Source organism: Paraburkholderia sediminicola (genome assembly GCF_046026895.1).
Taxonomy (GTDB): domain Bacteria; phylum Pseudomonadota; class Gammaproteobacteria; order Burkholderiales; family Burkholderiaceae; genus Paraburkholderia; species Paraburkholderia sediminicola_C.
In genome coordinates this window covers 1-56,940 of sequence record NZ_JAQQEU010000029.1, presented here as the reverse complement: position 1 = coordinate 56,940, position 56,940 = coordinate 1, and the positions used below count along the sequence as shown (strand labels likewise).

Here is a 56,940-nt window from a genome sequence, read left to right as displayed (position 1 = left end):
GACGAGGAGCTGCACGTCGCGTACAACGACATCGATTTCTGCCTACGTGTGCGCAAAGCGGGCTACCGAAACGTTTTCACGCCGTATGCCGAGTTGTATCACCACGAGTCGGCAACGCGCGGCGCAGAAGACACACCTGAGAAGATCAGCCGCTTCAACCAGGAATCCGAGCTGGTCAGGCAGCGCTGGGGCGATCTGTTGATGAACGACCCCTGCTACTCGCCGAATCTGACGCTAAACGCCGACGACTTCTCTTTCGCATGGCCTTCGAGGATCGCAAATCTTGGTTAATCAGGTGGCGAGAACGAACAAGACAGAGTGGCTGGCCGAGTACCGCCACCCGTCGCCGAGCGAGCTGTTTTGCCTGCCGAGCGCGATCTATTTTCTGATGAAGTTCAGAGCGGATCTGGCGCGCTTCAATTCCAAGGCGCTCGATGACCGGCTGACGCTTTATTTCTGGTGGGAAATGACGGCGCGGGAAACCTATCCCGACTTCGAGTGGGTCCTTCGTCCGGAGGACCTGGAGTATTTGCATCAACTTGATAACGAGTCGCTGATCGAGCGGCATCCACGCGCCATCATTTATTGGCTGGGCTCGACCGCGCCGAGCGTGCTCGACGCAAGGCATCTCGCCGAGACGATGCCCGAATCGCAAACGGTGTTTGAAGAAGCCGGGCTGCAACTGCCCAGGTTGATCAAGATGATAGTCGGCACTCGGGGCGATCTGTCCAGCGCATTCGATCTCGGCACGTTGACTGGCTATCTGAATTGCCTCGACTGGTGGGAAGCGCATGGTCAGGCTGCCTGTCCGAGAGTGACCTGGAGTGCGCCCGTCTCGTGGCCGAAGCTGCTGGAGGCGATCAACGATGCCGATGCCATGCCCTTTCCGCGTTTCCTCGCGCTCATTGCGACCGAACGCCCCGACCTGCGCAGCGCCTTCGACGTGAATACGTTCACCGGCCGGCTGGCCTGCCTGAGCTGGTGGGAAGAGCACGGCCATCGCGAGTATGCGCGGATCAAATGGTCGCCGGCGCCGATCGGCGGGGCCATGCTCGGGCCGGAACAGCCGGTCGACGACGAAGGTCCGGACATTCCGCGCTTCATCTCCTTGATCATCAAGGAGCGGCCCGACCTGCAAGCCTCATTCAACCTGCCGAGCTTTACCGGGCGGATCAGTTGTCTGTCATGGTGGCTGGAGCAGGGACAACTCCAGTATCGGGCGATCAAGTGGGTACCGCCCGGCATGCCTGCGCCCCTCTTCGAGATGGAATGGGGCACGCACCCCGACTGGCTGCCCGTGCCGCGATTCCTTCGGCTGATCCTCGAAGAGCGGCCGGATTTGCAGGGCTCCTGCGATCTCGACAGTTTTATCGGCCGCCTCAAATGTCTTTCGTGGTGGGTCGAACATGGCCAGTTCCAATACCCGGCGATTCGCTGGAGCACGCCGGCTTTGCCCGCGGCACTGTTCGACATGGAGCCGGGCGAACATTGCGCGTTGCCGCTCATTCCGCGATTCCTCCGTCACATCTGGAATGAACGGCCCGATCTGCAGTCGGCATTCAACCTCGACAGCTTCGGCGCGCGCCTGAGCTTCCTGACGTGGTGGGATGAAAACGGCAAAGACGAGTATCTCGCGATCAAGTGGGTGCCCGCCGGCGTGCCCGGCCCGCTGTTCGAGATGGATGGGGGTGCGCACCCCCATTGGTTGCCCCTGCCGCGCTTCCTGCGGGCGATCCTCGACGAACGGGCGGATTTACAGTCTCTTTGCGCCGAGGACAGTTTTATCGGCCGCCTCAATGCCCTTTCATGGTGGGTGGAGCATGGACAGTCCCAATACCCGTCGATTCGCTGGGCCACGCCGGGTTTGCCGCCGGAACTGTTCGAGATGGAGCCGGGCGAACATTGCGGTTTGCCGCTCATCCCGAGATTTCTGAGCCTGCTCCACAACGAACGCCCCGACCTGCAAACCGCATTCAACCTCGACAGCTTCGGCGCACGCCTGAACTACCTGTCATGGTGGAATGAGCACGGTCAGGACGAATACCACGCGATCAAGTGGTCCGCGAGGGGTCTGGCCGATGCGCTGGCTCGCATGGATGACGAGCAGGCGCCCGGTGCGTCACCGATCGCGCGTTTCCTGGAGATAATCGCGAACGAGCGTCCGGACCTGCGGGCCGCCTTCGACATCGGCACCGACGCGGGCCGGGAACAGCTGGTGCGCTGGTGGAATGAATTCGGCGGCCACGAGTATCCGCTGCTGGGCTCGCTCAAGGTCCATAGGGCGGAAACTCCCGCGGATGCGAAGTCGGGCGAGCCGCCGCGTTACCAAGCCCGTGTCGAACACGGATATGACTTCGGCGTGAACGTCGTGGGCTTTCCGCAAGGGGTGTTGGGCCTCGGTGAAGACGCCCGGATGGCCGCGCGCGTCTTCCAACTGACGTCGACACCGGTCGTCCTCGTCAATGCGCCAATGGCCGGGCCCGCGAAGCTGGACACGTCGGTCGATCACCTGCTGAGCGACGAGCTCAAATACGGCATCAGCCTGATTTGCCTGCCGGCGCCGGAGATGGTGCGCCTCGCGCTGGAAGGCGGCCGCAAATTGATCGACGCGCCCACTCACAAGATCGGCGCGTGGCCGTGGGAACTGCCTCACTGGCCCAGCGCGTTCGGCAAGGTGCATCAGATGGTCGACGAGATCTGGGCGCAGAGCAAATTCGTCCAGAGCGTCTACAGCCGGCTAGGCGATACGCCGGTGTATCGCATGCCGATGGCGGTCGAAGTGTCCGCGCCGGTGCATCCCGATCGCGCACGTTTTAACCTGCCGCCCAACGAGTTCCTGTTCTACCTGATGTTCGACGGCAACTCGTGGCTCAGCCGCAAGAACCCTCTCGCCGGCGTGCAGGCGTTCCGGCAGGCCTTCGGTGAGACCTCACCGGGCGTCGGGCTCGTCATCAAGGCGATGAACGTGCGCGACGACGATCCGGTATGGCGCGCCGTGTGTGATATCGCGGCCGGAGATAAGCGCATTCACATCGTGTCGGAACGTCTGAGCCGCCAGGATTCGATCGACTTCATGGCCTGCTGCGACACCTACATCTCGCTTCATCGTAGCGAAGGGTTCGGACGCGTGATTGCCGAAGCGATGGCGTTGGGACAGTCGGTCGTCGTGACCAACTTCTCGGGCAACGTCGACTTCTGCGAACCCGATACGGCCTTCCTGGTGGACGGGGATCTCATCCCGCTGCGTCCCGGCGACTATCTGTTCTCCGAGGGCCAGTACTGGTGCGACCCGGACGTGTCGACCGCGGCTGAACAGCTCAGGCGCGTGATCGAGGACGCCGCGCTACGCGAGCGCATCGCGAAGGCGGGCCAGCAACGCATCGTTCGAGACTATTCGGTCGAAGCGGTCGCGCGCGCGTACGCGCGGCGGCTCGCGGAGATTGCGGAGGTAAAGGGAAAATGACGCTGCGCGTGTGTGCTCCGGATATTTTCTCTGGCGACGCGGTGGGCAATCACTGCCTGGGTCTCGCCCGAGCGGCCTCGCGGCTGGGTCTTGCCGCGGAACTCTACGCGCAGTTCTATGATGTGGGGACGTCCGGCGTTCGACCGCTTGAAGAGTTGTTCGCCAGCGTGGCCGAAGACGACGTGGTGCTGCTGAGCTACTCGATCTTCGACCCCTATCTCGAACGGCTGCTCGCACTGAACTGCAGAAAGATTTGCTATTTCCATGGCGTGACCGATCCGCAACTGCTGCGCGAGCTCGAACCGCCGACCGCGCGCTTATGCGAGTTGGCCCTCGCGCAACTGCCCTTGCTCGTCGGGTTCGATGCCGTGGTGGCCAATTCGCACAGCACCGCGGCGAGCCTTTCCGGCATGCTCGATGTCGCGGCGGTGATAGTCATCCCACCGGTATTTGCCGACATGCCGGTCTTCCAGCGCGAAGCGGCTCAGGCAGGCCCCAGTTCACGCGAGCCCAATCTGCTGATGGTAGGCCGCGTCGTGCCGCACAAGCGCATCGAGGACGGCATCGACATTCTCGCGATGTTGAAACAGCGCGAGCTCGACGCGACGCTGACCATCGTCGGCAGCTCACCGAACTATGAGTACCAGAAGCTTCTGATCAATCACGCACGGCGGCTGGGCGTTCTGGAGCACGTCGACTTCAAGGGCATGCTCGACGACGCGGATCTGTTCGACTGCTACGAAACCACCAGTGCGCTGCTCGCGATGAGCCGGCACGAAGGTTTTTGCGTGCCCGTACTCGAAGCGATGCACTTCGGCAAGCCGGTCTTTGTCCGGGGCGGCACCGCGGCCCAGGAGATTTGCCCGGCGGACTGCGTGTTCGCACCTGACGCCAATCTCGCCGCCTGGGCCTCGACCATTGCGAACCGTCTCAGCCGGTCTGCGGCCGGCAATCGGATCGATCCGGCGTATATCGCGCACGCCGACGAAGTCCTGCAGCGCGCAAGCGATTCTGCGTGGCAAGCCGTACTTGTTGAACCTGATGCACCGCGGAGAAACGCATGACCGGTCTTAAATTCATTCTGACAACGTACAGCACCGCATTCACCGTTAGCGGCGGCGGAGAATCGGAACTTGTCCAGGTGGCGGAAATACTCAAGGGGTCCGGCGTCCATACCGACATCTACGGCATCGGCAGCCGCCCGCTGAGCTTCTACGACGGCGTGATTCATTTCTCCGTGCACGCCGACAGCCACGCCATCCTGCGCGAAGCGGCGCTCAGAAACAAGCGCATCTTCCTCTGGCCAAACGTCTGGTGGCTTGGCCCCATTCCGGCCAGCGAGGTCGAGCGCGTCGAGGAAATCACGCGGATTGCGCACAAGCTGCTATTCAAGTCCCAGGCGGAACTCGACAACTTCCAGCAATACATCCGGGTACCGGCGGAGAAAATCGAAATCCTGCCCACCTGCGTGTCGAACCGCTTTCTCGCGCAACCCGACAAAGATCTGCTGTCGACGGTCTCGAATGCTACGGACTTCGCACTATGCCTGGGCCTGATCGAACCCATCAAAAATCAGTTGCAGACCATCCGCGCGCTAAACGAACTCAAGCTGGACGGCCTGTTCGTGGGTGGAGCACGCGACGACGACTACTATCAGCAATGCGTCGCGGAGGCTCATTCGGGAATCACCTTCCTGCCGTTTATCCAGCCTTGCAGCGCCCTGCTCCGCTCGATCATCGCCAATTGCAGCGTGATTGCGGAACCGAGCATCGATCCGCCCGGCCGATCGAGCCTGGAAGGCGCAATCATGCAGAAACCCCTGGTTATGTCCGACGGCCCCTGGCAGCGCGAGCACTTTGAAGACGGTGTCTGGTACGCGTCGCCGGACTCGGTGGACTCGATCGCATCGGCGATCACTGGCGCGATCAACGACACCGACCGGGACGCCAAGGTAGCCGCGACTTACGACCGTGTGATGAGCCGTCACTCGGCATCCATCATCGGTCCGCAAATCGCTGCGCTGCTCGCACGGGAAAGTATTTGAAATGCCGAAGATTCCGCGCTTACTAGTTGTTCAGCGAATCTCGCTATCCCACGACAGATTGATGTCGCGGTCGATTGCCGCGCGCTTTGGCCCGCTATTGGGCTATATGGCCGCCAACGGAATGCTCGAATGGGAAGATATCGTTGAAAGCGACGTCACCGTCGGGCAGTTGCGCCGGTTCGATGCCGTGCTGTTCAACAAGCACAGTTCGAATCGCGCCACCGACGTCATGCGCATGGCCAACGACCTCGGTCTGCGCACCATCTACGACATGGACGACTGGATCATCGATTTGCCAATGTACAGCGTCACTGATCTGAACGACGACTTGCTGGCCAACATCACCTGGCTGATCCGCCAGGCGTCCATCGCCACGGTCTCGAACGAGACCCTTCGCAACAAGCTGCGCAAGATCAGGCCGTCCGTCGTCGTCATCCCGAACGGGTTCGATCATCACGCGCTACCGTCCGCCCCCTCGACGTGGCACGAAACGAATCCGCCGAAAATCCTGTTTTCCAACACGGACGGCATCAAGCTCGTGCAGTTCAGGAAAGAGTTTTTCAAGGTTGTCGTCGAATTTCTGGAACGGCATCCTGAAGTCACTTTCGAATTCTGGGGCGACGCCTTCCCCGAGATGTCGCGCATTCCCCGACTGGTATCCAAAGGCTTTCTGGAAAACGCAGCGTACAAGGCGGCCATTCGCGACGCCGGCTACCTTTTCTCGATCGTCCCGCTGGGCGGTCGCGAGGATCCCGGCACGCTCTTCTTCAATAGCTGCAAATCGTGCATCAAGTACATCGACTACGGCAGCCTGGGTATTCCGGGCATCTACTCGCGCTCGCCCGTCTACGAAGAGGCGGTCTCGCACGGCGACACCGGCTTGCTCGTGAACAACACGGCGGAAGAATGGGCCAGCGCGATGGAAGCGTTGTATCAGGATCGGCAACTGCGCGATTCGATGCGACTGAAGGCTTACGTGGACACGCATGAGCGCTTCGGCCTCGCCGGACCAGCGAAGACTTTTCTCGGACTCGTGACCAACGAGAATCCAGCTTAATTGGAATACATCCCATGGATCTCTTACTGATCAGGCACGGCCAATCCGGCGCCAACGCAAAAGGATTGCTGATTTCGACGGACAAGGACGGACTCACCGAACTTGGCAAAGCCCAATCGGTCAATCTCGCCGCGACGCTCGAACGCTTTGCCTTTCAGCCGTCGCAGATTTACTGCAGTCCGTGGGCACGCGCGCGTCAAACCGCCGAACTGCTTTTCGGCGAGTCGCAGCCGATGACATTCGACGCCAGGCTTGCAGAAACCCATCCCGGCATATACGGATCGTGGCTCGAGGCGGATTTCAATCAAGCCTTCCCGGATTTCAACAGGAACATTCGGAATCGCTACGAGGAGGGCGAATCGCATCTGGACATGGCCGAGCGGGTGCAAGCGTGGGTTGATTCGGAAGTCAAGCCGCAGGTTCAGAACGCCGGTCTGATGGTTGCGGTCGCCCATGGCGGCCCTATCAGCGTGGTGCTGCAGCATCTGCTCGGCGTGCCGATCGAGACGCACTATCCCAGCTTCACTGTGCCGAATGCATCGTTTACCTATCTGAAATGGCGCGCGGACCTGAACCGCTATTGCCTGGAACGCGCAGGTCACGTATGAGCAAGACCGTCGCGGTATTCGAGCCGATCTACTCGCCGGATCAGACGCTGAACTGCGCGGAGTTTCTACCTCTCGCACGAACCGACAATTCGCGCCCCGAGTGGCGCGAATTCAAGATCCTGATCGACATGTACCGCAACGGCGATCATCTCCGGCACGATTACACGGGACTTTTTTCCCCGAAGTTCACGCTTAAGTCGAAGATCTCCGGTGCCGCGTTCCTCGAGTTCGTGCAACGCCATCCGGACTCCGATATCTGCTTCATCAATCCGTTTCCGCAGCTCGCGTACTGGTCGTATAACGTCTGGATGCAAGGCGAACAGGCTCACCCCGGTTTGATGCAAGCGGCTCAGGCCCTGCTGGATGCCTGCGGCGTGAAGATGACGATTCGCAATTCGCCACGGCATGGTCCGGGATCGTTGGCATACTGCAACTTCTGGGTGGGATCGCGCCGGTTCTGGGACGAGTACGTCGGCCGCACGTTGTTGCCGATTGCCGACTTTCTCGAAGCCAACCCATCGCACGAGGCGGCGCTCGCCGTCATGACGGATACGATGCATACGGACCCGGCGCCGTTTTTGCCCTTTATTGTCGAACGGTTGTTCAGCACCTATATCTCGCTGCATCCCGAACTGCCCTGCTCGGCCTATGCGTTCAATGCGCAAGAGGTCCGTGACTACTGCATCAACGATTTTGAAAAGCTGCTGTTCGACCGCATGCGGGTGAAAATCGATGAAGCGGACGCGTCGACCGTGTTCGACCCTGCGCTAGTCGATCAGATGGATCTGGTTTGCGCATTGTGGCAGAAGCATTTTTTTGATTTCTATGCAACGAGGCCGCATCCTCATACCGGACAGCCAGTTCATCAACCATAATTAGAACCACCCGTCCTGCCAATGGTGATCAAGTAAGGGCTTTCTTCAGTAGAAACCACACGCGCGCTGTGCCCGTCCGGTGAGCGCTCCGCTGCCGGGCAATCTGTCTCATTCCGTATCAGACGTCCCCAAGGGCTCCAACTACGTTTGAAGAGAGGTACCATGCAGTCAGCACCAATCCATCCGCATGACGACATGTTTCATGGGTCCACCGAGCACTACGCATCGGTCGGAACCCAGATGGCAGATCTGGTTTCTCATGCGGCGGAGCTTGCGCGAGCCGATTCGCCAAACGTACTCGAACTTCCATGTGGCTACGGACGGGTCACCCGTCACCTCGCCGCTCAGTTCGATCCGCAAAATGTACACGTGGCCGACATCATGGTGCCGGCTGTCGATTTTTGTGTGGAGACATTCGGCGTCACCGGTTACCGCATCGTCGATCCCGTCTATGAATTCCAGAATGTCCCTGATTCGTTTTTCGAAGTTGCCGCGCTCGGCTCATTGATCACTTACCTGTCCGGGCGGAATGCCCGTACGGTCATGCGGCATTTTTTCGAAAAATTGAAGCCCGGCGGCGTTGCGGTTGTGACCACCCATGGCGCCCGTTCGCGCGAGATTCTGGGGACGGTGGATTGCTACCAGGTCGGAGAGAGCGCACGCGCTCATTTGCTAGACAGCTATGATGCGGGGCAGTTCGGCTTCGTCAACTACATGCCCGACCATTCGCTTGAGGCCAAGACCGTGGATTACATCGGAGACAGCTACGGCATAGCGTTGATTCCGCAGAACTGGGTAAACGACGTTTGTCACGAAAGCAACTTGACCGTACTCGAATATCGTCCCGGCGGCTGGGACAATCATCAGGATGTTTTTTTCATCACCCGTAATTGAAGAGGTTATCGAGTGCTGTCAAGGTACGATAAATAAACTCAAATACTACCTGCAGCTGCTACTGACAAGTCGAATTCGGCTCGAGGAGGCAACATGCGGAAGGAAGACAATGGTCAAGAAGTCCTCAGTAATAGAGAAAAGCGTCGGAATCGTCTCCTGCGCGGGTTAGACATTCAAAGCAGTGTCGGTGTAGAAATAGGCCCGCTCTGTTGGCCCCTCGTACGTCGAAGCGATGCGGCGACAATCATCTACGTCGATCACACTAACACCGCGCAGCTACGTCAAAAATATCAAGGCGACGCTCATGTCGTTGCCGATGAAATTGTCGACGTGGACGCCGTGTGGGGCAAAAACACGCTGCATGAGGCGATCGGTGACCGGTACGTCGATTATGTCGTCGCGTCACACGTGGTGGAGCATGTTCCGGATCTCCTGACCTGGCTGCGCGAACTGGCGGCCGTACTCAAACCAACTGGCGAAGTCCGCCTGGCCGTTCCCGACCGACGTTTCACTTTCGACTATTTCCGTCGGGAGAGTCATCTGCCCGAGGTTCTGACGAGCTATATCGAACGTGCGCGAGTTCCTCATCCTTATTCTGTACTCGACTATTGCCTGAATGCCGTTGACGTCAATACGACGGAGGCATGGCAAAAACGCATTGATCGTCAGTCCGCGAGGCGGCATCACACGTCGGAGGGGGCCGTCCACCTCGCGCGCGATGCGTTCGAGAACGGCACGTACCATGATGTGCATTGCTGGGTTTTCACGCCAAGGTCGTTCGCGAAGCTCATGGGTGAACTATGTCAACTTGGCCTGCTCGATTTTGCGTGCGAGCATTTCTGCGATACGGTGAGGAATGAACTGGAATTCTCAGTCATCCTGAGACGTTCCCGCGACCGAGGCTATATAGCCGAGAGTTGGCAACGAATGGAGCACGCGGCGAGCAACGCAACGCCAGGCGTGCCGTTCTGGCGAGTGCGCCGCAGGCTGGAGGCGTTGCGCGCAAGATGGACCGAGACATGGCCCACTCACCGCACATCAGGACAAAGCAGCGACCTGGATCCCGTCGAACCCATTATATTTCCACCGGGCTTTGTCGCCGACGATTATCTCGCTGTCAACCCCGACGTGTTGCAGGCGGGCGCAGACCCGATCACGCATTACAGACACTTCGGTTGGTACGAGGGACGTCCAATTCGCCTGCCGCTCACGGCCGAGGTTGAGGACGCTCCGGTTGCAGCTGAAGTGAAGTGACGTGGCGGCTATGCCTCGCCCACATCGGCCAGATTCTGGCGCTAGCCGGGCAGCAGCGTTCTCGACGTCTACACGCAAAAGACGGCCTCCGCTTACGGAGCCGCGAATCGACCCGCCGGTTTGGACGTTCAGCTAACGGGTGCTTGGTTAGAAGCCGGACTACCTGATTGACACAGGAGAATCATGACTTCAGCAGAGTGTTTTTCTCGCACCCGGAAGGACAAGCTCCTCGCCGGTATCAATCAGAAAGACCGGCTCGGCCTGGAAATCGGGGCGCTATGCAGGCCGTTTCTTCTGAGAGAAGACGGCCCTGTCATCTACGTCGATCACGCCGACACGCAAACGCTGCGTGACAAGTACAAAGACGACCCCAGCGTGGACGCCAATACCATCTCGAAGTGGACGCCGTGTGGGGCACCAACACGCTCGAGCAAGCGCTGGGAGGAAAACGGGTCGACTACGTGGTCGCGTCGCATTTCATAGGGCATGTGCCGGATCTCATAGCGTGGTTGAACGAACTGCGTTCCGTCCTGAATCCCGGCGGCGAAGTGCGTTTGATCGTCCCCGACAAACGCTTCACTTTCGATTGTTTCGGTGAAGAGACTCGCATCGCTTCGGTCCTGTACAACAACCTGATACGCGCACGGATTCCCCAGCCACAAATCCTGATCGACTATTGCATCAACGTCGCCGAGGTGGATTGCGTGTCGGCCTAGAAGGCGCCGCTCGACCCGTTCGCGACTGAGCGGCACCACAACCTCAAAACCGCAATGGATGTGGCGCGAGACTGCCTGGTAAATAGCGCCTATCACGACGTGCACTGCTGGGTGTTTTCTCCCCGCTCATTTGCGCGTCTGTTCCGCGAAATGGCGGAGTTCGACCTGACCGAACTTGCCTGTGGCAACTTCTTCGACACCGCACGCAATGATATGGAGTTCTTCGTTTCGCTCAAACCGTCCAACGACAAATCACACATTGTGAGCAGTTGGCGGCGAATGGAAGCGGAAGCCCGCGACGATGCTCCCGGACGCCCGTTCTGGAAAACCAGGCGGGCATTGCGATTCGCGGTCGCATGCTGCTGATCTCCGCGATCAGCAGCAAAGCACGGCCCGCGCAAATGCATTGCTACCGGAAAACATTCCGCTGATACAGCGCCACGTTCCTGATGGCGAATGCGCCGCAGGCATTCGGATCAGCGACGGTCATTTGCAGGCCCCGGACCCGGTCGAGCGTGAGCCATCGGGGATAGGCGTCCAATGGGACGATCAACACGCCGTCGTCTCCAGTGAAGGACAAATGGGCTGCGCCGGCCGGCGCTGACTGTTGATCACCCCACCAGGCTATCTGGAACCGCGGCGTAGCGCGGCGGTCTAGGCAGGAAAACTCGAAGCGGAGCAGACCCGCGGCGCGACCGGAGACGCCTGACGTGGACAGGTCGAAGCTCAATTGCGGATTCGCGCCCGTCACCTTGTAGACACCCGACTCCAGCTTCAGATCGTGTGCGCTCAGGGGCGACGCATCGAGCGCCGCGACCTGCGTCATTTTCTTCGACAGCGATCGGTCCGAACGTCCCCAAGCCACCGGAATCTTGCCCAACTCCTGCGTCGCAAACGCCGCGTCCTGTAGCGTCAACCGGTACTCCGCTTGCAGCGCAGGTTCGAGCGTTACGTCGAAGATGCCGGGATAACCGGCCTGTGCAGGATCGAGCGATCCACCGTCGAGCCAGATCACATGCTGTTCGGCGGACAGCTTCGCGACATTGCGCGTCTCGCCGTTACGCAAACGGACCTGCGTGCCGGGGGCAAACGCGGACATCGGCGTGTTCATGTCCAGGGACAGCGCGGCTTCGCTTCGGCTTACGCCCCGGTCCCATTTGTCGTCCGTCAGGTTTCTGATTCCGACCGTGAGATGGTGTGCCTGGTCCGCGCCCATCGCCGGCCCACTAAATCCAAGAATAACGCCGTCCGCCCATACCGGCGCGTAGTGATCCATCGCGAACCGATACAACACCGGATCTCTTAACGCGAGGCCGCCGCCGTCATACGTGATGTTATCTGCCGCCAGCAACGCGACACTGGGCAAATCGTGCGAAAGCCTTTCGACCGCTCGCTGCTGTTGTCGCACCGGCGCCGTGTTGTACGCCGCCGTCACCGCCATTGTGACCGGCCGGCCGAAGTAGAAAGTCTGCGCGTTGTGCGACGTCAGATCGAGGTAGCCCACGCCCGGCGCCAGCTTGCTGTTGAGCAAAGTGTTGAGCCTGACGAGTCGCGCCCATTGCACGTCCTGCACCATCGCCTGCCCCGCGTTGGGCATCCCCACCTCCGCGCCGTTTTTCAGCGGCCCAATTGGCGTCGATGACGCTACGGCAGACACCGCCGTGGAAAAGACAAGCGTCGTGTAATTCAACGTTGCGCTCATTCCCGCGACGAGTACGACCAACGCCACGCGGTTGAACCTGAGAGCCGAGTGCCATGCAACGACGGGAATCAACACTGACCAGCCGAAAATTGCCGCCAGGCCCGCGCGGGACATATCGCCCGGATCGATGCGCCCCATCGAGTACGGCGTCAGCAACAGCGCGAACAGCATCACGACGACCGCCGGCAGGAACGTCACACTTTTGGTCGCACGATTCCTGATGCCCGAATAGACCATCATCAAACAGAATGCCGGTGCGCCGAGCCACAACATCCTTATCGATTCGAAAACGAGGCCGGACTTCGGGCTACCCGGATTCCAACTGATCTCCCATGGGATACCGTACGCGACCTGATTGATCGGGCCGTTGTCGAGTACATACCGGATTGCACCAATCAACATCGCGGCGAATGGAGTCACCAGCGCTAGCACCAGCAACGCCACACAGACCAAGGCGAGCATTTTCCAGTCTTCGCGCTCGCGACCTCGCCACATGCGCCATACCGCTTCGAGCGCCAATACGCCCGAGGCCGCGGCAAGCAACAGTCCCGCCGGCGGCACGCCCAGCACCACGATTGGCGCGGTCACGAGCCACACCGCGAGCCAGCGTGCAGGCCTCGCCCGCAGCGCGCCGCTAAACCACAGACACATGAATGGCGTGAAAAACAGAAAAGCCGTTCTGCCGCCGATGAAGAACGTCGAAACGAAGGCAAGACCCAGGCTTCCGGAAAATTCAAAGAGCGCCAAAAAGGCGACGAGCGCCAGTAGCGTCGAGCTCAGCCGGTTTGCATCGAAAACGCTGGCCGCCGTTCCGTCATAGAACACGACCGAGAGCAGTCCGGGTAAATCATCCTCCATGAAACCGTGAGGAGAGATATAGCCGACATAGGGCAACACACCCTTCAGGTATGACCACCAGCCGAGCAGGTTCTGCCCAAACTCGTAGTCATTCGGTGAAATTGACGGGCCAATCGTGTTGCCGAACTTGAAAGCGATCAGCAGCCCAAACAATGCGAGCGGTGAAAAAAGCACCTTGTAGCTCTGCCTGTCGTCGCGGCAATAGCCGACGTAGCGCCGCCACACATCAATTGCACCCGCCACGACGAGCAGAATCACGAGCGCCTTCAACGCCCACGTCGTCGAATATTTGGTGAGTGATCCGTCAGGAAGCGCGAGCCGCGCCGGGTAAAGCGTCAGGAAAAACAGCGGCAATCCCAACTGGCCGACGAGGACGCTTTTTGGCAACACGCGCAACACGAGCCCTGGCGTGAAGGCTGAAGCCAGAACCGCCAGAAACAGCACGCCAATCAGCAGTTGCGATACTTTGGCATAGCGTACGACATCAATGTGCCCGCCCATGGCCACTGGCAAGCGGCCCATCACGAGCGCGATTTCGAGCGGTACGAGCGCGACCAGAAAGGCCGAGAACAGGCTCAGCCCGGTCACCCATGGCGACACCCGCTCCGGCTTATCCGCCTGCAACCATGCCGATACCCCGAGCACCAGCAAGCCAGCCGCGGAGACGAGCTGAATGGTTTTGTCGATCGACGAGCCAGTGATCAGTCCCGCGACCGTCACCACCGACGGAACCGACCACCACAGCAATTGTTCCGCAAGGTCCTGCGCATACAACGCTTGCGTGTTGTGGTTCTTCAACGTCCTGATCTCCGCCGACAGAAGGGCCAGACCAGCGAGCAACACCGCCATAAAAAACAGCGGTGCGAACAGATCCTGCAACTTCGTACTCGCGCTCCACGTAATGCTGCCGACGATGAAATCCGCATACGTCGGCGCCAGCGTCAAGCGAAGACCCAGCGCCAATGCGGCAGCGGCCAGAGAGGCCGACGCCACCACCACGCTTGTTTTTTCTGTGTTTGTCAGTTGGTTTGGCATTGAACATCTCTTTCATCGCCGATCAGGCGCGTGCGAGCCGCGCTGTCACTTCACGACGGGTTATAAGCGCCGAAGCACGCCTTGAACAACACCTGCAATACCGAAAGATTGCCCTTCACACTGCTGATCTTCGTGGGCACTTCGCCCTTCGGGTAGCGCCGCGTCGTCGCGACTTCGAGACAGCGGTAGCCGAGATTCGGCGCACGATACGACAGGTACGCCAGCAGCTCGTACGTGTCGAACACGTCGCGGAACGGCGCGACGCGCGGGTCGAGCAGCATTGTGCGGCTATAGGCCCGGAAGCCCTGGGTCGTGTCGGTCCAGTGAAAACCGGAAAAGAGGCTGAGCATCGGCGCATGAATCAGCCGGATGGCCAGATCACGCGACTTCGGCGTGTTCTCCGCAATGCCGCCGGACAGATAGCGCGACGCCTGCACGAAATCCACGCCGCGCTTCAGCTCTTCGATAAAGCGCGGAATCGCGTCGGGGTCGTCCTTATCGTTTCCGTCGATCGTGACGATGCCCTCATACCCCTGGTCCAGTGCGAACGCGTAAGCGCAGCGCAACTGCGCGCTCAGCTTGCCGCGCCCGGTCTTCAGCAGCAGCGTGTGCACGCCCTTGCTCTTCAGGAACTCGAGATGGAGCGAACCATCGGTACTCCCGCCGTCGACGATGATGATATCCGCCGTGCCGGGAATGCCCAGCGCCGCGATCCGCTCGAGCAGGTTACGGATGCGGGCGCCTTCGTTGATCACCGGAATCACCACGCACCACGGATTACGGGGCTCCGACGTGAGCTGAATCTTGAAAGCGGGAACCTGCCACGCGGCACGGGCTTCTTGGGACATGTCGAGTTTCATTGAAGTCAGTGATCCTTGTTTATCTCACCCTACGCGGGCCGTAATGAGTGCGACGCCTGCGATGATGAACAGGATCCCCGCACCGACGGTCCAGGGAAAAGGCTCACGAAATATCACCACCGACAGGATCGCGACAGTCGCGATCGCGCCGGCGGTCAGCACCGGTTGAGCAACGTTCAGCGGCAATCTGCTGAGCGCTGCCGCGTAAAGCAGAAAGGCCGCGCCATACAGCGCGAGGCCGAGCCAGAACGGCCCGTTCTTGAGCGCACCGATCGGATCGCTGGGACTCGGAAAGCGCCGTGGCGGCATCATCGCGATTTTGACCAATACGCTTGCGGAAGCATTCGACGCGATGCCCAACACCAGAATCAGCCATTTCATGCGGACGCTCCGCCGTCCCCGCGATAGCATCGAACGGCCTCGCCGACGGCACGCTCAACCGCGTCCATGGCTGAGCCGGATTTCGGTGCGAGCATTTCGATCGACACCACCTGCTCCGGCAAGAGTTCGGTCAACGCCACGGCCACTGCGCGGTGATTCGTTCCGCCCTCGCCAAGCGTGACGAGATTCGGTTCGCTGGCGTGTACGTGGCCGATCAGGTGCGCGTATCGAGTCACGACATCGCGCGCGTTTTCTTTGTTGATCGTGACCGCGCCCGTATCCAGCTGCATGCGGATCGCCGGATGCGCGACCGCTGACACGACCGTCGCGGTATCGTGGCTGTTGGTCATGAAATTGGCACCATAGCACGGCGGATTGGGTTCGAGGCACACGAACACACCCTGCTCGGCGGCGATGTCGCCCAACTGGCGGAAGAACGTTACCGCGATCTCGTGCGCCGTGTCGTCGGCGATGCCGGTGCGATCACGATTGCGCGGCGAGCCGAACACGAGACGTTGCGCACCGAGGCCCGCGCCGACCCGGCACACCACCCGCAAGTGCTCCAGCATCGCTTGCTGCGATTCAACCGTGCCGAACAGGTTCAGGCCGGTGGTGCCGAACAGCAACGACTGCATCCCCGTGATCTCGATGCCGCGCTCGGCCCACCATGCGCGCACGCGCGCGATATCCGCCGCGTCGGCTGTCTTCGGGTCAGGAAGATACTTGCTGGGAGCCACGTCGATCGCATCGACGTGATGCTGCCGCAAGATATCCGCAACCCGTTGATCGTCGGCGACTTCCCACGCGATATTCGATATGGCGATTCTCATGCGCGCCCCGCCGCTTCGCCGGTGGCCTTCAGCGGCTCGGACTGCGCATACGCGCGGACCGCCTGAGTGGTTTCGCGCTTGCTGTACTGATACGGGCCAGTGGCGCCGAACAGGCCGGCATGCACGGTGCGAAAATCGTAGCTCGCGGGATGCGCGACCGTTGCCTGCTCGAACGGTTTGCCAAAGCCCGCTTGCGAGACTTCAGCCACGGTGATCGGCTCGGCGGTCAGATGCACGAGCTTCAGACCGGCGGCGAGAGCGGTCTGGATGTCGTGCCACAGGTTCACCATCGGATAGAACTGGAACGAGCCGCGGCTGTCGATGGTGTGAAGATTGTTGTCGTTCAGGAAATCGAAAATGACGTTCTTACGCAGGCCCGGTCCGACGAGGCCAGGCAGACGGACGATCAGATGGTTGGGAAAGCGCGTCTCGACGAATTTTTCTAGCAGGCGCCGATGCAAGCCATAAGCATGCAGGCCGTCTTCATCCACCGGCGTGTTCTCGTCGACACCGAGCGGATTCTTGAATACGTCGACCGTGCTGATCAGCACGAACGTATCGCACTGCACCGTCGACAGATGATCGATCAGCCCTTCGATCTTCTCGCGGTCCACCTCGGGTTGGGCGTTGGCGATCCACTTCTGCGCCGGCGCGCCCGCGCCGACCACGAGGTCAAACGACGAGCCGCGAATCTGCTCGATGTTGGTCGACCGGAATTGCGCGTCGAAATGTTTTTGCTTCAGCAGGGTCGATCCCACAAACCCCGTACAGCCAATCAGTGCATCGTTCATTTGCCTGTTCCCAATACCGTTTGTGTTTGCGAAGTGGACACGAAGGTCTCCGCGTCCAGCTTCTCAAGCACGTCGTAGATGTTGTCGATCTTGCCGCCCAGGATCGAATAGAGGCCATTCGATGCGGGGTATTGCTCGAACAATATCGGACGGCCGTCGTCTCCTTCGTTTTTGACGAGGACCGTTTTCACCTCGAAGAGCGACTCGACGTAACGCGCATCATAAACCGCGGGAAAGTAGCGACCCACGTCCCGCACCATGCGGTCCACGCGGCTGTCGCGCTCGTACTCGTTCAATCTTTTGTACGGGTCCTCGCTGGGCGCATCCATCCAGCTCGAATGCGGCGTGTAGCGCACGTGCGAGAGCGTATGCAGGCCGCGGGCCGGAAACGGCATCATCGAGAAAAACGGGCCGTCCATCACGGTTATGCCAAGCCCGCGCAATTCCGGCACGGTCTCGACCAGCGCCATTTCGGTGATCTCGTGTTTCAGCTTCGTTTGCGTGCCGCGAAAATCGCCGTCAAACTGATTCAAACCGCTATACGTGCAGTTAAAGACATACTTGGCATGCAGGGTCGAACGGTTCGCATCGTCGCACTCCAGCACGAAACCTTCGCCTTGCCGATGAATACGCTCGACCCGCGCGTTCAGCTTCACTTCGACGTCGAGTTCGGTCAGTTCGCGCCTCGCCCAGTCCGCGAGTTTGGTCGAATCGAACGCGTACTCCTCGACCAGAAACACCTGCTCGATCAGGCGCGGTTCGAACAGCTCGCGGATCTGCAGCGGAGCCGGTTCGAGGCTCGCGCCGATCTCGCGGCAAAAGCGCTCGAACTGCCGAGCCGTCACCTTGGAATTGCGCCGCGCGATTGCGTAGACCTTGGTGAAGTCGCGCTTCACGACATCAGGAAAATCGCGGACGAAACGGGGCAGGTTGACACGGCTGCGAAAGGCGGTCGTGAAGCTGCGCGGATAGTGATAGCCGTTGTGGACACGCGCCTGGTTGTTGTACGAAGCGCGCGCGAGCAAGGCCGGCTCGCGCTCGATCAACGTCACCGTTTTCAGGCCTCGCTGCTTCTTCAGGTAGATCGCGATCGCCGTTCCGTAGAAGCCGCCGCCGATGACTACAGCATCTTGCATGAGCAGATCCTCCCGTTCCCTCAGGAGGAATGCAGCGAGTCGTTCACGTCCACGCGATGTGGCTCAGGCAATCTGACGTCTTCGATATTCAGCTTCTGACGACGAGTCATCACGCTGCTCGTGAATTCCTGCGCAACATGGTACAGAGGACCTTCGTTGCTCAGCCGCGCCATTTGCAGGATGTACTCGCCGAGCACCAGCAGCACGAGCGAAATCAGAAAGAACATGCCGGACTGCTGCAGCGACAGCGTCACCCAGCCTGGCGCCACGTTCGACTTCAAGAGACCAATCGCGATCACGTAGATCGAATAGATCAGGTTCGACACCGCGCCGAACAGCGAAAGCGCGGTCACGAGCCGCATCGGCGCCTTGGTGGTCGACACGAGCAGGCGGATGCCGCGATCGATGCTGTGCGACAAACGCTTCGCATGCGCGGCCTTGGGTGGCGCGCTGTAGGTCAGGTTCGCGCGCGCGAAACCGCCGGTGGCCGGCAGATAGCGGTAGGTCAGCGCGGGCATCGGATGCTGCAGCATGAAATTGATCACTCGTTTGCTGAGCAGCCGGTACTGCGGCGCATCTTTGGCCAGGTGTACGCCGTTCGACCATTTGTACAACGCGTTGAACGCGCTCAGACAGGCGCGGTAGGCCCAGCTTTGCACCGGCTTTTGCTGGTTCGCGGCGAACACCACATCCGCGCCGCTCGCCGCTTTATCGAGCATGGTCGGCAGGAAGCGGATGTCGTCGATCAACGGGTCGACGACCGCGACGAAATCGCCGAGCGCGTTTTCCAGACCCACCCACGAGGCCGTGTCCGAATCGACCTCCTTGGTCAACGCGTACACCTGCAGATTCGGCAAGCCGCGTTCGCCCGCGAGCTGCTTGAGCTCGGAGACGCTGTCGTCGTCGGACGCGTTGTCCACGACAATCAGCTCATAGTCGCTGACGAGCGTGCCCATGACCGCGGCAGCATCCTTCAGCATTGCTTCGAGATCCCGCGCCTGGTTGCGAACGACAAATACAACGGACAAAAACACCGGGAAAAACACTACATGCCCCCTTGGGAATAACTCGGCCTGCGCGCAACCGATCTGTGAATTTCCAACGCCAAGCTCTCTCAGAACATTAAATGGCAAGGATCGACCTGCTGTACCTGCGTTGCCAAAAAGTGCCAGCACAATGGAGCCGGGAGTTGCGGCGGCGTCCGCCGCCTTGCCCGCCGCGCGCGGTTTCGCGCAAACCTAGCTGGAAATGGCTTTCGCCACCCTTGCCAGGCCGGAAAAACGAGTCCAACTATGCCGTCACCGGCTGTTTATCGCAAGTTGTTTCAGAGTGTAAGCGTGGCGCGTGATGCGCTGTCCAAGCCGCGTTACCCCGCCAATACCTCTTCATAAAGCCCACGATACGCATTCCCCAACGCCGGCCCGGAAAAGAGCCGTTCATACCGTTGCCGCGCGGCCGCACCCATCCGCGCCGCAAGCGCCTCGTCGCGCACCAGTTCATTGACCGCCGCCGCGAACTGCACCGGCGACGCCGGCGGCACGACGAAACCGGTCACCCCATGCTCGTTCACATACGAGGTGCCGGAACCCATCTCGCAGCAGACCAACTGCTTGCCGAACATTTCCGCTTCGACGAGCACCATCCCGAACGCCTCCCAGCGCGAGTGCGACGGCATCACCAGCGCGCGAAAGCTTTTGCGACATGCGTCACAACGAATTCGAATTTTCCGTCGGGATGCGACGGTCATGCGACCGCGACTATATCGCCGATAACTGGCAGCAAATGGAACGCGCACCCAGCAACGCGCCGCCGGAGATCCCGTTCTGGCGCGCGCGCCGCATGCTCGCAGAGCTGCGTTCCGGGCAAGGGCAGGAGTGCACCCGCAACACCGCGCGCGTGCGGACAGCCCAGCGAACTGGACCCCACCCGACCCATTGCCACCGGGCTTCGAGCCACGCGAATATCTCGCTGCCAACCCCGACGTGCTCGCAGCGGGTGCGAATCCGGCCGAACCACTACATGCTTTTCGCCGGCATGAAGGACGTCCTACCCGCTGATTTGCAGTGCCGGGCCTCCGCATCCTGACCCGATAGATGTGCGTAACGAGGGGCCCGCGGACGCAGCGCCGTGAAAGATTTGGGATATGCCCGTCCATGTAAGTGAAATGCTAGGATGGCGCGCTTAATCCATCTATATCGCATATGCATCCTACCGATTCCGTCGACGGACTGTCGCAACGCCGCCAGCTCGCGATATGCGTTGTCATCGTCATACTCGCCCCGCTGCTGGTCAAGGCACCGCTGCTGTTCAACCTCTTGATCTCCGATCCGGTCGCGCTGTACAGCGGAATCGCCACCAACCTGCTGCCGGGACCGATGGGCGGATTTCCTCCGTACCCGACCATCGATCCCAACATCGCCTTCACCAGCCACGCGCTCGGCTACCGCGCGGCCATGGAGGTCCTGGCCGGGCACCTGCCGTGGTGGAACCACCTGGAAGGCGTGGGCGCTCCTCTAGCGGGCGAAATGCAGGCGGCCGCGCTGTCGCCGCTGAACATGCTGCTCGCGCTGCCGGACGGCCAGCTCTACATGCACCTCTCGCTGCAGATCATCGCCGGGCTTTCGACCTGGGCGTTGCTGCGCAAGCTTGGATGCGCGCCATATGCCGCGCTTGCAGGCGCGCTGGCGTACGAATTCAACGGCACGTTCGCGTGGCTCGCCAACGCGATCGTCAATCCGGTTCCGTTTCTGCCGATGGTGCTGTACGGCATCGAAAGTCTGCACGAACGCCTCACGGCGGGGCGCCGCGGCAATGTCGCGTGGATCATCATCGGTATCGCCGCTGCGCTCTATGCGGGCTTTCCGGAAGTCGCGTATCTGAATGGGCTGCTGATCGCGGTCTGGACACTGGTGCGCACGGCATCGCTGCCGCGCGCGGTGAAACTGCGTTTTCTGGTCCACGTCGGCGTGGGCGGACTGGTCGGGCTGGCCATCGCGGCGCCCGTCGTGCTGGCCTTCTTCGATTACCTGCCCCTCGCCAGTGCGGGCGTCCACGAAGGCGACGGCTACGCGACCGTGTACATGCAGCGCGCCACCGTGCTCGGCACCTGGATGCCCTATGCGTTCGGCGGCATTTTCCAGTTGCCGGGCACCGAGGGTTTCTGGGGGGCGATTGGCGGCTACGCCGGCTGCGCGCTTTCCGTGCTGGCGTTCTATGGGATGTTCGGCAAGCGCCTGCGCAGTTTGCGGATCGCGCTCGCGGTGTGGGTTGTCGTGACGCTTGGCATGACTTACGGCGTACCGGGCATCCATTCGCTCGTGCGCGTGATCCCTGGGCTTAAGTTCGCCGCATTTTTCCGCTACTTCCCGCCGTCGTGGGAACTCGCGCTGTGCGTGTTGTCGGCGCTCGCATTGACGGATCTCAATTCGCAAGTCCGCTCGACGCGCCTGAAGCTCGCGGTCGTGGCCACCACCCTCGCGTGTGTGCTCAGCCTGGTGCCGATGGTCCACCACGGCATCGTGCCTGTGGGGACCATCGCTCGCGGCGGTGCGGTGTTCGGCCTCGCCATTCTGTTTGCCCTTGCGATCATCGCGTGGCGCGCCGAAGAGATCAGGTCGCCGAGCGCGGCGCTCGCGACGGTGCTGATCATCGAAAGCGTGGTGTATTTCCTGGTGCCGACGCTGAGTCATCCCCTGCATTCGACCGTGCACCTCGCGGGCGTGCAATACCTTCAGGACCACCTGGGCCTGAACCGCTTCGCGACGTTCGGGCCGGTCGCGCCGAACTATGGCTCGTATTTCGGCATCGCGTCGATCAACTATAACGACCTGCCCGCACCCAAGGACTGGGGCAGCTACATCAACGCGCATCTGGACAGCAACCAGGCCCCCATTCCCGGCAGCACGCGTATCGATCCGAAGGGGCCATCCGCCGCGGACAGCCTGATCGCGAATCTGGATGCTTACCAGCGCATCGGCGTGCGCTACGCGCTGGTGACGAGCAACATCGATTCCCCCGACTACGCGGGTCTGCGCCGCTATCTGGCCAGCACACCGAAGCCGGCGCTCAAGGAGGTGTTTCACGACGAGGTCATGCGGATTTTCGAACTGCCCTCTCCGGCGCCCTACTTCAGCGCGCCCGGCTGCACGTTGACGCCGCAGGACCGTGATGCGGTTCAGGCGCAGTGCGACGCGCCGTCGAAGCTGTTGCGTCTCGAGCTGTTCATGCCCGGCTGGCGCGCCACCGTGAACGGCAGCGACACGCCGATTGCGCGCAGCGGAGAAATCTTCCAGCAAATCGAGTTGCCGGCAGGCCATTCCGAGATCCGCTTCGCATTCCTGCCGATGCACATGAAGTGGGCCTACCTCGCCTTCGCGCTCGGCTGCCTCGTGTTCGTCATCGACGCGCTGTTTGGCCTGCGGGATCGAAAGGCGCGAGCGGCTGCCTGAGCGCGCCACCTCGCCCGCCTCTGAATGGCGTGCTGTGCGGTTCGTGCACGGCGCGCCGCCCTCCCCGCCATTCGGACCTCAATACGGCTTGAGGTAAAATTGCCCAAACGACGCTGCTGTCCCGGCGCCGCCTCACCCGTTCACAGGCGGCCTTCGCCCAACGCAAGACGCCACCTGAAAGCACTCCATAGAATATGGTTGAAACTCCCGCGATTCGCATTGCCGTCGTCATTCCCTGCTACAACGAGGCCGCTGCAATTGGCGCCGTCGTGCAGGACTTCAGGAAAAGCCTGCCTGCGGCCGACATCGTCGTTTTCGACAATAACTCGAAAGACAACACGGCCGAAGTCGCCCGCGCCGCCGGAGCCCAGGTGATTGCCGTGCCGCTGCAAGGCAAGGGCAACGTCGTGCGGCGCATGTTCGCGGACGTCGAGGCGGACGTCTTCGTGATGGTGGACGGCGATGCGACCTACGACGCCTCGGCCGCACCGATGCTCGTCGACCTGCTGATCGAGAACAGGCTGGACATGGTCGTCGGCTCCCGCCTGAGCGATGAGCAGACCGCTTACCGGCTGGGTCACCGGTTCGGCAACGTGTTGCTCACGCAATGCGCGGCGACGATTTTCGGCAAGACCTTCATGGACATGCTGTCGGGCTACCGTGTGTTCTCGCGTCGCTATGCGAAGACCTTCCCTGCGCATTCCAAAGGGTTCGAGATCGAGACGGAACTGGCGGTCCACGCGCTGGGCATGCGCATGCCCGTGGCGGAAGTCGAAACGCGCTATTCATCGCGGCCCGAAGGCTCGGAGAGCAAGCTCAACACCTATCGCGACGGTTTCCGGATCCTGGTGATGATCCTGAAGCTGTTCAAGTCGGAGAAGCCATTTGCTTTTTTCACGGCCGGCTTCGTGGTCTGTACGCTGCTGTCCATCGCGCTGGCCATTCCGGTCTTCACCACTTATGTTGAAACCGGACTCGTACCGCGTATTCCTACTTTCATTCTCAGTACCGTGCTGATGCTGCTGGGCGCGATCCTGCTGATCTGCGGGATCGTGCTCGACACGGTCACGCATGGAAGAAACGAACTGAAGCGCATTGCTTATCTCGCGATCCCCGCTCTGCGGTCCCGGAGCCACAGTGCCTAGATTGCACAGCGAATTCATCCGCTTCGCCATTGCCGGCGCGATCGGCTTCGTGGTCGATGCGGGCGTGCTCTACGCAGCGCTGGCGCTCGGCTGCGGGCCCTATGTGGGGCGTGTGATCTCGTTCATCAGCGCCGCGTTCGTCACCTGGCAGATCAATCGCCGCATCACCTTCGCGCCGAACCAGCACGTGTCCCTTTGGCGCGAGTGGTGTCAGTACCTGGCAGCGATGTCGCTCGGCGGCGTGTGCAACTATGGCGCTTATGCAGCGGCGCTGCATCTTCTGCCTCACGGTGCGGCGAGCCCGCTGCTGGCCGTCGCCGTCGGTTCGATCGCCGGCATGTTCGTGAACTTCGCCACCGCCAAGCTTTGGGTATTCAAGGCGGCCTCGCAAGAGAACGCTGAATGACCGGCTATTGGCCGTGGATCGACCGGCGCTCGACGAGCAATGGACTGACCCCGCTCCGGCCATACCGCACGTATAGCCGGATGCCCGCACGGCAAAAACCGGCTACCGCGCAAGGACCTCTTCATAGAGCGCGCGATACGCGTTACCCAATGCCGGGCCCGAGAACAGCCGTTCATACCGTTCACGCGCGGCCGCACCCATGCGCGCCGCAAGCGCTTCGTCACGGACCAGTTCACTAACCGCCGCCGCGAACTGCACCGGCGATTCCGGCGGCACGACGAAGCCGGTCACCCCATGCTCGTTCACATACGAGGTGCCGGAACCCATCTCGCAGCAAACCATCGGCTTGCCGAACATTTCCGCTTCGACGAGCACCATCCCGAATGCTTCCGAGCGCAGGTGCGACGGCATTGCCAGCGCGCGGCAGCCGCTCAGCAGCGCGACCTTCTCCTCGTGCGATACCTGCCCCGCGAACACCACGTTCGACGCGCCCACCTGCTTCGCCAGTTCGGTCAGCCGCTCCATCTCGGGCCCGGAACCGGCGATCACGATTTTGCAAGGGATCGACGGCGCCGCCTCGATCAGCGTGTGCAGCCCCTTGTAGTACCGCAGCACGCCCAGCGCCAGCACATAGGGCCCGGTACCGAGCTTGAGGCGGTCGAGACAGGACGGCGCAAAGCGGCCCAGTTGCGGGTCGTCGCGATAGTCGATGATGCCGAGCGGAATCGCCTTCAAACGCTGTTTATCGACGACGCTGGTCAGCACCGCGCTGCTCTGCGCGTACACGGCCGAAGTCGCGACAACCGCCGACATCGAGCGCAACGTCGAGCGCATCAACGGTCCGTACACATAGCCGAGCGCGCGCTGGCGCACCACGTCGGAGTGATAGGTCATCACCGCCGGCTTCTGCGCGCGTCCGAGCAGATGCAGCACGTCCGCGAACGGCCACGGAAAGTGGAAATGCAGCACGTCGGCCTGTTCGGCCTGCGCGCGGTATTGGCGCAGCGACTCGAAGCCGCCGAGATCGCACGATGCCGGCGCGGCCCACGAGCGCGAGCGCGTGACGACGCCCTCGGGAAACCGGATGTCGCGCGGCACCGGATTGGGCGACAACGTGAAAATGCGCGGATCGACGCCGCATGCGCGCGTGGACAGGCTGATCTGCCGGATCGCTTCCTGCAGGCCGCCCGGCGGGTCGGGAAAATACGTGCGATAGATGTGGAGAACTTTCATGCCGTCGCCACTCACGCAGCCGCGTCCAGCGAAGCCGGACTGCCGTTGCTCGCGGCACGGCCGCTGAACGTGATGGCCAGCATCTTGTCGAGCCGCGCTTCCCACGTGTTCTCGCCGACGGCCGCGCGCGCCTCGTCCGCACTCAGCTTGCCGCGCGCCAACTGCCTGTCGATGGCCGCGACGAACGCGTCGAGGTCGCCGCCCACTTCGAGACCCACGCGCGGCTCCTTCGCGAAATCGAGCGGGGTCGACACGACCGGCAAGCCGGCCGCGAGGTACTCGTAGAACTTCATCGGGAACATCGAGCGGGTGTAGTCGTTCAGCAGCGTCGGCAGCACGCCGACCTGCATGCCGCGCAAGTACTGCGGCAGTGTCCGGTAAGGGCGATAGCCGAGCAGATGCACATTCGGCAAGCGCGCCAGTTGCGCGAGCATCTCGCTGCGCTGCCCTTCGCGCTCTTCGCCGATGATCACCCACTGCCAGTGCGGCCGCGCCTGCGCCGTTTGCAGCAGCAGCGGAAAGTCAACCTTGAAGTCCGACAGCACGCCGTGATACACGAGGCGCGGCTCGGGGATCGCGGCAAGCTCGGCCGGCACCGGACCTTCGGCGCGCGCTTCGCCGAAGTGCGCGTCGTCCACCACGTTGCCGAAGAAATGCGTGTTGCGGTTGAACGCCAAGCAGGTTTCCTTCAGCGACATCGCGGTCGTGAACACCGCCTCGCAGCGGCCGAGCAGCGCCTGCTGCGCGCTGCGGAACGCCGCCACGTCGACACCCGGAATCTCCGCGATATCGTCGACGCAGTGATAGACGAGCGGGCCGCGCGGCAGTGTCCCGATCGCATCGAGCATGTACGGGTGATACGTCCAGACCACCGGCTTTTTAAAGCGCCGCGACCTGGCGAAACGGCTCACGGAAAAGCGCAGCAACGCCTGGTTCAGCGCGCGCACGAACGGCAGGTGATGGCCGGCCGGCACCATCAACGGCGACAGCACCCAGACGTTTTCCGCGCGCTGCGGCGGACCCAGCACGAGCGACTGCACGCCGCGCCACAAACGGCGCCACAGGCGCGCCCAGTCGCGGCCGCTGCCGACCTTCGGCGAACGGAAGCCGACGCTCTCCACATACAGGATGCGCCAGCCGCGCGCGGCCAGAATGCTCGCCGTGTGCTGCTTGTTGGTCCAGTACGGTTCGTCCCAATCGGCGGTGGAAAACAGCACGCAGTCCTGGGCGGCCAACGCGGTGTCCTTGCCGTCAACCAATGAACACCTCGACCGGTCGTCCCTGCAGACTCGCGACGATGCGCTGCGCGGCCAGCCCGTCGCCATACGGATTCGCACGATTGCGCAGCGCGGCGCGCCGCGCCGGGTCGTCGAGCCAGCCGCACACCGCGCTTTCGATAGTCGCCGCGGCCTGGCCGGCCAGCGTCGCGAAGCCGGCGTCGACGCCTTCGCGGCGTTCGGTGTGATTGCGCATGACGACCACCGGTACGCCGAAGGTCGGCGCTTCTTCCTGAATGCCGCCGGAGTCGCTAACGACAACCGCACTGCCGCTGATCAGATGCAGGCTGGTCGGATAGTCGACCGGCTCGATCAACGCGAGGTTCGCAATGCCGTCCAGTTCGCGATGAACGGGCGCGCGCACGGACGGATTCAGATGCACCGGAAACACCCAGCGGTAGTCGCTATAGCGCTGGCACAGATCGCGCAGCACCCGGCAGATGTCCTGCAGCACGTCACCGAAATTCTCGCGCCGATGGCAGGTGACGAGAATGTGCTCCTGCTGCGCGCCATGCCATTCGGGCAGCGGACTGCGCGGCGGCGTCGCGGCCCAGCTTGCGCGCACCGCGGCTATTGCGTCCACCACCGTATTGCCGGTCACGATGATCTTGTCCGCCGCCACACCTTCGGCGAGCAGATTGCGACGCGCGAGTTCAGTGGGCGCGAAATGCAGCGTGGCGATGCGGCTCAGCAGACTGCGGTTCGCTTCCTCGGGGAACGGACTCGCGAGGTCGCCCGTGCGCAGTCCCGCTTCGACGTGTCCCACGCGGATGCCGCGATGAAACGCCGCAAAGCCCGCGCAAAAGGCCGTCGTCGTGTCGCCCTGGACGATCACCCAATCGGGGTGCACTTCGTCCAACGCGCGATCGAGCGCGGCCAGGAGGCGCGACGACAAGGCGTTCAGCGACTGCCCCGGGCTCATCGTGTCGAGCGTGATGTCCGGTGCGATGCCGAAGAATTCGAGCGCCTGCGCGGCCATGTCCTTGTGCTGCCCGCTCGCGCAGACGATCGTGTCGAATTCGCCGCGCAACGCGCGCACGACCGGTGCCAGCTTGATCACTTCGGGCCGCGTGCCCATCACCACCATGACTTTCATTACAGTGCTTTCCCCGCCTCGACCTGCATGTGGGCGCCCCGGTACTCGACGCCGAGCGCCAGGGGCAGCGTTTTTTCATTAGATGGCGTGACGACGCGAAACGCGCCATCCACCTCGACGATCTGTGTGAGCGACCTGAACCTGAGGAAGTCGAGCGCGGCCTCTTCATGCAGAAAGAGTGGCTTGCGCACCTTGCTTCTGATGTACGCGATGAGCCGTTCGTGCGCATCGATCCGCGCTGCCTCGTCCTGCCAGCCGTACGCGTAGCGCTCGGAGAACGGGTGGTCGAGATAGCCGAACAGCGTGTTGGTCGCGTAGGCGTAGTCGAAGGCCTGCTTGAAAACGGCGAGCGGATCGCCTTCCTTGAGCATGCAGTCGCCGTGCAGCATGCACTGCTGGCTATGGCCGACAAAGCCTGCCGGCAAGCCGGCGAGCGCGCCGCCGCGAGCCGTCAGAAACTCCGGATCGTTGCGGATGATCCCACCGATGCAGCCGTCATAGCCGCCGTCGGCAAGGCCTTGCAGCGCGTACGGCGGCGACTGGTGAAACGGCGACACCGCGTAACGCACCGGAACGCCCGTCACCGCTTCGAGCAGCTCGGCCGATTGACGCCCTTCGGCGAGCGCGGTGTCGTAGCTGCCACCCCAGTTCGGCGCATGCGTGGCCGTGTGCGACAGCACCGCGCCCTGTTGCCGGTCAGCCAGCAGCTCGCGAAGAATGCCGTGCTGTTCCGCGCGCGTCAGATTCTGCGTGTGGACCGCCAGCGTGAACGGCACACCGAGGCGCTGGTAGGCTTGCCACAGCGGCCGCGCTGATTCGATGTCCTCGTCGCAATCGAGCCGCGACGTGATCGCCGCGTCGTAGCCCCATGGCAGTTCGCTCAACACCGGCTGGCACGGCAATGTGTCCGGCCGGTGTCCCGATACGAATTGCTCGACCATGCGCCATTCGAACGAATCGCACGGACCCACCGCGCGGTTGAACCACAACACGCTCGACGCGCCCACGTCCCACAGCGCGGCATAGGAAAACTGCCGCTCGCCGTTCACGACGACCGCCGCCAGTTCCACTTCAGCGGGCACCTGAACCGCTTGCCCGACCGACCAGATCGAGCCGTCGCAGCGGATCGCGCCATAGCCGAGGTTGTTCCATTCGTCGGTGAAGTCGAAGCGCTCGAACGGACGATGCCACTGCTGGCCGCCCAGCGTCTGCGCCAGCGCGCCATAGCGCACCGCCGCCGCGCTTTCGCGCGCTTCGCCCGACGGCGCCGACGCGCCGCGGCTCGCGGCCGCCAGCCCGGCCGGCAAGTCCGCCGCCTGGTAGCGCAGATAGTCGGCGAGCGCGAGCGGCATGTGACCGAACACCACCAGCTTGCGGGGCCGCGCGATCAACCAGGCGATCAGGTCCGCGCTCCAGCCATCGGGCGCGTCGACGGCGACCAGCAGGTCCAGTTCGACATCGCGCAGGGTGCCGCGCGAGATCGCTTGCGCCTGGCTCGCGCTGACCGAGCGCCGCATCGCCGCCAGCACGTACTGCCCGGCTTCGGCCGCCGGGTCGGGAAACAGCACGCCGATCATGCGGTCACCACGTGGCGGAACTTGGCCCGGCTGCCGACCCGCACGAAATCGTCGTGGCCGACGTAGGCGATCGTGAATGCGTCCTGCCAGAAGTGACGCAGCTTGGCGCTCGTCTCTTCCGCATTGGCCGACGGTTCGAGCACGATCCGCAAGGTCGGCGGCGTGGTGCGCAGGTCGATCTGAAACTCCTGAATCCCTCCGACGCGATGGTCCAGCATGTCCTGAATGTGGTGCGTCGGGTGCGCCACGCCGTTGATCGGCACGACGTCGTGAATCCGTCCGACCACGTCGGTCAGGACGAAGCCCTTTGCCGTTTCCTGCACGCGCGAGAGGTCGCCCGTTGCGTAGCGGATCAGCGGCATCAGCCTGTTGCGGAAGCCCGTGAACACGAGTTCATGCGCGCCGTCCGGGTTGTCTTGCGCCACGCGGCTTTCCGGCCAGCCTTCGGATTCGAGAATCTGGAAGCCGCCTTCATGACCGTCGAGTTCGTAGGCCATCACGCCGAGTTCGGCGAGACCGTAGCGATCGATCACCCGGCAGCGCAACGCCGACGCAATCATCTCGCGCGCGTGCGGTTCGAGCAGTTCGCCGCTCGACTCGAACACCTGGAACGCCTTGCCGCCGCCGTACTTGCGCTGCACGTAGCATGCGAGCGCGTACATGGTCGACGGATGCGAATGCGCGAGATACGGCTTGCGGCGCTTCAGCGTGCGCCACATTTCTTCGAGACCCTGGTCGTCGATGCGGTCGAAAAATATGTTGCTGCGGTTCATCGCGAAGCATTTGAAGTCTTCGCGCGACGGCCACTCGGGCACCACCTGATCCGGGAAACGGCACGCGAAGTGCAATTCCGAACGATGGCGCAGCTTGCCGATCCGCTCGCGGCAGTAGTTCGTGACCGCCGACGAGTAATCCGCGCCTTCCTGGTCGTAATAGATGACGGTGGACAGCCCCGTCGAGCCGCCGGTCTTGCACACGTGATGACGCCCCGCTTCGAGCGGCGCTGACAACAGGCGCGGCCCCTGCTCGCGGATGATGTCCTTGGTCAGATACGGCAGTTCATCCAGATAACGCGGATCCTGCCTGACCTTGGCCGGATCGAACCGCAATGCCAGGAACAGATCGCGGTAATACGGCACCTTCGCGCCGGCGAATTCGAGCATGCCCGCGAGACGTTCCTGCGCGATGCGGCGGCGATGCGGCATCGGCAGCGTGTAGTGGTCGCGCAGCTCCTGGATCTTCGGACGCACGCTGCGTTTTTCGCGGCTCTCGGCGATCGGATACGCGATATAGCCGCCCGCGAAACCCTTCAGCGTGCGAAACGGTTGACGCACGAGCAGGGATTCGGAGTAGCGCAGAAATGGATGGTTAGCTCGCATGAAATTCGAACCTTGTTGCGCCTGTGGCGCGCCTATGTTGCGTGTCGGGGCCGTGCCGCCGAGTTGCGCCTTTGGGTTACGCCTGTCCGGCTTGCGCCGCGCGCGCCGAATGATTGTAGAGGCCGCGAAGTCTCGCCAGGGAGCGGAAAGTTTCGCGGTGCGCGGAACGCGTCGAGGAATGCGCGCGAAGGGCAACGACGATATGCCGCTGCCCTTCGTCGCTTCGCGCCCTTGCGCATCCAGTTGCGGCCGCTGCCGCTGACTCGCCTGCGATCTCAGTGCGGCAACTGCGCGGCGTGACTGATGAGCGGCGCGTCGCTCTTTTCCGGCGGGCTCACGGGTTCGTCCGCGATCATCCGGCCGTGCTCCATCGAGATCTTGCGGTTGCACACGCGCGCCACCAGCGACGGATCGTGCGACGCCACCACCAGCAACGCTGCCTTGCCGACCAGGCCCTCCAGCCGCTCGGCGGCCTTGATGCTGAACTCCGCATCGCCCACGCTGAGCCACTCGTCCATGATCAGGATGTCGGCTTCGACGCTGGTCGAGATCGCGAACGCGAGACGCAGCATCATCCCGCTCGAATAAGTGCGCACCGGCAGATTCAGGTAATCGCCCAATTCGCTGAAGTCGGCGATCTCGTCGATCTTGCCGCGGATGCGCGCCGGCTTCAGGCCGTCGAGAATGCCGCGCAGATAGATGTTCTCGAAGCCGGTGGCATCCGGGTCGAGACCCATCGACACGTCCAGCAGCGACGCTATCTTGCCCTGTACCTTCAGTTCGCCGCGCACCGGCGCGTAGACGCCCGACAGCGTGCGCAGCAGCGTCGTCTTGCCGGAGCCGTTGTGGCCGATCAGACCGATGCGTTCACCTTCGGTGAAGCTGAAGGTCAGGTCGTCGATCGCCTTGACGATCGCATGGCGGCCAGCATCCTGGCCGATCCGGCCACCCGTCGTGAGATTGAGCACCGCCTTTTTCAGCGAGCGGTGGGAGTTCTCGTAAATCGGAAATTCGACGGAGATGTTACGAGCGACAATCGATGAAGAACTCACCATATCAAAGCCAATAAGGAACGCGATTACGGAAACGTTTCATCAGGAATTGCGCGAACGCAAAGCCGACGATCAACAGGCCGATCGACCAGGCCCACGACTCCCAATGTGTCGGACGGCCGGTGAGCGGCGCGCGCACCGTTTCGATCAGGTGATACAGCGGGTTGTATTCGGCGACCCAGGAGCGGTCCTTCAGGATTTCCGGCGACCACATGACCGGCGTGAAGAAGAACACGACCTGGATCAGGTTGGTGACGATCGGCGGAATGTCGCGAAAGCGCGCGCACAGCACACCGAGCGTCACGCCGAGCCACACGCCGTGCAGCAGCAGGATCAGCAGCGCGAACGGCACCAGCACGAATTCCCAGCCGGGCCAATGGCCGAACACGACCAGCAGCACCACCACCACCGGCAGGCTGTGCAACAGGATCACGAAGTTACGCCACGCGATCCGGCACACGTGGATGGTGAGCGGCAGACGGATCTGCTTGATCAGATAGGCGGAGCCGATAAAGGCCGTGCAGCCTTCATTGGCGACCGCGGCCAGGTAGGCCCACACGACCAGACCCACCGCGAGATACGGCAGATAGTCGGATATTTCCTGATGCAGCAAGGTGGAGTACAGCGCGCCCAGCACGGCCACCATGATGATCGTGCTCAGCGTGAACCAGAACGGCCCAAGCACCGAACGGCGATAGCGTTGCCGGATGTCGTGCCAGCCGAGCGTGCCCCAGACCCGCACCGATTTCATGCCGACGATCAGATCGTCGTTCTCGGTATGACGCGTCAGGTCTTCGGTGTTGTTGGTAAAGCTGATATCCATCTCAAGTACGTCCGTAAATGTCTTCAAAGCGGACGATGTCGTCTTCGCCCAGATATTCGCCGCTCTGCACTTCGATCATCACGAGCTCGACCACGCCCGGGTTTTCGAGGCGATGTTTGTGACCCGCCGGGATATAGGTCGACTCGTTGGTCGACACGAAAAACTCCTTCTCTCCGTTGACGACCTTGGCCATGCCGCTCACCACCACCCAGTGTTCGTTGCGGTGATGATGCATCTGCAAGCTGAGGCTCTGGCCCGGCTTGACCACGATGCGCTTGATCTTGAAGCGCGGGCCTTCTTCGAGCACCGAGTACGTGCCCCATGGCCGATGCACGGTGCGATGCACCTTGTAGGTTTCATGGCCGCGCGCCTTCAGCTCCGCGAAAATCTGCTTCACGTCTTGCGCGCGGTCTTTGTGCGCGACGAGCAGCGCGTCCGGCGTGTCGATCACGATCAGGTTCTCGACGCCCACCGCGCCGATCAGCCGGCCGCTCGCGCGCAGATAGCATTGCTTCACGTCGAGCAGCAGCGCTTCGCCTTCCACGCGGTTGCCGCTCGCGTCGGCGGGCGACAGGTCGCTCAGCGCGGTCCACGAACCGACGTCGGTCCAGCCGAGATCGCAACGCACCACCGCCGCGTGCTCGCACTTCTCCATCACCGCGTAGTCGAACGAGACTTCCGGCACCGCGCCGAAGCTGCCCGGTTCGAGCCGCACCTGCGCGCCCTGCTTGCCCGCCGCGGACGGCGACTTCTCCATGCACTCGGCCGCTGCGCTGAGAATCTCCGGGCAATGCTGCTGCATCTCCTTGAGAATCGTGCCCGCGGTGAAGCAGAACATGCCCGAATTCCACACGAACTTGCCTGACGCGAGATACTCGCGCGCCTTCTCGAGCGACGGCTTCTCGACGAAGCGCACGACCTTGTCGCCATCCGCCTCGATGTAGCCGTAGCCGGTTTCAGGCGTGAGCGGCTGCACGCCGAAAGTCACCACCTTGCCCGCCTGCGCAAGCTTCTGCGCTTCGGCCACCGCCGCCGCGAAGGCGGCCTGGTTCGCGATCAGGTGATCGGCGGCGAGCACCAGCATGACGGTCTGCTCGCCGTGCACTTTGGCCGTATGCATGGCCGCCGTGGCAACCGCCGCCGCCGTATTGCGGCCGAACGGTTCCAGAATGAACGAAGTGGCACAGCCCTTCGCGTTCACCTCGCGGAAATCGTCTTCGGTTTTGAAGAACAGCTCGCGGTTGGTTACCGTCAGCACTTCCTTCACGCCGGGCAGCGCCACCGCGCGCAGGAAGGCCTTCTGCAGCAGGCTCTCGCCATCCGCCAGACGGATGAACGGCTTCGGGTGCGACTCGCGCGACACGGGCCACAGTCTCGACCCCGCTCCGCCACATAGGATGATCGGTAACAAACTCACAGAGTCCTCTCAGTACCGTATTTATACGCAGCCGCGCCGACCATGGATATAGTCAGCACAACCCATTGAAGTCAGCAGGGTGGTAACCCTGCGCGCGCCGTGACTGTGCCGTGGCTGTTTTTGCGCCGCACCCGGTTGACGGGCCGGCGCGAGTCTCCCTTGTCGAACGATATTCTACCCCTGCCCCCTTTCACTAACGTCAGACAACGCAAGCAAAGCAGCACGGCTGCGCGAGCAGCGAGAGGCAGCACGGCGCACTGCCTCGGGAAAGGCTCGCGGGTTGTAAAGGCCCGTTCGAGGCCGCTTCAGGCCTCGCGTCAGGGACGAGCGGCGGGCGACTTCGGAAAGCCGTCCGTCAGGCACAGTTTCAAGGCATCGCGCCAATGCGGCGCGGCCAGCCCGAACACGCGCGCGAGCTTTTCGTTCGACATCCTCGAATTGGCGGGACGTTTCGCCGGCGTCGGATAGTCGGCGGCGGGAATCGGCAGCGCGTTCGGCTTGTTCGGCAAGTCCGCCAATTCGAAGATGGCCGACGCGAAGCCGTGCCACGAAGTCGCGTCGCCCGCGCACAGGTGATAGACACCGGAGCGCTCGCTCCACCACTGCGCGCTGTCTTCGGCGGCGAACGCCTGCGCGCTCAGATGCGCGGTCAGCGTGGCGATTGTATTGCACCAGGTGGGCGCGCCGAACTGGTCGGCGACGACCTTCAACTCGGGCCGCTCGACGCCGAGGCGCAACATGGTGAGCAGAAAATTCTTGCCGCGCGTGCCGTAGACCCAGCTCGTGCGCAACACCAGATGATTTACGCCGGTCGCCGCGATTGCCTGCTCGCCAGCGAGCTTGCTGCGCCCGTATGCGTTTTGCGGATCGGTTGGATCGTCCTCGACGTATTCGCCGTCCTTGTCGCCGTTGAATACGTAGTCGGTCGAATAGTGGATCAGCGCCGCGCCCAGCTTCTTCGCTTCCTCAGCGAGCACGCCCGGCGCTTCGCCGTTGATGCGCATCGCGAGATCGAACTCCTGTTCCGCCTTGTCGACCGCCGTGTAGGCCGCGGGATTGACGATCAGCGCGGGCCGCACGTCGCGCACCACGGCGCGGATCTGATCGGGATTCGACAGATCCAGCGTGGCGCGGTCCACCGCGACCACGGTGCCGAGCCCTTGCAGCGTGCGCGCGAGCTCGTAGCCCACCTGGCCGTTCACCCCGGTGACGAGAATCGTCCGCCTGGCATTCTGTGCGCTCATCCGGCCCACTCCTTACGCGTAGACTTCGGCATCGGCGAGACGCTTGCCCGCCGCGTCTTTCGCCGCGAGCAGCGGCTCGGAATCGATCGGCCATTCGATGCCGATCGCCGGATCGTTCCAGACGATGCTGCGCTCGTGCTCGGGGAACCAGTAGTCGGTGGTCTTGTAAAGAAACTGCGCCGACTCGGACAGCACCACGAAACCGTGCGCGAAACCGGGCGGCACCCACAACTGCCGATGGTTCTCGAGCGACAGCGTCACCCCCACCCACTTGCCGAAATTCGGCGAGTTCTTGCGGATGTCGACGGCCACGTCGAACACTTCGCCTTCGACCACGCGCACCAGCTTGCCCTGCGCATGCTGGATCTGATAGTGCAGGCCGCGCAGCACGCCCTTCGCGGAGCGCGAGTGATTGTCCTGCACGAACTCGACGTCCGCCTCGACTTTCTCGGCGAATTCGAGCGCATTGAAGCTCTCGAAGAAAAAACCCCGCGAGTCGCCGAACACTTTCGGCTCGATGAGCTTGACTTCGGGCAGCGCGGTAGCGGTTACCTGGATGGCCATGCGACGTGATCCGTAAGAATGTTTTGCAGATACTGCCCGTAGGCATTCTTGGCGAGCGGCTTGGCGAGCGCCAGCAACTGCTCGGCGTCGATCCAGCTGCGCCGGTACGCGATCTCTTCCGGACACGCAACCACCAGACCCTGGCGCTTTTGCAGCGTCGCAATGAACGTGGCCGCTTCGATCAGCGAGTCGTGCGTGCCCGTATCGAGCCACGCATAGCCGCGGCCCATGATCTCGACATTGAGCGCGGCATTCGCGAGGTAGCGCGAGTTGACGTCGGTGATCTCCAGCTCGCCGCGCGGCGACGGCTTGATGTCCGCGGCGATATCGCAGACCCGGCGGTCGTAGAAGTACAAGCCGGTGACCGCGTAGTTCGAGCGCGGCGTGGCCGGCTTCTCCTCGATCGACAACGCGCGGAACTGCTTGTCGAATTCGACCACGCCGTAGCGCTCCGGATCCTGCACGTGATAAGCGAACACGGTGGCGCCGTCGGGCTGATGATTGGCGCGTTCGAGCTGCTTCGCGAGATCGTGGCCGTAGAAGATGTTGTCGCCGAGAATCAGCGCCGACGGATCGTTGCCCACGAAATCGCGGCCGATGATGAACGCCTGAGCGAGTCCGTCCGGCGACGGCTGCACCGCGTACTGGATGTTCATCCCCCACTGGCTGCCGTCGCCGAGCATCGCTTCGAAACGCGGCGTGTCTTGCGGCGTGGAGATGATCAGCACGTCGCGAATGCCCGCCACCATCAGCGTGGACAGTGGGTAGTAGATCATCGGTTTGTCGTAGACCGGCAGAAGCTGCTTGGATACGACATGCGTGATCGGATACAGGCGCGTGCCCGATCCGCCCGCGAGAATAATGCCTTTGCGCGCCATTGCCGTGCCTTTACGCGCGCTGCGCGTAGTTGGTCTCAACCCACTTCCGATATTCGCCCGAGGCGACTTCATCGGACCAGGCCTGATTGTCCAGATACCATTGGACCGTCTTCGCGAGACCCGTCTCGAACGTCTCCGCGGGTTTCCAGCCGAGTTCGCGTTCGAGCTTGCGCGCGTCGATCGCGTAACGGCGGTCGTGACCTGGACGGTCCTTCACATACGTGATCTGGTCGCGATAGGACGCGCCCGCCTTCGGGCGCAGTTGATCGAGCAGGTCACACAGCGTGTGCACGACTTCGAGGTTCTTCTTCTCGTTCCAGCCGCCGACGTTGTATGTCTCGCCGGGCGTGCCGCGCGCGAGCACTTCGCGGATGGCGCTGCAGTGGTCGCCCACGTACAGCCAGTCGCGCACGTTCTGGCCATCGCCGTACACCGGCAGCGGCTTGCCGGCGAGCGCGTTGGCGATCATCAGCGGAATCAGCTTTTCGGGGAACTGGTACGGACCGTAGTTGTTCGAGCAGTTGGTGGTCAGCACCGGCAGGCCGTACGTGTGATGGTAGGCGCGCACGAGGTGATCGGAGCCCGCCTTGGTCGCCGAGTAAGGACTATTCGGCGCGTACGGTGTGGTTTCGGAGAACTGCGGATCGGTAGCGGACAGCGAGCCGAACACTTCGTCGGTCGACACGTGCAGGAAACGGAACGCGGCACGCTCGACGTCGCCGAGCGTGTTCCAGTAACCGCGGGTGGCTTCCAGCAACGTGAAGGTGCCGACCACGTTGGTTTGCACGAAATCGGCCGGGCCGTGGATCGAGCGATCGACGTGGCTCTCGGCGGCGAAGTGCAGAACGGCACGCGGCTTGTGCTCGGCGAACAGCGCGTCGAGCGCGGCGCGATCGCAGATATCCGCGCGCACGAAGACGTGTTTGGGATTGCCTTGTTGCGACTTCAGCGTGCCGAGATTGCCTGCGTAGGTCAGTTTGTCTACGTTGAGCACCGCTTCATCGGAGGCATTGAGCCAGTCGAGCACGAAATTGGCGCCGATAAAACCGGCGCCGCCCGTTACCAGAATCATGAAATTCCCTTCTAGATGTTAGTGGCAGCCGGAACCGGTTCGCCGACTTGCTCACCCGCGTGGTGGTTCCTGATTCTGCCGCAACCCGTCGGCGCCGCTTGTGCGCAAGCAGACGCTCGGGCGCTGATCTTATGACGCCCCGATTATAAAGCGGCCCGGAGCAAAAACTAGAACCCTAACAACTTGAAACAGCTTGACAAGTTTGGTTTCCAGTGAGCGCTGCAAACCAGCTTTTATGCGAGCGGCGAGCGGAGCAAAAAGCAAGCGGCGGACTACCGCAGATGCCGGGCGCCTCAGGCGGTGAGCATCCAGCGCAGCGTATCAATGAAAGGAATCGATTCGACGCCCGGCACCAATGAGTGCAGCTTGGCCGGCGAACCGGCCAGCATCTTCACGTCGGTTTGGCGGACGAACGCGGGATTGACCCGGATTTCGAGTTCGTGCCCGGTCAGATCGCTGGCCGCCGACAGAATGTTGCGCAATGTGTAAGGCGTCCCCGTGCAAACGTTGACGATCTCACCCGCGACATCGGAGTCGAGCAGCGCCTCGTAAGCGTTCGCGACATAGCGCACGTCGGAGAAGTCGCGTGCGACGTCGATGTTGCCGAGTTCGATCGACGGTTCACGCCGCGCGAAATGCCCAACGATTTTCGGCACGAGGAAGTTCGGCGCCTGACCGCGGCCAGTGTAGTTGAATGGCCGCACGATCAGGATCGGCAAGCGGTCAAACCAGGTGCGCACGAGCGCTTCCATCGCCGCCTTGCTGGATGCGTAGTGATTGACCGGTGTGACCGGAAAGCTCTCGTCGATCGCGTCGCTCGCCACGTTGCCGTAGACATTCGCGCTGCTCGCGATCAACAGCTTGCGCGGCGTATGGCCGACGGCCGCGCAGGCTTCCAGCAGGTTCAGCGTGCCGATCACGTTGACACGATAGAAGTCGAGCGGATCGTCGTGGCCCACGAAGCTGATCGCGGCGAGGTGCACGATGTAGTCGGGCCGCGCGAGTTCGATCACGCGCTGGCATGCCTGCGGCGACGTGATGTCGAGCTTGAGCCGCGTTGGCGTTTCAGGCTCGTCGCGGCCAGCGGTCGTTTCGATCACGGTATGGCCTCGGCCGAGCAGCCTTTCGACCAGATAACGGCCGGTAAACCCGCTCGCGCCGGTGACGAGCGTGCGGATCGGTCGCTTTGCCTGAGAAGACGACATGCGTTCTTCGTTCACGAGGGTCACCCTGTTGTGTTGCAATATCGCGCGACGCCCACGTCGGTTCGCTCGCAACGCCCGACGGCGCACCGCGCGATGTCACATCTTCAAACCAGCTATTATGTCACGCTAGCAAGTTGCACCGCTCCAACGCGGCACGCCTCGTGCGTCACCGCGAGCATCGAACCGCACCGACCCCTTGATGACACCCTCGACTCCTTCCAGCGACTCTTCCGCCTTGGCTCCGCTTGCGTTCGGCGATCTGCAAGGCTGCCGCAAACCGTTCCGGCAACTTCTCGCCAAGGCCGCGCCGCCGGCCGGCACGCCGCTGTGGTTCGCGGGCGATCTGATCAACCGCGGCGCCGAATCGCTCGACACGCTGCGCGACGTGATCGCGTTCGGCGAGCGTGCGGTGCCGGTGCTGGGCAATCACGATCTGCATCTCCTGTCGGTGTCGGCGGGCATTCGCAAGTCGAAGAAAGGCGACACGATCGGGGACATCCTCGCCGCGCCCGACGCCGCCGACCTGCTCGAATGGATCCGTCACCGTCCGCTCGCGCACTTCGACAACGGCATGCTGATGGTGCATGCGGGCGTGCTGCCGCAATGGGACGTGAATTTGACACTGGAACTCGCCGACGAGTTGCAGCGTGCGCTGCGCGCGCCGAACTGGAAGGAGACGCTCGCCGGGTTGTACGGTAATGAGCCCAGTCGATGGAAGCCGAATCTGAAAGGCATCGACCGCTTGCGTGTGACCTGCAGCGCGTTGACGCGCCTGCGTTTCTGCAATGCCGACGGCGCGATGGATTTCAGCAGCAGCGGCACGCTGAACTCCGCGCCGCCTGGTTGCATGCCGTGGTTCGACGTGCCGTCGCGCAAAACCGCGGACGTGACCGTGGTGTTCGGCCATTGGGCCGCGCTCGGTTTGATGATGCGCGACAACCTGATCGGACTCGACTCGGGCTGCGTGTGGGGCGAGCAGCTATCGGCCGTGCGGCTCGCGCAAGATCCCGCGGAACGCACGCTGACGCAGGTCGATTGCGAGTCCTGCCGCGTGCCGCGCGGCGGCAACTAGCGAAGACTCAACAAGCGTGCCGCGCGGGCATCAGGCCGATCGACCCGAGTGGTCGGCCGGCTCGATCAGCGTGGCGGTCGTCGCGAGCGTGACGGCCTCTTCGGCCACCAGCGCACCCGCTTTCGCGGTGCCGGCCTGCATCTGCCGCAACGCAGCCGCAATGACCTCTTGTGCTTGCGCGGCCAGCCCGCGCCGCTCCGCGCCCGGCGCGAGCGGTTCACCCACATACACGTGCGCGGTCAGCGGAGCGCCGCGCAGCAGCAGATTCAGCGAATCGGCGAGCGACAGGTCGTCGATATACGCGGGCGCCGTGGATTGCCGGCCCTGCGCGTCCTCATACATGATGCACAGCGGCTGCACGGGCGCCGCCGCCGATACGGCCGCCTGGAACAGGTTCGCGTGAAACGGCAGTAACGCGAGTCCATTGGAGGTGGTGCCTTCGGGAAACACGCACATCAGCTCGCCCGCGCTCAGACGATCGGACAGCTCGTGCATGATCCGCTTCGCGTCGGTGCGCTTTTCGCGCTGGATGAACACCGTGTCCAGTTGCTGCGCAAGCCAGCCGACCAGCGGCCACTGCCGGATCTCGGCCTTCGAAACGAACGGCGTGGGCCGCCACGCATTGATCACGTAGATGTCGATCCACGAGATATGGTTGGCGACCACCAGCGCGCCACGGTCTAGCCGCGCACTGTCGTTATGCACGACGAGGCGCATCCCGCACAGGCGCAGCATTTTCAGCGACCACGCACGATTGAGCGCGTGGCGCCGTTCAGCGCCGGCAGCGGGAAAGCGCGTCGCCACGATCCACATGCCGTGCAGCAGATGCGCGATCAGACGGGCCTTGCGTAACGCGAGCTTCATGGTTGGAGCTTTCCGTTTTAACCTGGCTTAACCTGGTAATCAGCGCTGCAATGCGCGCGCAATGAACGAGGCTACGCGCGCTGCTCGAACGCGACAGAACCGGACACGATGGTCGCCCGCACACGCGCCGGCAGTTCGTACCCGAGGAACGGCGTGTTGTGCCCTTGGCTCTTCAACGCGCGCGGCTCGACGCGCCAATGCGCGTGACGGTCGAACACGCAGAGATCGGCCACCGCGCCCACCGCGATGCGGCCGGCCGCGTTCAGATCGAGCACGTCGGCCGGCGCCGCCGTGATGCGGTTCAGCGCCTTCGCGAGCGGCACGCCCGCTTCGTCGGCCCATTTCACCGTCAGCGACAGGAACAGCTCCAGGCCGGTTGCGCCCGGCGTGGCTTCGGCGAACGGCAACAGCTTTTCGTCGTCGTCGACCGGCGTGTGGTCGGAGCAGATCGCGTCGATCGTGCCGTCGACCAGACCCGCGCGGATCGCTTCGCGATCGCGCTGCTGACGCAGCGGCGGATCGAGCCGGTACTGCGCGTCGAAGTAGCCGATGTCGAGGTCGATCAGATGCACGTGATTCACGGTGACGTCGCACGACACCGGCAGTCCCTCGGCCTTGGCCGCGCGCATCAGCGCGATGCCCGCCGCCGAAGACACATGCGACAGGTGCACGCGCGCCCCGGTCACGCGCACCAGTTCGAAGATAGTGTGCAGCGCGATCGTTTCAGCCGATACCGGCACGCCCGACAACCCGAGCCGCGACGCCAGCGCGCCGCTCGCGGCCACGCCGCCCTTGCCGAGGTAGGCGTCGACCGGACGCAGCCACACGGTGTAGCCGTAGGTTTTCGCGTATTGCAGCGCGCGCATCAGCACCTGGGTGTCGACCACCGGCACGTCGGCCTGCGAGAAACCGATGCAGCCCGCTTCGGTCAACTCGACCATCTCGGTGATGACCTGCCCCTTGAGGCCGACCGTCAACGCGCCGAGCGGATACACGTGCGCCTGGTTCAGGTTGCGGGCGCGGAACTTGAGCATTTCGACGAGGCCGGGTTCGTCGAGCGTCGGGTCGGTGTCCGGCGGACACACGAGGCTCGTCACGCCGCCGGCGAGCGCCGCGGCCATTTCGGATTCGAGCGTCGCCTTATGCTCGTAGCCCGGCTCGCGCAAACGCGCGGACAGGTCGACCAGACCCGGCGCGATATGCAGCCCCTTGGCGTCGATCGTCTTCGCTGCGTGAAAGTCGGCCGGCGCGTCGCCGATCGCGACGATCTTGCCCGCCGCGATAAAAATGTCCTGCTGCTTTTCGGTGCCCGCTGTCGGATCGATCAGCGTGCCGCCTTGAATATGAATCTTCATGCGCTGCCTTTATGTTCAGCCTGGGTTCAGCTCGATGTTCAGCTCAGTCCCGCGTGACTCGAAGCGCGTTGGCACTGTGCTGGAGTGTTTGAAGCAGGGGTTCGACGGCGCCACGCCCCTTGCGGCGCGGCGCCCGGACCGCCGGGCTCAATCGTGATTGCCCGCGACGATTCCCATCACCGCCATGCGCACCGCGATACCGAACGTCACCTGGTTCAGGATCACCGATTGTGGACCGTCGGCCACCTGTGAATCGATTTCGACACCGCGGTTCATCGGACCGGGGTGCATCACGATCGCGTCGGGCGCGGCGAGCGCGAGACGCTCCGGCGTCAGGCCCCAGCTCTTGAAGTACTCCTGCGCCGACGGCAGCAACGCGCCGCTCATCCGCTCGTTCTGCAAGCGCAGCATGATGATCACGTCGACGCCCTTCAGGCCTTCGTCGAGATTGTGAAAGACCCGCACGCCCATCTGTTCGAGGCCGCCCGGCAGCAGCGTGCGCGGGCCGACCGCGCGCACTTCCGGCACGCCGAGCGTGGTCAGCGCATGGATGTCCGAGCGCGCGACCCGCGAATGCAGAATGTCGCCGACGATCGCCACGCGCAGCTTCGTGAAGTCCTTCTTGTAGTGACGGATCGTGTACATGTCGAGCAGACCCTGGGTCGGGTGTGCGTGACGGCCGTCGCCCGCGTTGATCACGTGCACGTGCGGCGCGCAGTGCTGGGCGATCAGGTAAGGCGCGCCGCTCGAAGCATGACGCACGACGAACATGTCGGCATGCATCGCCGACAGGTTGTTGATCGTGTCGAGCAGCGACTCGCCCTTGCTGGTCGACGACGCGTTGATGTTCAGATTCAGCACGTCCGCCGACAGGCGCGTCGCGGCGATTTCGAAGGTGGTGCGGGTGCGCGTCGAGTTCTCGAAGAACAGGTTGAACACCGACTTGCCGCGCAACAGCGGCACCTTCTTCACTTCACGATCGGTCACGCTGACGAACTGGTCGGCGGTGTCGAGAATCTGATTGACGATCGCCTTCGGCAAGCCCTCGATCGACAACAGATGTTTGAGCTCGCCGTTTTTCGTGAGCTGCGGATTGCCCTTCAGAAAGCCATAACGGAAGCGCTCGGTGGCGCTATCGGCGGAATTCGCGGGGGCCGGGGTGGGGGTGTTCATGGTGTACCTGCTTCAAATACGGACTTCAACGTAAACGATGAATGTCGCTGCCGACTACGTGTGACGATTCCAGGCCGGCCTGCGCGCGCCGTGGCTGCGGCGGCCGCCTGCGAATTCCTGCTGCAAGTTTCCTTGCGTGATTTCTACCGTGGCCGGGTCCGCGCCGCGTTCAATCGACGCGTGCTTCAGTGCGAAAAGTGAAACGCGGGTAGCCTGCACTGCCCGCTTCTCCGGTTTCCTCGCGCGCCAGTACCAGCGTGGCGTCGGCGGGCACGTTCACCACGCCGCCAACGAACCGCGCCGCCACCGGCAATTCGCGCCCGCCGCGATCGGCGAGCACCGCCAGTTCGACCGCCGCCGGGCGGCCATAGTCGTACAGCTCGTTGAGCGCCGCGCGAATCGTGCGGCCGGTGTACAGCACGTCGTCGACCAGCAGGATGCGGCGGCCGTCGACTGAAAACGGCAGCGAGGTCGGGCTCGCCTGCGAGTGGAGACCCTTCTTCGCGTAGTCGTCGCGATGCAGCGCGACGTTCACCACGCCGAAGCTCGGCAGGTTCAGGTCGCGCGCGAGCCGCTCGGCCAGCCATGCGCCGCCGCTGTGGATGCCGGCCAGCACGGCGCCTTCGGCGCCGCTCTGATCGGCGCCGAACCGGTCGCCGTACCCCGCGCGAATCTGGTCGAGCAACGCGCGATAAAGCGCTTCGGCGTCAATGGAACTCATGATCGTCGGAAAGTCCGTCTAGATATTGCTGGAGGATGATGCTGGCGGCTTCGGCGTCGAGCAGATCGGCGCGGCCTTTGCCGGCGCGGATTTCGGCCTTCGCCTCGACCGACGAGTAGCGCTCGTCGATCCATGTGACCGGCAGATTGAAGCGGCCATTCAGCTGGTTGCCGAAGCGCTTCGCGAGTTGCGTCATTTCGTGCGGCGTGCCGTCCGGGTGCATCGGCAAGCCGACTACCAGCGCATCCGGTTTCCACTCGGCGATCAGCTTGCCGACCGCCTCGAAGCGGTATTCGCGGCTGTGATTCGGCACGATGACGAGCGGCCGCGCGCTGCGTGTCAGCGAATTGCCGACCGCCACGCCGATGCGCTTTTCACCATAGTCGAACGCAAGCAGCGTCGCCTCACGTCCGGCCGTGACGCTCATGCGTGACCCGCTTCGCCCGACAGCATCGACAGCGAAATGCCGAGCAGCGCGAGGGCGGCTTCGAGACGCTCTTCGGCGGGCACGTCGAAGACGATTTTCGGGTCGGCTTCGACCGTCAGCCAGCCGTTCTTCGAGATTTCTTCTTCGAGCTGACCGGCGCCCCACCCGGCGTGGCCGAGCGTGAGCAGGAAACGTTCCGGACCGGTGCCGCTGGCGACGGCTTCGAGCACGTCTTTCGAGGTGGTCATTTCCAGACCGCCGGGCACGGACATGGACGACGTGTACGGGCTGCCGCCCTTCGGATCGTGCAGCACGAAGCCGCGCTCGGTTTGCACCGGGCCGCCGAAATACACGGGCACATGCAGCAGGGGTTCGATTTCGAGCTTGAGGTCGATGCGACTGAAGAGCGCTTCCAGGTCGATGTCGGTCGGCCGGTTGATCACGAGGCCGAGCGCACCGCGCTCACTGTGATCGCAAAGGTAGACCACCGTTCCTGAAAACGTCGGATCGGCCATGTTCGGCATGGCGATCAGGAACTGGTTGGTCAGATTGATGCGATCGTTACTCTTAGACATAGTTCGGATTTTAGCAAAGACGATGCAGGATGGCGGGCTTTGAGTGTGGAACCGCGATGCGTGTCATGCAGCAACGCCGCGAGCCATCGACGACGAATCAAGCTGCACTCTATCACGCACGGGGGCTCGGGCCATGGTGTTGGGCGGGGGTGCAGACTGGGAGTGGGCGGTGTGCGGCAGGGTTTTGGCGTGGTCTCCCGTGGCGGCGGGTTCGAACCGGGCGGATTGGCGTCAATTGTGCCGTTCCCTGCCCGTTGGCGCGGGTCCGTGCTGTCCGTGCTGTCCGTGCTGTCCGTGCTGTCCGTGCTGTCCGTGCTGTCCGTGCTGTCCGTGCTGTCCGTGCTGTCCGTGCTGTCCGTGCTGTCCGGGGCTGTCCGTGCTGTCCGGGGCTGGCCGGGGTCGCAGCCCTGCGCGCTGCCGGTGCGTGCCGCTCAGCGCGGGTTTCATCCGGCTTGGCCCGCCCGCCGGCCAGCCCCGCGACGATTCACGCCCCGCCTTGCTCAATCGCGCGCGTCAGCGCCGCGAAGGTCGCCTGCGTCACGCCGCCGCCGGGTGGCGCGACGCCCGCGGCGACCTTGTGCAGCGTCGCGCGCAGCGCTTCGGCGGCCTGCTCCAGCGTGCTCGCCGCCGGCGCGCCGACGATAACGTGCGCGCGCACCGCCGGCGTCGAGACACCCGCATGCGCGCGGCGACGCCAGGCGAGCCCCAGCGCATCCGCCAGCAGCGCCACGTGGCCGAGGCCCAGTGCGCACGCGGCGGAGCCCAGCCGGTAGGCGGCATCGCCCGCTTGCAACGCCTCGCTGGGATCGGCCTTCTCCGGCTGGTCGGCCGCGCGGGCGTGCTCGGTCAACGCGGAGATCGACGCATCCGCCGTCTGCAGGAAATCCTCGTAGGCGTTCGCATTGACCGTCAGCACGCCCAGATCGCGGGTCAATGAGACGCGGGTGGCGCTCAGCGACTGCGCCTCGAGCGCGCCCGCTTCCCACAGCATTTCCGACGACTGCGTGCCGGCGACGTGCCAATCGACGGTCAAGCCGTAATCGTGCAGCACGGCGACCTGATCGGCATCTTCCGCGGCGGCGCCGAACAGCGCGTAGTCGCGCCACAGCAGCGCCAGCGTCGCGCGCGCCAGCGAGCGCGGCGCGCGCTCGATGCCTCGCGCGTGATCCGCCAGCGCCAGATTGCAGCGGGCGTAGAAGCGTCGTGCATCGGTTTCGCCGGTAGCGTGGCCGCCGACTCGCAACGCCTTCGCGCAAGCCTTGGCCAGACGCCAGAAGTCGTAAGGGTCCGGGCCGGCGAGTTCGGTGAAAACGGCGTCCACTTCGTCGAGCGCCGCGTTGGTCACGGCGAGCGCGGCCGCGCTGCCCGTGCCGGCCTGTGAGCGCAGCACCGGCAGCAGCGCGCGCTCGTAGCGCGCTCGCAGATGAACCAGCCGGTCGGCGGACTGCGCGTGCAGCGACACAGGCGGCACCGGGCGAGCGGTCAGCGCGAGATCTTCGAAAACGACGGTCGAGCCAGGCGTGTGCTCGGACAGATACGTACAGAGCGCCCGATAGTGACTGAACAGCGAGGGCGAGCAGGACAGCTCGCGCAGATTGTGACGCTCGAGCGCCGCGCGGAAATCGCGCAACGCCGCGCCGAACACCGGGCGCGCGTTGTCCGCGCCGGACGGATCAGCGGCCGCGAGCGGCGAGAGCCGTACCAGCGCGTCCGCAAACCGCTGCCCGCTCAACCAGCCGGCCTCGCGCAACGCATGCGACGCACGCAGCAGCGCCGAGGTGCTCTCTTGGTTCTGTTCGAAGGCCAGCAACGCCTCTGCCAGCGCCAGCTCCGCGGGGCGGACGGCGCCGCCGCGGGGATTCGGCAAAGCGTCGAATGAAACGGGTGCAGCGGATCGAAGAGTCATAGGCACGCGACACGAAGCTGACGGGCCGTCGCTTCGGGCTGCGCGCAGACTGATCGGCTAACGCGCGAACCGGCGACAGGACAATGACAGACTACCGTTTGACAGATTACCGTTGCGACACGGCATAGCCGACGATGTTCCGCGTCGACGCGGTAAGGCGGTGAGATGGATTGCGGGCGCCGGCGGCGCACCGGACAGGATGGCGGACGCCGCCCGGGTGCACGACGGCCCGAGGCCTCAGCCGGCCGACTCCGGCTGCCCGGCCGGCTTCAGATCTGGACCATCTCGAAGTCTTCCTTGCGCGCTCCGCATTCCGGGCAGGTCCAGTTAATGGGAACGTCCTCCCAGCGCGTGCCCGGCGCAATGCCTTCGTCCGGCAAGCCGGCTTCTTCGTCGTAAATCCAGCCGCAAATCAGGCACATCCAGCTTTGATATTCCATTCTTGTGTCGCGTCGTAGAGTCCGTGGAAACGGGAGCCATGATGGTACCGTGTTGCCGCCCCACTGCCTAGCAATCCGAAAAGCCGCGACCGTTACGCGCAGGTGCCTGTGGCCGGGCGGTTCGGGCCGGCTGGACCGGCCGTCGCGGCGGCGTGCCGAGCATCGAGTGCCACCCGCTCGCGGCAACCCGCCGAAGTGTTGCGAAAAAACGCCCCCGCAACGGTTTAGGCCGCATAATTGAGCCGATTGCGCACTTCCTGCGCCAAAATCCAGCTCCTTTTTGTCAATCTTCATGCCCAGCGACACGCCCCCGATCGTCCTCACCTTCGGCCTTTCCGATCCCACCGGCGGCTCCGGCCTGCAAGCCGACCTGATGACTCTTGCCAGCATGGGCTGTCATGGCGTCTCCGTGCTCACGGGCTACACCGTGCGCGACTCGGCCAGTTGCGACGAAGTCACCGGCCTCGATCCCGAGGTCGTCGCGACCCAGGCGCGCATGCTGCTCGAAGATATGCCGATCTCCGCGTTCAAGGTCGGCGCGTGCACGCGCGCGGAAGTGGTCAGCGCGATCGCCGAAGTGGTCGCCGATTACGACGACATTCCGCTGATTCTCGCCCCCGATTTCACGCTCGACGACGAGCACGTGCTCGCCGCCGACGAATTGCGCGAAGCGATCGCCGATCTGCTCGCTCCGCAAACCACCTTGCTGGTCGCCGATTCGGCGACGCTCCTCGCGCTTGCCCAGCCGGATGGCGACGCCGAAGCGCCGAGTCTCGACGCGGCGATCTCGCATCTGCTATCGCAAGGCTGCGAATACATTCTGTCGATGGAAACCGGCACGCACCGGCTCGTCAATACCCTGTTCAGCGAAGACGGGCAGCTGCGTCAGGACATGTGGGACCGCGGCAGCCATCGGCTGATGGGCCTGACGGACACGCTGGGGGCGGCGATCGCCGCGTTGCTTGCCAATGGCCAGGAACCCGCCGAAGCGGTGCGCGAGGCGCAGGAGTATCTGTACCAGGCGGTGCGCAACGCGTTCCGCCCCGGCATGGGCGCGTATATGCCGGACCGGTTCTTCTGGGCGCGCAGCAGCGACGACGAAACGCCGCCGACCGCGGGCAAGGATACCGCGCCGGGTGAAGCGCGGCATTAACGCCCGGGCCGCTCCCGGCCTGGACCACACGCATGGAAACCCGCTTTAGGCGGGTTTTTTACTTTGCGAATCATTTTTATCGATCCAGCATAAGTTCTGCTTTCGCTCGTTACGAAATGCTTTACCGCGTAATTAAACGTTACAACGCGGGCGCTGCCAGCGAGCTAGACTTGACGAGTCACAGAATTTGCCATATGCCCCAGCATGTCTTTTCCTATCTTTTTCATCCACCCTCCAAAAAGCGGTGGCTCTACCGTTATTTCGTTTTTTGATTTGAATAAGGGTAAGATCAGTTCGCCAGTTTCGTATGGGACCGTGAAGGCTGGGAAAACTGCCGCGCCAAATTGCTGACCACCCAAATCGGCGGCGGGCATCATCCGTAAGGCATTCATCGAATCATCAAGCACCCGGTCCGTTATTGCACCATTCTGCGCGATCCGCTCGCACGCCAGATATCGCATTACTGGTTTGCGGCAAGCGGCAAGAACGGCGAGGTGACGCGAGGGGTCAGCGTGTCGCCGCCCGAGGCGCTCGTCCAGCAAGGCGCGCTCTCCCTGGACGAATGGGTCAGTGAATCGCTGGGCGGAAAGAATCTGTTTGTCCAGATGCTGAGCGGCCATTCCGTTCTGAATGAGACCAGTCTCGAAATCGCGCAAAGCCATCTTCGTCCACACATCGGCCCAGTCGGCGTTTGCGAGAACATGAGCGAATTTCTGCTGCGTCTCGCCGGCATGAGCGGACTCAAATGGCCGTTCTATTTCGAGACAAATAGGACACGTGGCACTCCGCAAGGCAGCGCCCAGTTAAGCGAAACGACCAGACAAAAATTTACCGAAGACAATAGCCTCGATTACGAAATTTTTCGCGAGGCCAGACAAATGATTGAAAAGCATGCGAATGAATCAGGCCGCATCTTTTCGAATGCGCTGGATTTGGTTCGGGTCATTCAGGCTGAAATAAATCAACTTGACAATCCCTATGTTCACAGCTCGACGGTGTTCGGCTTCGACGAAGCATTGGTTGCGAACGTAGTCCGGCGCTTCGATCTCGCTCCAATCGACGAATACCTGCAGTTCGCGCAAAGCTTCGTCGACGCGGTTCACGACGGCGTGGTGTCGGGCTGGGCCGTCAATCTCAGCCGGCCCGAGCAGAGCGTGCCGCTCGAAGTCCGTGTGGGTCCGAAGGTCATCGCGAGCGGCTGGAGCGGCGAGCATCGGCCCGACGTGGCTAACGCGGGCTATCCTAGCTCGCATGCCGGCTTTTCAATTCCTCTGCCTGCCGGCATTTCGGACGGTTTTCAAGTCACAATCGCCAACTCGCCCGAGAGCCTGCACAACGCGGGAATCTGGCGGCAAGGCTGGCACTGCGCCTGAGCGACAAGGGAACTCACAATGGAACAGCCTCAGACTTTCCTGCAGCGGTGCCACGGCGCGATCACCAGCCAGCAGAGGAAACGGATCTTCCGCCAACAGCCGGTCACGATCTGGCTGACCGGCCTGTCCGGCGCAGGCAAATCGACCATCGCATTCGAACTCGAAGCGCAGCTGATCTCGTTGGGTCATGCCTGCTATGTGCTCGACGGGGACAACATCCGTCACGGCCTGGCTTGCGATCTTGGCTTCGAGCGGAAAGATCGTCGCGAAAATATCCGTAGGGTCGCGCATGTCGCGCAATTGATGAACGACGCGGGCCTGATTGTCATTACGGCGCTGATCTCCCCGATGCGCGAAGACCGGGCGATGGCACGCGACATCATCGGGCGCGACAACTTTATCGAGACCTATCTGTTCGCGCCTGTCGAAACTTGCGCCCGGCGTGATCCGAAAGGCCTCTACGCGAAAGCTCGCTCCGGGGAGATCGCATCGTTTACGGGCGTGTCGGCGCCTTATGAAGCGCCGCTTGATCCCGAACTTCGCATCGACACGGCCGCGCTGGCGCCGGCCGAAAGCGTGGCGCGGATATTCGCGCACCTGCGCAAGACTTCGCTGACGACCAGTGGTCAAGAAGCCGGAGCGTAGTCTCGGAGCACTTTTGCGCTGTTCGCCCCAAAAGAAAAAACCCGCATCGCTGCGGGTTTTTCTTTTGGGAAGCACGCCTCGTGGCGCACTTCCCCACGTGCTCCCAACTGAGCCTCGTACGAGGCCCAAGCGGAATTACATGTCCATGCCCATGCCGCCCATGCCGCCGGGCATGCCGCCAGACATCGGTGCATCTTCCTTCGGCAGTTCGCAAACAGCTGCGTCGGTCGTCAGCAGGAGACCTGCAACCGATGCTGCGTTTTGCAGCGCCGTGCGCGTCACCTTCGTCGGATCCACGACACCCGCGTCAACCAAGTCGACGTACTCGCCGGTTGCTGCGTTGTAGCCGTAGTTGCCTTGGCCAGCAGCAACAGCTGCCACCACGACGCTGGCTTCTTCGCCACCGTTCGTGACGATCTGGCGCAGCGGCTCTTCCATTGCGCGCAGCACGATCTTGATACCTGCGTCCTGATCGGCGTTAGCGCCCTTCAGGCCGGCGATTGCCGTACGTGCACGGATCAGAGCGACGCCGCCGCCAGCAACGATGCCTTCTTCCACAGCTGCGCGCGTTGCGTGCAGTGCGTCTTCGACACGTGCCTTCTTTTCCTTCATTTCGACTTCGGTCGCAGCGCCGACCTTGATCACTGCAACACCGCCTGCCAGCTTGGCAACGCGCTCTTGCAGCTTTTCACGGTCGTAGTCCGACGTTGCTTCTTCGATTTGCGTGCGAACTTGCTTCACACGTGCTTCGATGTTTTCAGCTTCGCCAGCGCCGTCGATGATCGTCGTGTTTTCCTTGCCCACTTCGATGCGCTTCGCTTGACCCAGTTCAGCCAGCGTTGCCTTTTCGAGCGTCAGGCCGGTTTCTTCAGCGATGACTTGACCACCGGTCAGGATCGCGATGTCTTCCAGCATGGCCTTACGACGATCGCCGAAGCCCGGAGCCTTCACAGCAACGGTCTTCAGGATGCCGCGGATGTTGTTCACAACCAGCGTAGCCAGCGCTTCGCCCTCGACGTCTTCTGCGATGATCAGCAGCGGACGGCCAGCCTTGGCGACTTGCTCCAGCACCGGCAGCAGATCACGGATGTTCGACACCTTCTTGTCGTGCAGCAGCACGAACGGGTTCTCCAGAACGGCGACTTGCTTGTCCGGATTGTTGATGAAGTACGGCGACAGGTAGCCGCGGTCGAATTGCATACCTTCGACCACGTCCAGCTCGTCTTGCAGCGACTTGCCGTCTTCGACGGTGATGACGCCTTCCTTGCCGACCTTGTCCATCGCTTCAGCGATACGGTCGCCGATCGACGAATCGCTGTTCGCCGAGATCGCGCCGACTTGAGCGATTTCCTTGTTGGTCGTGCACGGCTTGCTGATCTTGCGCAGTTCTTCGATTGCAGCTGCAACAGCCTTGTCGATACCGCGCTTCAGGTCCATCGGGTTCATGCCCGATGCAACGTACTTCATGCCTTCGCGGACGATCGACTGAGCCAGAACCGTTGCGGTCGTGGTGCCGTCGCCTGCGTTGTCGCTGGTCTTGGAAGCCACTTCCTTGACCATTTGCGCGCCCATGTTCTGGAGCTTGTCTTTCAGTTCGATCTCTTTCGCGACCGACACACCGTCCTTGGTGACCGTCGGGCCGCCGAAGCTGCGTTCCAGGACAACGTTGCGGCCCTTCGGACCCAGCGTGACCTTCACAGCGTTCGCGAGAATGTTCACGCCTTCAACCATCTTGGCACGGGCGGAATCACCGAATACGACGTCTTTAGCTGCCATCTTCTAACTCCTTGAATTCTTGGGATAGGACCGGAAAAGTAGCGGCTTTCCGCTTACTTCTGCACCACGGCCATGATGTCTTCTTCGCGCATCACGAGCAGTTCGTTGCCATCGACCTTGACGGTCTGGCCTGCGTACTTGCCGAACAGGACGCGGTCGCCAACCTTCACGTCGAGCGCGATTTGTGCGCCCTTGTCGTCACGCTTGCCCGGGCCGACTGCGAGGATTTCGCCTTGATCCGGCTTTTCCGCTGCGGCTTCGGGGATCACGATGCCCGACGCGGTCTTGGTTTCTTGATCCAGACGCTTGACGATCACGCGATCATGCAAAGGACGAAGGTTCATACATACTCCTCTCTGATTGAGACTGAAGAACGCTGAGAAAACCCGGCTGGCGAAGCCAACCGGCGATGTTGTTAGCACTCTCGTGCAGCGAGTGCTAATTATATGGATGGGCGGTCACAAATTCAAGAAGGGATGGCGCGCAATGCGGAAGATAGTGTCGCCATGGGGCTGAGCGGCGCTTTCAGCGCCCGGGAGGAAACCGCACACGGCACCGGGATTCGCTGTCGTCGCAAAGAAAGCCGAACAAAAACAACCACTTGCAGACTGATTAGCGGTTCGTGCCGCCGCGCTGATCACGCCGCCCGACGCGGTGACTTAAATCTGCGGCGCGCGGTCAATGGCGGCGGCAGGCGGATTTCCAGGGAAACCCCTGGCCCGTTTTCGCATAAGCGGGGATCGGGCCCCGCGCACGAAAAACACTACCGGACGCTTCCCCGCCTCACTTTCGCTCCGGCGACTCACTGCGTTTGTGCCTGCCACTTGAGCCGCCCGCAATTCGCTTTGATCCGCGACGCGAATTCCGCCGGGTCGCGCTCGCGCAGCGCGCTCATCTGGCCGATGCGGCTCTCCGCGCGGCTCTAGCCCACCCGCCAGTGCCGGTCGAAGTCGGCGGGGTCGTGCAGTGTCTGTCTCAGCCGCTGCTTCTACCCGTCGATGCGCTCAGCCGACGCCCCGCACAACGCCTGCGCGAAGTGAGCCCGCTCGCCCCCCGTTTCGGCCCTGGTATCCGCCCGGACCTCGCCAGCCACATTTCACACGGGCGGCGTCGCCCAGAGCAACAACGCGGATGCCGCCGCGACAAGAACGCCGCGGCAGTGCGGGATGTTTCTCCTCGTCGACTCCTGACTATCCGCCGCCGCACCCAGGGATTTCCCTGGACGTTCTCGCCGTTGTCCGCCGTCCGGCGCAAAAGTGTCTTTAATAGACAGCAGGATGGCGTTTTCGCGCGCTATCTGGCCGACTGTCTGGACGATACACGGTGTTACGCTCGAACAAGCAGCCTTCGCAGGAGTGAGCCGCCGTTCAGCGGCAGATTCGAAAGCCAACAGAACACGCCGCGAAGCGCACATGGCCAATGAAAAAGGCGAAACATCGCTGCGGGAGCGACTGCGATGGAATTTAAAACATATACCGTACTGACGCTATTGGTGTGCAGCAGCACTGCCTTCGCATGGCAGCCGCTCACCTATCCAATCCGAAGTCAAAGCGCTTATGAGCGCAGCGTCGACACCGCCATGTGCTACGCGGCGGCGAACAGGACCAAAGTCGACATCAAACGCGAACCGCAGATTCCGACGCGCAAAGCGCCGCCCCCCAAGGCGTCGTCGACCGGCGCGCCGTCACGTCCACCGTTGCCGTCCAGCAGCTTCTCGGCCGCGCCGGTGAGCGCCAGCATGCCCGCCGCCGCGACCGAGCCGGGTGCCAGCGCGCCGGTGGCGACCGCCGCAACGGCGCCGGGGGCCTCGTCGGTGAAATCAGCGAGCGCGCCCACGGCCGGCTCCGAAGCGATGGCTGCAACCGGGGCGTCGTCGACGAATGCAGACCTCGGCGCGTCGGGCACGGCGGCCACTTCGTCGCAGGCGAACGCGGCGTCCGGCGTGAAGCTGCCGCCGCTGCCGGAACCCGAGCCGCCAATGGCCCGCTATTGGGCCGCCTATGCCGAATGTATGCAAGCGCGCGGTTACGTCGTCGTCCAGTAACTACGACTTGCAAATCTCGTTTGCGGTGTCTTGTTCTTTTGACCGCGGCGTCGGCATTCGACGCCCGTTAGCGACCCGGCCATGCCTAACGACCCGACTTCCGATCAGCAGGATCCGCGCCGATGCGGCCACTGCGGCGCGCCGCTAGCCGGTCTCTTTTCACCTTGTCCCGCGTGCCGCTCGCGCGCGGCCGACAGGTTGGGTGCGCAGGGCGCGTCGGCGTCGGCGCCGGGCTCCCCGGTCGTGCTGGAGGCCGCGCCGCCGATGCTTGCCACCGGATTGCCGACGCGCAGAAGCTGGAACCCGTCGTCGCGCGCGTGGTCCGGTCGCTACGATGCGATCGACGAAACCATGATGGTCGGGAGCGTCTATCGGCGGCTACGCGGACCGATCGTGCTGGGCGCGTCTGCGCTGGCGGTGACATCCGCCGTGTATCTCGGCTTCATGCATGGCAACGATGAACGCTCCGGCACGCCTGTCGCGGTTTCCGGGCTGGTGCAGCAGGCACGCGACGGCAAGGCGGCCGCTGGCGCAGCGGGCCAGGAGAAGCGGGCTGCGGCTGTCGCGCAACGGCCGTCGTCGAGGGTCGTCGTCGCGCAACGGCCCGCGCCGAATACGCCGCCGGTCAGGACAACTGATGCCTCACCGGCCACTCCACAGGTAGCGCAGCGCCAGGTTGCGATGGCCGCGTCGGCGGTCACATCACCGGCCGGATCGGCAATCGCAACAGCAGACGCGTCGCAGCCGACACAACGCCGCGTCGCGACGACCACCGTGCTGGTCACATCAGCAGGTACATCGGCGGTCACGTCAACGCAAGCATCGGCAACCGCCGCAGCCCTGTCGCAGCAGACACAGCGACGTGTCGCAATCGCCGCGCCGGTCACATCAGCGGCTGCGTCGCCTACCGCATCACCGGATGCATCGGCAATCGCAGCCGCTGCAGCCCTGTCGCAGCAGACACAACGCCGCGTCGCAATGGCCGCGTCATCGGTCACGATCACATCAGCGGCTACATCACCGGCCGCATCACCGGGGGCGTCAGCAACCGCAACCGCAGCAGCCACGTCGCAATCGACACAGCGCCGCGTCGCGATGGCCGCCGCGCCTGTCACGGTCACATCAGCAGCTACGTCTCCGGTCACAGCTGCGGCCGCATCAGCAACCGCCACCGCAGCAGCCACGTCGCAGTCAACACGGCGCCATGTCGCGATGGCCGCCTCACCGATCACATCGGCGGCTACATCACCGGCCGCATCACCGGCCGCATCAGCAACTGCAACCGCAGCAGCCACGTTGCAACCGACACAACGCCACACTGGGCTGACCGCCTCACAAGTCGCATCCGTGGCCACAACACCGGCCACAACACCGGCCACGTCAGCAGCCACGACGGCAAGTACGTCGCAACCGACACAACGCCGCACTGCGCTGAGCGCCTCACCGGTCACATTCGCACCCACATCACCTGCTACATCGGCAACCAGCTCTACAACCACAGCACCAACCCCATCGCAGCCAACTCAGCGCCGGGTCGCGCTAACCACGCCCGACGCCACGCACGCCGCCACCAGTCAACCCCTCAGCCCGGCGGAAAAGCTCCGCGCGCAAGCGTCGAGGCAACTGAAAGCGGCGCGCGCCAAGCTGCATGAAAACGATCTATCGGCGACCAAAGCGCGTCTCGCCGCCGCCATCGCGGCGCAGCCGGACAACCGCGACGCACAGCGCATGCGCTCCACGGTCAGCACTCGCGAAGAGCAGCGCGACGCGCTGCTGAGTTTCGCGCGAGGCTGCGGCTATGTCGGGCATTGGACGTGCGTCTCGCGCAACGCGGGCACCGCATTGGAGATCGATGCGAGCAGCAAGGAAGCGCGACGTCTCGTGACGCTCGCGATGCAGGAAACCGCGATGCAGGTTCCGCCGTCCGCCGCCGAGACCGAACCCACACCGCGGGCTAACCCGCGCGACCGGATCTCGCATCATTGATGTGGCGGCGCCAGGCACCGGCGACCCGCGCATGAGCTTGTGAACGAGAAAACGCAAGAAATCGCGGGCTTGAAGTCGCGAGCTTGAAGTCGCGAGCTTGAAGTCGCGAG

At 63.0% G+C, this 56,940-nt stretch carries 54 protein-coding genes (1 of these 54 only partly in view); 20 read left to right on the top strand and 34 right to left on the bottom strand.

Annotation, left to right across the window (positions count from 1 at the left end; all coding sequences use genetic code 11):
- The 11 genes from PQR02_RS20865 to PQR02_RS20815 all read left to right on the top strand — a co-directional run.
- On the top strand, positions 1-291 hold the end of the coding sequence (locus PQR02_RS20865; protein ID WP_459252049.1) for a glycosyltransferase family 2 protein. It extends 1,881 nt beyond the left edge of the window; only the last 291 of its 2,172 coding nucleotides appear in the window; its start codon lies beyond the left edge, outside the window; its stop codon occupies positions 289-291.
- Positions 284-3,463 carry a glycosyltransferase family 4 protein gene (locus tag PQR02_RS20860; RefSeq protein WP_408235088.1) on the top strand — a complete coding sequence of 1,060 codons (3,180 nt, stop codon included), beginning with the start codon at positions 284-286 and terminating at the stop codon, positions 3,461-3,463. The genes PQR02_RS20865 and PQR02_RS20860 overlap by 8 nt, the downstream gene beginning before the upstream one ends.
- Positions 3,460-4,527 carry a glycosyltransferase family 4 protein gene (locus tag PQR02_RS20855; protein ID WP_408235085.1) on the top strand — a complete coding sequence of 356 codons (1,068 nt, stop codon included), beginning with the start codon at positions 3,460-3,462 and terminating at the stop codon, positions 4,525-4,527. Before PQR02_RS20860 ends, PQR02_RS20855 begins: the two co-directional genes overlap by 4 nt.
- A complete protein-coding gene (locus PQR02_RS20850; protein WP_408235082.1) occupies positions 4,524-5,507 on the top strand; it encodes a glycosyltransferase family 4 protein in 984 nt (327 codons plus the stop codon). The genes PQR02_RS20855 and PQR02_RS20850 overlap by 4 nt, the downstream gene beginning before the upstream one ends.
- A gap of 1 nt (position 5,508) precedes the next feature.
- Positions 5,509-6,564, top strand: coding sequence for a glycosyltransferase family protein (locus PQR02_RS20845; protein WP_408235079.1), 1,056 nt, complete (start codon positions 5,509-5,511; stop codon positions 6,562-6,564).
- Between the two features lie 14 nt (positions 6,565-6,578).
- Positions 6,579-7,172 (top strand): histidine phosphatase family protein, encoded by a 594-nt coding sequence (locus PQR02_RS20840; RefSeq protein WP_408235076.1) that lies wholly within the window; start codon positions 6,579-6,581, stop codon positions 7,170-7,172.
- On the top strand, positions 7,169-8,047 hold the full coding sequence (locus PQR02_RS20835; protein ID WP_408235073.1) for a hypothetical protein: 879 nt from the start codon (positions 7,169-7,171) through the stop codon (positions 8,045-8,047). Before PQR02_RS20840 ends, PQR02_RS20835 begins: the two co-directional genes overlap by 4 nt.
- 162 nt (positions 8,048-8,209) lie before the next feature.
- Positions 8,210-8,941, top strand: coding sequence for a methyltransferase domain-containing protein (locus PQR02_RS20830; protein ID WP_408235070.1), 732 nt, complete (start codon positions 8,210-8,212; stop codon positions 8,939-8,941).
- A 93-nt stretch (positions 8,942-9,034) separates the two neighbouring features.
- Positions 9,035-10,195, top strand: a complete 1,161-nt coding sequence (locus tag PQR02_RS20825) for a methyltransferase domain-containing protein (RefSeq protein WP_408235067.1) — start codon at positions 9,035-9,037, stop codon at positions 10,193-10,195.
- Between the two features lie 407 nt (positions 10,196-10,602).
- Entirely contained in the window at positions 10,603-10,911 is a 309-nt protein-coding gene (locus tag PQR02_RS20820; RefSeq protein WP_408235064.1) for a methyltransferase domain-containing protein, read from the top strand.
- Between the two features lie 54 nt (positions 10,912-10,965).
- Positions 10,966-11,277: a hypothetical protein gene (locus tag PQR02_RS20815; protein ID WP_408235061.1), complete on the top strand. Its 312-nt coding sequence runs from the start codon at positions 10,966-10,968 to the stop codon at positions 11,275-11,277.
- A gap of 43 nt (positions 11,278-11,320) precedes the next feature.
- On the opposite strand, the gene PQR02_RS20810 is transcribed toward PQR02_RS20815, so the two are convergent.
- The 8 genes from PQR02_RS20810 to PQR02_RS20775 form a co-directional block, all read right to left on the bottom strand.
- Positions 11,321-14,506 carry a hypothetical protein gene (locus PQR02_RS20810; RefSeq protein ID WP_408235058.1) on the bottom strand — a complete coding sequence of 1,062 codons (3,186 nt, stop codon included), beginning with the start codon at positions 14,504-14,506 and terminating at the stop codon, positions 11,321-11,323.
- Positions 14,507-14,556: 50 nt separating this feature from the next.
- The gene (locus PQR02_RS20805) at positions 14,557-15,354 is read right to left on the bottom strand and encodes a glycosyltransferase family 2 protein (protein ID WP_408235056.1); all 798 of its coding nucleotides are present in this window, start codon (positions 15,352-15,354) and stop codon (positions 14,557-14,559) included.
- Positions 15,355-15,390: 36 nt separating this feature from the next.
- Complete coding sequence (locus tag PQR02_RS20800; protein ID WP_408235053.1) at positions 15,391-15,747, bottom strand: EamA family transporter; 357 nt, start codon at positions 15,745-15,747, stop codon at positions 15,391-15,393.
- Entirely contained in the window at positions 15,744-16,577 is an 834-nt protein-coding gene (locus tag PQR02_RS20795) for a sugar phosphate isomerase/epimerase family protein (RefSeq protein ID WP_408235050.1), read from the bottom strand. Before PQR02_RS20795 ends, PQR02_RS20800 begins: the two co-directional genes overlap by 4 nt.
- Positions 16,574-17,368 carry an NAD-dependent epimerase/dehydratase family protein gene (locus PQR02_RS20790; RefSeq protein ID WP_408235047.1) on the bottom strand — a complete coding sequence of 265 codons (795 nt, stop codon included), beginning with the start codon at positions 17,366-17,368 and terminating at the stop codon, positions 16,574-16,576. Before PQR02_RS20790 ends, PQR02_RS20795 begins: the two co-directional genes overlap by 4 nt.
- Entirely contained in the window at positions 17,365-18,504 is a 1,140-nt protein-coding gene (locus tag PQR02_RS20785) for an NAD(P)/FAD-dependent oxidoreductase (protein ID WP_408235044.1), read from the bottom strand. Before PQR02_RS20785 ends, PQR02_RS20790 begins: the two co-directional genes overlap by 4 nt.
- A 20-nt stretch (positions 18,505-18,524) precedes the next feature.
- Positions 18,525-19,538: a glycosyltransferase gene (locus tag PQR02_RS20780; RefSeq protein WP_408235187.1), complete on the bottom strand. Its 1,014-nt coding sequence runs from the start codon at positions 19,536-19,538 to the stop codon at positions 18,525-18,527.
- A 332-nt stretch (positions 19,539-19,870) separates the two neighbouring features.
- On the bottom strand, positions 19,871-20,251 hold the full coding sequence (locus tag PQR02_RS20775; protein WP_408235041.1) for a glycosyltransferase: 381 nt from the start codon (positions 20,249-20,251) through the stop codon (positions 19,871-19,873).
- 454 nt (positions 20,252-20,705) lie between these two features.
- On the opposite strand from PQR02_RS20775, the gene PQR02_RS20770 reads away from it, so the two are divergent.
- From PQR02_RS20770 to PQR02_RS20760, 3 genes are all read left to right on the top strand, one after another.
- A complete protein-coding gene (locus PQR02_RS20770) occupies positions 20,706-22,952 on the top strand; it encodes a hypothetical protein (protein ID WP_408235038.1) in 2,247 nt (748 codons plus the stop codon).
- Between the two features lie 194 nt (positions 22,953-23,146).
- Positions 23,147-24,097: a glycosyltransferase family 2 protein gene (locus PQR02_RS20765; RefSeq protein WP_408235035.1), complete on the top strand. Its 951-nt coding sequence runs from the start codon at positions 23,147-23,149 to the stop codon at positions 24,095-24,097.
- The gene (locus PQR02_RS20760; protein WP_408235032.1) at positions 24,090-24,503 is read left to right on the top strand and encodes a GtrA family protein; all 414 of its coding nucleotides are present in this window, start codon (positions 24,090-24,092) and stop codon (positions 24,501-24,503) included. The genes PQR02_RS20765 and PQR02_RS20760 overlap by 8 nt, the downstream gene beginning before the upstream one ends.
- A 102-nt stretch (positions 24,504-24,605) precedes the next feature.
- On the opposite strand, the gene PQR02_RS20755 is transcribed toward PQR02_RS20760, so the two are convergent.
- From PQR02_RS20755 to PQR02_RS20695, 13 genes are all read right to left on the bottom strand, one after another.
- On the bottom strand, positions 24,606-25,736 hold the full coding sequence (locus PQR02_RS20755; protein WP_408235029.1) for a glycosyltransferase: 1,131 nt from the start codon (positions 25,734-25,736) through the stop codon (positions 24,606-24,608).
- An 11-nt stretch (positions 25,737-25,747) separates the two neighbouring features.
- The gene (locus PQR02_RS20750) at positions 25,748-26,995 is read right to left on the bottom strand and encodes a glycosyltransferase (RefSeq protein ID WP_408235026.1); all 1,248 of its coding nucleotides are present in this window, start codon (positions 26,993-26,995) and stop codon (positions 25,748-25,750) included.
- Positions 26,988-28,109 (bottom strand): non-hydrolyzing UDP-N-acetylglucosamine 2-epimerase, encoded by a 1,122-nt coding sequence (gene wecB / locus PQR02_RS20745; protein WP_408235023.1) that lies wholly within the window; start codon positions 28,107-28,109, stop codon positions 26,988-26,990. The genes PQR02_RS20750 and wecB overlap by 8 nt, the downstream gene beginning before the upstream one ends.
- Positions 28,109-29,686, bottom strand: coding sequence for a polysaccharide deacetylase family protein (locus PQR02_RS20740; RefSeq protein ID WP_408235020.1), 1,578 nt, complete (start codon positions 29,684-29,686; stop codon positions 28,109-28,111). The genes wecB and PQR02_RS20740 overlap by 1 nt, the downstream gene beginning before the upstream one ends.
- Positions 29,683-31,065, bottom strand: coding sequence for a phenylacetate--CoA ligase family protein (locus PQR02_RS20735; protein WP_408235017.1), 1,383 nt, complete (start codon positions 31,063-31,065; stop codon positions 29,683-29,685). The genes PQR02_RS20740 and PQR02_RS20735 overlap by 4 nt, the downstream gene beginning before the upstream one ends.
- A 275-nt stretch (positions 31,066-31,340) precedes the next feature.
- Positions 31,341-32,117 (bottom strand): ABC transporter ATP-binding protein, encoded by a 777-nt coding sequence (locus PQR02_RS20730; RefSeq protein ID WP_408235184.1) that lies wholly within the window; start codon positions 32,115-32,117, stop codon positions 31,341-31,343.
- 4 nt (positions 32,118-32,121) lie between these two features.
- Positions 32,122-32,940, bottom strand: coding sequence for an ABC transporter permease (locus PQR02_RS20725; protein ID WP_408235014.1), 819 nt, complete (start codon positions 32,938-32,940; stop codon positions 32,122-32,124).
- 1 nt (position 32,941) lies between these two features.
- Entirely contained in the window at positions 32,942-34,357 is a 1,416-nt protein-coding gene (locus PQR02_RS20720) for a mannose-1-phosphate guanylyltransferase/mannose-6-phosphate isomerase (protein ID WP_408235011.1), read from the bottom strand.
- 317 nt (positions 34,358-34,674) lie between these two features.
- The gene (gene rfbD / locus PQR02_RS20715; protein ID WP_408235008.1) at positions 34,675-35,601 is read right to left on the bottom strand and encodes a dTDP-4-dehydrorhamnose reductase; all 927 of its coding nucleotides are present in this window, start codon (positions 35,599-35,601) and stop codon (positions 34,675-34,677) included.
- 12 nt (positions 35,602-35,613) lie between these two features.
- Complete coding sequence (rfbC, locus tag PQR02_RS20710) at positions 35,614-36,165, bottom strand: dTDP-4-dehydrorhamnose 3,5-epimerase (protein WP_408235005.1); 552 nt, start codon at positions 36,163-36,165, stop codon at positions 35,614-35,616.
- Complete coding sequence (gene rfbA / locus PQR02_RS20705) at positions 36,150-37,043, bottom strand: glucose-1-phosphate thymidylyltransferase RfbA (protein WP_408235002.1); 894 nt, start codon at positions 37,041-37,043, stop codon at positions 36,150-36,152. The genes rfbC and rfbA overlap by 16 nt, the downstream gene beginning before the upstream one ends.
- Before the next feature lie 10 nt (positions 37,044-37,053).
- Positions 37,054-38,115, bottom strand: coding sequence for a dTDP-glucose 4,6-dehydratase (gene rfbB, locus PQR02_RS20700; RefSeq protein WP_408234999.1), 1,062 nt, complete (start codon positions 38,113-38,115; stop codon positions 37,054-37,056).
- Positions 38,116-38,408: 293 nt separating this feature from the next.
- Complete coding sequence (locus PQR02_RS20695) at positions 38,409-39,320, bottom strand: GDP-mannose 4,6-dehydratase (protein ID WP_408234996.1); 912 nt, start codon at positions 39,318-39,320, stop codon at positions 38,409-38,411.
- A gap of 199 nt (positions 39,321-39,519) precedes the next feature.
- On the opposite strand from PQR02_RS20695, the gene PQR02_RS20690 reads away from it, so the two are divergent.
- Positions 39,520-40,392, top strand: a complete 873-nt coding sequence (locus PQR02_RS20690) for a symmetrical bis(5'-nucleosyl)-tetraphosphatase (RefSeq protein WP_408234993.1) — start codon at positions 39,520-39,522, stop codon at positions 40,390-40,392.
- Between the two features lie 30 nt (positions 40,393-40,422).
- On the opposite strand, the gene PQR02_RS20685 is transcribed toward PQR02_RS20690, so the two are convergent.
- The 8 genes from PQR02_RS20685 to PQR02_RS20650 form a co-directional block, all read right to left on the bottom strand.
- Positions 40,423-41,256, bottom strand: a complete 834-nt coding sequence (locus PQR02_RS20685; RefSeq protein WP_408234990.1) for a lysophospholipid acyltransferase family protein — start codon at positions 41,254-41,256, stop codon at positions 40,423-40,425.
- A gap of 71 nt (positions 41,257-41,327) precedes the next feature.
- Positions 41,328-42,611 (bottom strand): dihydroorotase, encoded by a 1,284-nt coding sequence (locus PQR02_RS20680; protein ID WP_408234987.1) that lies wholly within the window; start codon positions 42,609-42,611, stop codon positions 41,328-41,330.
- A 147-nt stretch (positions 42,612-42,758) separates the two neighbouring features.
- Entirely contained in the window at positions 42,759-43,784 is a 1,026-nt protein-coding gene (locus tag PQR02_RS20675) for an aspartate carbamoyltransferase catalytic subunit (protein ID WP_408234984.1), read from the bottom strand.
- 169 nt (positions 43,785-43,953) lie between these two features.
- Entirely contained in the window at positions 43,954-44,505 is a 552-nt protein-coding gene (pyrR, locus tag PQR02_RS20670) for a bifunctional pyr operon transcriptional regulator/uracil phosphoribosyltransferase PyrR (protein ID WP_408234981.1), read from the bottom strand.
- Positions 44,492-44,932, bottom strand: a complete 441-nt coding sequence (gene ruvX, locus PQR02_RS20665) for a Holliday junction resolvase RuvX (RefSeq protein WP_408234978.1) — start codon at positions 44,930-44,932, stop codon at positions 44,492-44,494. Before ruvX ends, pyrR begins: the two co-directional genes overlap by 14 nt.
- On the bottom strand, positions 44,929-45,507 hold the full coding sequence (locus tag PQR02_RS20660; RefSeq protein WP_149674706.1) for a YqgE/AlgH family protein: 579 nt from the start codon (positions 45,505-45,507) through the stop codon (positions 44,929-44,931). Before PQR02_RS20660 ends, ruvX begins: the two co-directional genes overlap by 4 nt.
- A gap of 484 nt (positions 45,508-45,991) precedes the next feature.
- Positions 45,992-47,413, bottom strand: coding sequence for a FimL-related protein (locus tag PQR02_RS20655; protein ID WP_408234974.1), 1,422 nt, complete (start codon positions 47,411-47,413; stop codon positions 45,992-45,994).
- 269 nt (positions 47,414-47,682) lie between these two features.
- On the bottom strand, positions 47,683-47,853 hold the full coding sequence (locus PQR02_RS20650; RefSeq protein WP_006047743.1) for a rubredoxin: 171 nt from the start codon (positions 47,851-47,853) through the stop codon (positions 47,683-47,685).
- A 292-nt stretch (positions 47,854-48,145) separates the two neighbouring features.
- Between PQR02_RS20650 and PQR02_RS20645 the strand changes: the two genes are divergently transcribed.
- Complete coding sequence (locus tag PQR02_RS20645; protein ID WP_408234971.1) at positions 48,146-49,006, top strand: hydroxymethylpyrimidine/phosphomethylpyrimidine kinase; 861 nt, start codon at positions 48,146-48,148, stop codon at positions 49,004-49,006.
- Positions 49,007-49,170: 164 nt separating this feature from the next.
- On the opposite strand, the gene PQR02_RS20640 is transcribed toward PQR02_RS20645, so the two are convergent.
- Positions 49,171-49,668, bottom strand: a complete 498-nt coding sequence (locus PQR02_RS20640; protein WP_408234968.1) for a hypothetical protein — start codon at positions 49,666-49,668, stop codon at positions 49,171-49,173.
- 39 nt (positions 49,669-49,707) lie between these two features.
- Here PQR02_RS20640 and PQR02_RS20635 point away from each other — a divergent pair, with 39 nt between their 5' ends.
- Both PQR02_RS20635 and cysC read left to right on the top strand, forming a co-directional pair.
- Entirely contained in the window at positions 49,708-50,379 is a 672-nt protein-coding gene (locus PQR02_RS20635) for a hypothetical protein (RefSeq protein WP_408234965.1), read from the top strand.
- Positions 50,380-50,397: 18 nt separating this feature from the next.
- Positions 50,398-51,024: an adenylyl-sulfate kinase gene (gene cysC / locus PQR02_RS20630; protein ID WP_408234962.1), complete on the top strand. Its 627-nt coding sequence runs from the start codon at positions 50,398-50,400 to the stop codon at positions 51,022-51,024.
- A gap of 135 nt (positions 51,025-51,159) precedes the next feature.
- Here the strand turns inward: cysC and groL are convergent, their stop codons facing one another.
- The 3 genes from groL to PQR02_RS20615 all read right to left on the bottom strand — a co-directional run bounded on the left by groL (position 51,160) and on the right by PQR02_RS20615 (position 54,636).
- The gene (gene groL / locus PQR02_RS20625) at positions 51,160-52,800 is read right to left on the bottom strand and encodes a chaperonin GroEL (protein WP_408234959.1); all 1,641 of its coding nucleotides are present in this window, start codon (positions 52,798-52,800) and stop codon (positions 51,160-51,162) included.
- Between the two features lie 53 nt (positions 52,801-52,853).
- Entirely contained in the window at positions 52,854-53,144 is a 291-nt protein-coding gene (groES, locus tag PQR02_RS20620) for a co-chaperone GroES (protein WP_007178996.1), read from the bottom strand.
- 1,240 nt (positions 53,145-54,384) lie between these two features.
- Complete coding sequence (locus PQR02_RS20615) at positions 54,385-54,636, bottom strand: hypothetical protein (protein ID WP_408234956.1); 252 nt, start codon at positions 54,634-54,636, stop codon at positions 54,385-54,387.
- 16 nt (positions 54,637-54,652) lie between these two features.
- Here PQR02_RS20615 and PQR02_RS20610 point away from each other — a divergent pair, with 16 nt between their 5' ends.
- Positions 54,653-54,844: a hypothetical protein gene (locus PQR02_RS20610; protein ID WP_408234953.1), complete on the top strand. Its 192-nt coding sequence runs from the start codon at positions 54,653-54,655 to the stop codon at positions 54,842-54,844.
- A 368-nt stretch (positions 54,845-55,212) separates the two neighbouring features.
- On the opposite strand, the gene PQR02_RS20605 is transcribed toward PQR02_RS20610, so the two are convergent.
- Entirely contained in the window at positions 55,213-56,343 is a 1,131-nt protein-coding gene (locus PQR02_RS20605) for a hypothetical protein (RefSeq protein WP_408234950.1), read from the bottom strand.
- A gap of 229 nt (positions 56,344-56,572) precedes the next feature.
- Here PQR02_RS20605 and PQR02_RS20600 point away from each other — a divergent pair, with 229 nt between their 5' ends.
- A complete protein-coding gene (locus PQR02_RS20600; RefSeq protein ID WP_408234947.1) occupies positions 56,573-56,830 on the top strand; it encodes a hypothetical protein in 258 nt (85 codons plus the stop codon).
- Positions 56,831-56,940 lie beyond the last annotated feature (110 nt).

What these genes read in the sequence shown, in the direction of transcription:
- PQR02_RS20855 (WP_408235085.1), top strand. Translation starts at nt 3,460, where the DNA reads ATGACGCTGCGCGTGTGTGCTCCGGATATTTTCTCTGGCGACGCGGTG.
- PQR02_RS20850 (WP_408235082.1), top strand. Translation starts at nt 4,524, where the DNA reads ATGACCGGTCTTAAATTCATTCTGACAACGTACAGCACCGCATTCACC.
- PQR02_RS20845 (WP_408235079.1), top strand. Translation starts at nt 5,509, where the DNA reads ATGCCGAAGATTCCGCGCTTACTAGTTGTTCAGCGAATCTCGCTATCC.
- PQR02_RS20840 (WP_408235076.1), top strand. Translation starts at nt 6,579, where the DNA reads ATGGATCTCTTACTGATCAGGCACGGCCAATCCGGCGCCAACGCAAAA.
- PQR02_RS20835 (WP_408235073.1), top strand. Translation starts at nt 7,169, where the DNA reads ATGAGCAAGACCGTCGCGGTATTCGAGCCGATCTACTCGCCGGATCAG.
- PQR02_RS20830 (WP_408235070.1), top strand. Translation starts at nt 8,210, where the DNA reads ATGCAGTCAGCACCAATCCATCCGCATGACGACATGTTTCATGGGTCC.
- PQR02_RS20825 (WP_408235067.1), top strand. Translation starts at nt 9,035, where the DNA reads ATGCGGAAGGAAGACAATGGTCAAGAAGTCCTCAGTAATAGAGAAAAG.
- PQR02_RS20815 (WP_408235061.1), top strand. Translation starts at nt 10,966, where the DNA reads ATGGATGTGGCGCGAGACTGCCTGGTAAATAGCGCCTATCACGACGTG.
- PQR02_RS20810 (WP_408235058.1), bottom strand. Translation starts at nt 14,506, where the DNA reads ATGCCAAACCAACTGACAAACACAGAAAAAACAAGCGTGGTGGTGGCG.
- PQR02_RS20805 (WP_408235056.1), bottom strand. Translation starts at nt 15,354, where the DNA reads ATGTCCCAAGAAGCCCGTGCCGCGTGGCAGGTTCCCGCTTTCAAGATT.
- PQR02_RS20800 (WP_408235053.1), bottom strand. Translation starts at nt 15,747, where the DNA reads ATGAAATGGCTGATTCTGGTGTTGGGCATCGCGTCGAATGCTTCCGCA.
- PQR02_RS20795 (WP_408235050.1), bottom strand. Translation starts at nt 16,577, where the DNA reads ATGAGAATCGCCATATCGAATATCGCGTGGGAAGTCGCCGACGATCAA.
- PQR02_RS20790 (WP_408235047.1), bottom strand. Translation starts at nt 17,368, where the DNA reads ATGAACGATGCACTGATTGGCTGTACGGGGTTTGTGGGATCGACCCTG.
- PQR02_RS20785 (WP_408235044.1), bottom strand. Translation starts at nt 18,504, where the DNA reads ATGCAAGATGCTGTAGTCATCGGCGGCGGCTTCTACGGAACGGCGATC.
- PQR02_RS20775 (WP_408235041.1), bottom strand. Translation starts at nt 20,251, where the DNA reads ATGACCGTCGCATCCCGACGGAAAATTCGAATTCGTTGTGACGCATGT.
- PQR02_RS20770 (WP_408235038.1), top strand. Translation starts at nt 20,706, where the DNA reads ATGCATCCTACCGATTCCGTCGACGGACTGTCGCAACGCCGCCAGCTC.
- PQR02_RS20765 (WP_408235035.1), top strand. Translation starts at nt 23,147, where the DNA reads ATGGTTGAAACTCCCGCGATTCGCATTGCCGTCGTCATTCCCTGCTAC.
- PQR02_RS20755 (WP_408235029.1), bottom strand. Translation starts at nt 25,736, where the DNA reads ATGAAAGTTCTCCACATCTATCGCACGTATTTTCCCGACCCGCCGGGC.
- wecB (WP_408235023.1), bottom strand. Translation starts at nt 28,109, where the DNA reads ATGAAAGTCATGGTGGTGATGGGCACGCGGCCCGAAGTGATCAAGCTG.
- PQR02_RS20740 (WP_408235020.1), bottom strand. Translation starts at nt 29,686, where the DNA reads ATGATCGGCGTGCTGTTTCCCGACCCGGCGGCCGAAGCCGGGCAGTAC.
- PQR02_RS20735 (WP_408235017.1), bottom strand. Translation starts at nt 31,065, where the DNA reads ATGCGAGCTAACCATCCATTTCTGCGCTACTCCGAATCCCTGCTCGTG.
- PQR02_RS20725 (WP_408235014.1), bottom strand. Translation starts at nt 32,940, where the DNA reads ATGGATATCAGCTTTACCAACAACACCGAAGACCTGACGCGTCATACC.
- rfbD (WP_408235008.1), bottom strand. Translation starts at nt 35,601, where the DNA reads ATGAGCGCACAGAATGCCAGGCGGACGATTCTCGTCACCGGGGTGAAC.
- rfbC (WP_408235005.1), bottom strand. Translation starts at nt 36,165, where the DNA reads ATGGCCATCCAGGTAACCGCTACCGCGCTGCCCGAAGTCAAGCTCATC.
- rfbA (WP_408235002.1), bottom strand. Translation starts at nt 37,043, where the DNA reads ATGGCGCGCAAAGGCATTATTCTCGCGGGCGGATCGGGCACGCGCCTG.
- rfbB (WP_408234999.1), bottom strand. Translation starts at nt 38,115, where the DNA reads ATGATTCTGGTAACGGGCGGCGCCGGTTTTATCGGCGCCAATTTCGTG.
- PQR02_RS20695 (WP_408234996.1), bottom strand. Translation starts at nt 39,320, where the DNA reads ATGTCGTCTTCTCAGGCAAAGCGACCGATCCGCACGCTCGTCACCGGC.
- PQR02_RS20690 (WP_408234993.1), top strand. Translation starts at nt 39,520, where the DNA reads ATGACACCCTCGACTCCTTCCAGCGACTCTTCCGCCTTGGCTCCGCTT.
- PQR02_RS20685 (WP_408234990.1), bottom strand. Translation starts at nt 41,256, where the DNA reads ATGAAGCTCGCGTTACGCAAGGCCCGTCTGATCGCGCATCTGCTGCAC.
- PQR02_RS20680 (WP_408234987.1), bottom strand. Translation starts at nt 42,611, where the DNA reads ATGAAGATTCATATTCAAGGCGGCACGCTGATCGATCCGACAGCGGGC.
- PQR02_RS20675 (WP_408234984.1), bottom strand. Translation starts at nt 43,784, where the DNA reads ATGAACACCCCCACCCCGGCCCCCGCGAATTCCGCCGATAGCGCCACC.
- pyrR (WP_408234981.1), bottom strand. Translation starts at nt 44,505, where the DNA reads ATGAGTTCCATTGACGCCGAAGCGCTTTATCGCGCGTTGCTCGACCAG.
- ruvX (WP_408234978.1), bottom strand. Translation starts at nt 44,932, where the DNA reads ATGAGCGTCACGGCCGGACGTGAGGCGACGCTGCTTGCGTTCGACTAT.
- PQR02_RS20660 (WP_149674706.1), bottom strand. Translation starts at nt 45,507, where the DNA reads ATGTCTAAGAGTAACGATCGCATCAATCTGACCAACCAGTTCCTGATC.
- PQR02_RS20655 (WP_408234974.1), bottom strand. Translation starts at nt 47,413, where the DNA reads ATGACTCTTCGATCCGCTGCACCCGTTTCATTCGACGCTTTGCCGAAT.
- PQR02_RS20650 (WP_006047743.1), bottom strand. Translation starts at nt 47,853, where the DNA reads ATGGAATATCAAAGCTGGATGTGCCTGATTTGCGGCTGGATTTACGAC.
- PQR02_RS20645 (WP_408234971.1), top strand. Translation starts at nt 48,146, where the DNA reads ATGCCCAGCGACACGCCCCCGATCGTCCTCACCTTCGGCCTTTCCGAT.
- PQR02_RS20640 (WP_408234968.1), bottom strand. Translation starts at nt 49,668, where the DNA reads ATGGCTTTGCGCGATTTCGAGACTGGTCTCATTCAGAACGGAATGGCC.
- PQR02_RS20635 (WP_408234965.1), top strand. Translation starts at nt 49,708, where the DNA reads ATGAGCGAATTTCTGCTGCGTCTCGCCGGCATGAGCGGACTCAAATGG.
- cysC (WP_408234962.1), top strand. Translation starts at nt 50,398, where the DNA reads ATGGAACAGCCTCAGACTTTCCTGCAGCGGTGCCACGGCGCGATCACC.
- groL (WP_408234959.1), bottom strand. Translation starts at nt 52,800, where the DNA reads ATGGCAGCTAAAGACGTCGTATTCGGTGATTCCGCCCGTGCCAAGATG.
- groES (WP_007178996.1), bottom strand. Translation starts at nt 53,144, where the DNA reads ATGAACCTTCGTCCTTTGCATGATCGCGTGATCGTCAAGCGTCTGGAT.
- PQR02_RS20610 (WP_408234953.1), top strand. Translation starts at nt 54,653, where the DNA reads ATGGCTGCAACCGGGGCGTCGTCGACGAATGCAGACCTCGGCGCGTCG.
- PQR02_RS20600 (WP_408234947.1), top strand. Translation starts at nt 56,573, where the DNA reads ATGCGCTCCACGGTCAGCACTCGCGAAGAGCAGCGCGACGCGCTGCTG.